Origin of the sequence: Dietzia sp. CH92, assembly GCF_032248695.1 — a bacterium.
In the GTDB taxonomy this organism is placed as follows: domain Bacteria; phylum Actinomycetota; class Actinomycetes; order Mycobacteriales; family Mycobacteriaceae; genus Dietzia.
In genome coordinates, this window is record NZ_JAVHXC010000011.1 from 1 (window position 1) to 57671 (window position 57671).

Below are 57671 nucleotides of genomic sequence, written 5' to 3' on the forward strand. Positions count from 1 at the left end.
CTGACCGTGGAGGCGAACCTGATGGCCGAATGCCGGCGCCATCACCGGTTCAAGACCTTCTCCGACTGGCGCTACCGATTGGAGCCCGACGGCACTCTGGTCATCACCACCCCTGACGGGGCGACCATGATCACCCGCCCTGAAGGACCCCTGGCCCAATACCGGCGCGAGCAGCAGCGCGCCGAGGCCGATGCCTGGGCCCGCCAGCAACGCCGCAACCCCCACCCGCACACCGACCCGGCCGCGGCCGCGGGGGCGATGGACCAGGCCACCTACTTCACCCGCCGCGCCCAACGCCTGGGCCGCGAACGCACCCAAGCAGCCGCCGCGCCCGGATCGCCCACCACCAGCCCGGCCCCGGCCCCGGCCCCGGCCGCGCCGCGNGGGCCGCGAACGCACCCAAGCAGCCGCCGCGCCCGGATCGCCCACCACCAGCCCGGCCCCGGCCCCGGCCCCGGCCGCGCCGCGGGGGTTCGGCCCGGCCGAGGACAGCCGCTGGTGGCAACGCAACAGACCCCACCACAGCACCCTCGAACACGCCATCCGCCAAGCCCTGCGCGAGCACCTCGAGAAGCAACTCGACCAACAACTCGAACCACCACCACCCTTCTGAGGGGCCTTGGCGTGCTGCGCAGCGGTGGTGCGGAAGAAAATTCTTGGCCCCGTGGGCAGGCGTGCGGGCGGCGAGATTCCGACCCGATTGTCGGCCGGGGTTCAGAAGCGGCGGGGAGGCGTCGGGGTGGCGCCGGTGCCGGTGTCCCAGGGCGTCGGGCCTCCTGCAATCACGTGATCCGGCGAGCGCGCAGGCCCCCGCGGTTCCGGTGCGGGTGGCGGAGCGGCAGCACCCTCGGGTCGGCGACAGTGACCGACCTCACTCCAGGCGGACCACCTGCACACTCATCGGGGATTCAGGTAACAACTTGGGGAAGGTAGATGCAACAACCGGGTTGCGTCATTACGGTGGGGATTGATTATGAACCCAGGAGAACGAGAAGTACCCCGTACCCCTGATTCGTCCGACGCGGTGTTCCGTGCGCCCACAGCGGCGGATGGTGCCCGCATGTGGGAGATCGCCCGAGACAGTGGCGTTCTCGACCTCAACTCCTCCTACGCCTACGTATTGTGGGGCGCCGAGTTCTCCGAGAGCTCGGTCGTGGTGGAGGTCGAAGGTCGGGTCGTCGGTTTCGTCACCGGATTCATCCGCCCCTCCGAGCCGGACACGATCTTCGTGTGGCAGGTCGGCGTCGACGCCGACCAGCGCGGCAAGGGCCTCGCGGCCCGACTGCTGCACAGCCTCATGGACCGGCTCGCCGAGCGCGGCGTGGTGCGCCTGCGCACCACCATCAGCCCGGACAACGAAGCGTCGCAGCGGACGTTCGGTGCCGTGGCCCGCGACCGGGGGATGACCCTGTCCAGCGAGGACTACCTGAGCGCGGAGCTGCTCGGAGAGGGTCACGAGCAAGAAGACCTCTACACGATTTCCTAGACGAGGGCGCGCGGGCCGCCCGGCCCACAACCGCCGCCCGCACCTTCCTAATTGGAGTGATCACCGCAATGACCGAGCCCACCCACGACTCCAGCACCAACACGGAGATCTTCGACGATCGCGAATCCGAGGTGCGCAGTTACTCGCGTAACTGGCCGGTGGTGTTCGACACCGCCAAGGGGACGACGCTCAAGACCGTCGACGGAGACGAATACCTCGACTTCTTCGGCGGCGCCGGCGCCCTCAACTACGGGCACAACGACGAGGACATGAAGAACGCCCTGCTGGAGTACATCTCCCGCGACGGCGTCACCCACTCGCTCGACAAGTACACCGTGGCCAAGCGCGCCTTCCTGGAGACGTTCACCTCCAAGATCCTCGAGCCGCGCGGCCTGGACTACAAGGTCATGTTCCCCGGGCCGACCGGCACCAACGCCGTCGAGTCCGCGCTCAAGCTGGCCCGTAAGGTCACCGGCCGCGAGGCCATCATCAACTTCACCAACTCGTTCCACGGCATGACCCTCGGGTCGCTGTCCGTGACGGGCAACTCGATGAAGCGCGCCGGCGCCGGCATCCCGCTGGTGCACGCCACGCCGATGCCGTACGACAACTACTTCGGCGGCGTCACCGAGGACTTCCAGTGGATGGAGCGCGTGCTCGTCGACTCCGGCTCGGGCATGAACCGCCCGGCGGCCGTGATCGTCGAGTGCGTCCAGGGCGAGGGCGGGATCAACGCCGCCCGCGCCGAGTGGCTGCAGGCGCTCAACGAACTGTGCGTCCGCCACGACATCCTGCTCATCGTCGACGACGTCCAGATGGGCTGCGGCCGGACCGGCGAGTTCTTCTCGTTCGAGTTCGCGGGCATCAAGCCCGACATCGTCACCCTGTCCAAGTCGATCGGCGGCTACGGCCTGCCGCTGGCCGTGACGCTGTTCCGTCGCGACCTCGACGAGTGGACCCCGGGCGAGCACAACGGCACGTTCCGCGGCAACAACATGGCGTTCGTGACCGCCGAGCTCGCGCTGCGCAAGTACTGGTCCGACGACACGCTGCAGAACAAGACCCTCGAGAACGGCCGGATCCTGCGGGAGCGCTTCTCGCCGCTCGTCTACAAGTACGAGGGCAAGCTCGAGCTCCGCGGCCGCGGCATGGCCTTCGGCATCGCGTTCCTCGAGAACCCGGAGCTCGCGGGCCAGGTCATGGCGCGGTGCTTCGACAACAAGATGCTCGTCGAGACCGCCGGCCCGAGCGACGAGGTCGTCAAGTTCCTCGCCCCGCTCACCCTGACGGACGAGGAGCGCGACCGCGGCATCGAGATCTGCTACGAGGCCGTCGACCACGTCCTCGCCCAGCAGTACGCCTGAGCGCGGAACGCGCCCGACCGCGCGTCCGACCGACACAGACCACACCCGGCCGAGGAGGCACCGCATGATCGTTCGTACGACCGCCGAGATCACCGACACCGACCGCCACATCAAGGGCAACAACGGAAACTGGGAGTCCAAGCGCATCGTCCTGGCCGACGACCGCGTGGGGTTCTCGTTCCACGAGACCACCATCGCCGCCGGCACGACCAACGACTTCCACTACGCCAACCACGTCGAGGCCGTCTGGCTGACCCGCGGCAAGGGCACGCTGCGTGACCTCACCAACGACAAGGAGTACCCGCTCGAGGCGGGCACGATGTACCTCCTCGACGGCAACGAGAAGCACCAGGTGATCGTGGAGGAGGAGATGCAGATGCTCTGCGTCTTCAACCCGCCGGTCGTGGGCGACGAGAACCACGACGAGAACGGCATCTACCCGCTGCTCCGGCTCCAGGACGACGGCACCGTGGTGCGGGAGAAGTAAGCCCCGCGCCGCACTCCCCGGCGGTTTCGTTCAGTCCGAGCGAAACCGACCGGGGAGTCGTGCGTTCTGGGGCAGTATCTGTACCCGTGACAGACATTGACACCCGTCCAGTAGCGATCATCGGGGCGGGCCCCTCCGGCCTCGCGGCCGCGCGCAACCTCGATCGCCAGGGCGTCGACTGGGTGGGCTTCGAGCTCGGCCCCGACGTCGGCGGCCTCTGGAACATCGACGCCCCGCGCAGCACCGTCTACGACTCCGCCCACCTCATCTCGTCGGCCCGGACCACGGAGTTCACCGAGTTCCCCATGCCGGCCGACACCCCGGACTACCCGGACCACCGGCGACTGCTCGCCTACTTCCGCGACTTCGCCGACCACTTCGGCCTGCGCGAACGGTTCCGCTTCCACACCGAGGTGGTCCGCGCCGAACCGCTGGGCCCGGGGCGCGACTCGGGGTGGCGGCTCACGGTGCGACAGACCGACGGCGACGACGACGAGGTGGGCCGCGGGCCCGAGGCTGACGCCGGTGAGTTCTCGGCGGTGGTGATCGCGAACGGCACCCTCTCCGAGCCCAACATCCCGGGGTTCGAGGGCGAGTTCAGCGGCGAGGTCCGCCACACCAGCCGCTACAAGTATCCGCAGGAGCTGGCGGGGAAGCGGGTCCTCGTGGTGGGCGGCGGCAACAGTGGGTGCGACATCGCGGTCGACGCGGTCCACCACGCCGCGTCGGTCGACATCAGCGTGCGCCGCGGCTACCACTTCGTGCCCAAGTACATCCTGGGTCGGCCCGCGGACACCCTGAACTCGGGCCGCCCGCTGCCGGCGCGGATCAAGCAGTTCGTCGACTCGCGGATGCTCAAGCTGTTCACCGGTGACCCGGTGCGGTTCGGGTTCCCGGAGCCCGACCACAAGCTCTACGAATCCCACCCCGTGGTGAACTCGCTGGTCCTGCACCACGTGGGCCACGGCGACATCACGGTGCGGCCGGACATCGAGCGCTTCGACGGCCACACCGTGCACTTCCGCGACGGGAAGACGGGGGAGAGGAGTTCCGGCGAGTACGACCTCATCATGCTCGCGACCGGCTACGTGCTGGACTACCCGTTCATCGACCGTCAGCACCTGGACTGGCGCGACGGGACGGCAGCCCCGGATCTGCACCTGAACATCTTCCCGTCGGCCCGCGACGACCTCGCGGTCCTCGGCATGCTCGAGGCGTCCGGCATCGGCTGGCAGGGCCGCTACGAACAGGCCGACCTCGTCGCCCGCTATCTCGCCGCACGCCGGGACGACTCACCGGCCGGGCGGGCCGCCCTCGTCGTCGTCGATGATTCCCGGCGCGGACCCCGCCCCGACCTCACGGGCGGCTACCAGTACCTCGGCGTGGACCGGATGGCCTACTACGTCAACAAGACCGCCTACCGCGACGCCGTGACCGGCCTCGTCGCGGAGATGACGCGGGCGGCGGGGGGCGAGGCGTGAACGTCGACGACATCCGGATCGCGTTCGACTCCGGCTCCCTCACCACGCTGAAGATCGTGCTGGGGCTGATCCTGTTCGGGATCGCCATGGACACCCGGCTGTCGGACTTCCGGCTCGCGCTGCGCCAGCCCAAGGCGTTCGCGGTGGCGATCCTCGCCCAGTTCGCGCTGCTGCCCGCCCTGACCTTCGGACTGACACTACTGCTCGGGGTGCGGGGCTCGGTCGCGCTCGGCATGATCCTCGTGGCGTGCTGCCCGCCGGGCAACGTCTCCAACATCCTCACCCACCGGGCGCGCGGCGACGTGGCGCTGTCGGTGTCCATGACGGCGGTCGGCAACGTCCTGTCGATCGTGCTGCTGCCCCTGAACTTCTCGCTGTGGGGCCACCTGCACCCGACGGGCCGCGACTACTTCGCCGAGATCTCCGTCGCACCGTGGGACATGCTCAGCGAGGTGCTGCTGGTCATCGCGCTGCCGTTCGCGCTGGGACTGACCGTGTCGCACCTGCTGCCGCAGGTCGCCGCGCGCACGCACCGCGTGGTGGGGATCGCGTCGTTCGTGGCGCTGGGCGGGATCATCGTGATCGCGGTGGCCAACAACTGGGCGCTGTTCGTCGCCTACATCGGCGTGGTGGCAGTGGCGGTGTTCCTCCACGACGCGCTCGCGCTGGGTCTCGGATACGCGATCGCCCGCGGCTTCCGGCTCGACGTGCCGGCCCGCAAGGCCATGACCTTCGAGGTGGGCATCCGCAACGCCGGGCTGGGCCTGCTGTTCGTGTTCAGCTTCTTCGACGGGCTCGGCGGCATGGCCCTGGTCGCGGCGTGGTGGGGCGTGTGGGACATCATCGCCGGCCTCGTGGTGGCGGTGCTGTGGGCGCGGCGCGGGAGCGTGCGCAAGGACGGGCCCGGGGCGGGCGTGACGAAGGAGACGGTCTCGTGAAGGTTCTGGTCACCGGCGGCAGCGGGTTCCTCGGCACCGGCGTGGTCGCCGGGCTCGCCGCGGCCGGATACGAGGTCACCAGCGGCGACCTGCGGGTGCCGGAGGGCGAGTCGCCCGCCCGCGTGCGGCACATCGCGCTCGACGTCACCGACGCCGGCGCCGTCTCGCGCGCCGTCGTCGGCCACGACGCGGTGGTGCACCTCGCCTCGGTCGTCGACCCCGACGGCATGGGCCGCGACGCCGCCCAGCGCGTGGACGTCGACGGCTCCCGCCACGTCATCGACGCGTGCGTGGAGCACGGCGTGCGCCGGCTCGTCGTCTCCTCGTCCGGGGCCGCCTACGGCTACCACGCCGACAACCCCGTGCCGATCACCGAGGCCCAGCCCGTCCGGGGCACCACGGCCTTCGCCTACAGCGACCACAAGGCCCGGGTCGAGCACCTGCTGGCCGACGCCCGGCGCGACCACCCGCAGCTCGAGCAGGTCGTACTGCGGATCGGCACCATCCTCGGCGACCGGGTCGACAACCAGATCACCGCGCTGTTCCACCGGCCGCGACTGCTCGCGGTGCGCGGTTCGGACTCGCCGTTCGTGTTCATCTGGGACACCGACCTCGTGGCGATCATCGTGCGCGCCGTGGCCGACGGGCCGCCCGGCATCTACAACGTCGCCGGCACCGGCACGCTCACCATCCACCAGATCGCCGCGCGTCTCGGCAAGCGGACCCTCGCGATCCCGGAACCGGTCCTCAAGGCCGCGCTCACGGTGGGCCGAGCGCTGCGGGCGACCCGCTACGGACCCGAACAGACCGGGTTCCTGCGCTACCGACCCGTGCTGGACAACACCCGGCTCCGGCTGGAGTTCGGCTACACGCCCGAGCTCACCACCGTCGAGGCGTTCGACCGCTGGCTGGCCGGGCACCCGGACGCGCACGCCTGAGGCGCGCCGGCCCCGGGCAGGGCAGACTGTCCGGGTGTCGACGATCGTGTTCCTCCACGCCCATCCCGATGACGAGACCTCGCAGACCGCCGGGATGATGGCCCTGGCCGCCCGCGCGGGCCACCGCGTGGTGACCGTGTTCGCCACCGACGGCGATCACGGCGAGCGTCCCGAACACCTCGGCCCCGAGGGCGACCTCGTCGACCACCGCCGCGGCGAGGCGCGGGCCGCGGCGGCCGTGCTCGGTGTGGACCGCATCGACTGGCTGGGGTACCGCGATTCCGGGATGACCGGCTGGGCGCAGAACGACGACCCGCTCTGCCTGCACCGCGCCGACGTCGACGAGGCGGCGGCCAGGGTCGCGCGGATCCTCGACCGCGAGGACGCCGACTACCTGGTGGGCTACGACGACCACGGCAACTACGGTCACCCCGACCACATCGCCGTGCACCGCACCGCCCGCCGCGCCGCGCAGCTGGCCGCCCGCCGACCGCGCCTGCTCGAGGCCACGACGAACCGCGACGCCCAGCTCGCGATGCTCGACAGCCCGGAGGCCGCCGAGTTCCTGCGCGCGCTCGCCTCCGGTGGCATGGAGCTGGACGTGGAGCGCGTGCGTGCCGCGATCCTCACCGGCGACGACGGGCAGCCGGTGGGAATGCCGGAGTCGGAGATCGCGTGGGCGATCGACCTGCCCGAGGACGTGGTCGCGCTCAAGCGCCGCGCGATGCGGTGCCATGCCAGCCAGACCAGCGACATCGGCATGATGCTCGCGCTGCCGCCGGAGGTCTACGCGGTGGCCTTCGGCACCGAGTACCTGGTCGAGCCGGGCGTGGAGCAGTCGATGCGCCGCGGGTGGCCGTTCGACTGAGCGCCGGGCCGGTCAGGGCGTGTCGAGGGCGCGGACCCAGTCGCCGTGACCGTGCGCCGTGGCCAGGGGGCGACCGTTGACGGCGACGACGAAGATGCCCTTGTGGCGCCGGATCGACTCCGGGACCTGCGCGGCCACGTCGGGCAGGAGGGTCACCCCCTCGACCGAGATCCACACGCAGTCCAGCTCGGTGACACGGCGGACGAACTCGGCGCGGGCCGGTGGCTCGAGGTATCCGAGCACCGCGGTGTGGAACACCACCGGGGTGGTGCCGGCCGGGCAGGCGGCCACGGACTCCTCCAGCCGCTCGAGGAGGTCACCGGCGAGGATCTTCGGCGGGTCGGCGGCCGCGATGTCCAGGGCGGCGTCCAGGCGCGGCCCCCGCTGGTCGTGCTGGCCCGGCCAGATGAGGCTGTGCAGCCAGGCGCGGGACCCGGGGTCGGCGGGGTCGACGGGCGACAGGTCGACACCGCCGCGGTGGACGACCTCGGGAAGCGAGCGAGGCAGGGACACGCCGTCCCGCAGCGCGCAGTCGAGCACCGGTGTGCGGGCCCCGGCCCCGGCCGCGGTTCTGGCGCCGTCGGGCCGGATCTCGTGGGTGCTCCCGCCGTCGAGTGTGTAGCGGTAGGCGTAGCGGTCCGGGTACAGGCACAGGCCCGCCGAGGCGCCCATCTCCACCAGTGCCAGTGGTCCGGACAGGAGCGAGAGGAACGGCAGCAGCACCGCGCAGCGTTTGGCCTCGTTGGTCTGGGTGGAGTGGGTGAGCACGACCTGCTCGATCCGAGCCCAGTGCTCGTGGACGAAGTCACGGAACGCCGGGTAGTCCTCGGTCTCGGGCGCACCGGCGTGCCGGGCGGCGGCGAAGAACAGGGCGGGCTGCCGCTTGATGCGCGGCAGCGTCGCGATGAGGTCGGCGGTCGGGGGGTCCCCTGCGACGCCGCGGGCCCAGGCGAGGTAGACCGGGGTGCGACCGCGGACCTCGAACTCGGCGAAGTCGGAGTAGCGGGTGGGGACGTCGTCGACGTGCGCGGAGTCCATGTCCCCAGCGTCGCCGCCCGTGCCCGCCCACCGCCACCGGACACGCCGACGCGAGGAAAGGGTGGCCGCACCCGGGCCCGCGCGGTATATTGGTGACGCATCAATAAACTGAGACGACCCTGGGAGCCCTCATGTCCTCCGCGACCGACTTCACCCCCGCGCAGAACGCCTCCACCGACGGCGAGTTCGTCCGCGACGCCACCTACATCAACGACCGGGTGGTCAGGGGACTCGAGCCCGGATCGGACCCGGTCGGCGAGAAGATAGGGGAGATGCGATGGCCGGTGGAGGCCGGGCGCTACCGACTCATGGCCGCCCGCGCCTGCCCGTGGGCCAGCCGGAGCATCATCGTCCGCCGCCTCATGGGCCTCGAGGACGCCATCTCCCTGGGCCTGGCCGGCCCCACGCACGACATCAACTCGTGGGTCTTCGACCTGGACCCCGACGAGAAGGACCCGGTCACCGGCCTGCACCGCCTGCAGGAGGCCTACTTCAACCGCATCCCGGACTACCCGCGCGGCATCACGGTGCCGGCGCTGGTCGACCTCCCCACCACGTCCGTCGTGACGAACGCCTATCAGAAGCTCAACTTCGACCTCGTCACCGAGTGGACGGACTTCCACCGCGAGGGCGCGCCGGACCTGTACCCGTCCGAGCACCGCGACGAGATCGACGAACTCGACTCCTGGATCTACCCGACGGTGAACAACGGCGTGTACCGCTGCGGGTTCGCCGCCGACCAGGGAGCCTACGAGCAGGCCTACGACGAACTGTGGGCCTCGCTCGACCGGCTCGAGGAGCGCCTGACCACGCGCCGGTACCTCGTGGGCGAGTCCATCACCGCCGCGGACATCCGCCTGTTCACCACGCTGGTGCGCTTCGATCCGGTCTACCACGGCCACTTCAAGGCCAACCGGTCCAAGATCAGCGAGATGCCGGCGCTGTGGGGCTACCTGCGGGACCTGTTCCAGACGCCCGGGTTCGGTGACACGTGCGACTTCCCGCAGATCAAGGAGCACTACTACAACGTCCACCGCGACGTGAACCCCACGGGCGTGGTCCCCAAGGGTCCCGACCTGTCGGGCCTGCTCACGCCGCACCACCGCGAGGAGCTGGGGGGCCGCCCGTTCGGTGACGGCACCGCGCCCGGGCCCATCGCGAACCCGGCCGAGCGGGTGCCGGAGGGACACGGCGCGATCTGACATCGGGACGACAGGCCCTAGACTGCCTCCTTGTGAACCCGGCCCCCCTCGAACTCGGTCGCTACCGCCGCAGCGCCCGGCAGTTCGTCATGTTCGGAATCGTGGGCGGCTCGGGCATGGTCGTCAACATGATCGTCACGGTCCTGATGAACAAGGCCAACGGCGGGACGGTGAACGCCCAGGACATCCTCTTCCCCCTCGGGGACACGGGGTACAACTTCCGGTTCACCACGCTCGTGTGGATCGTGGCGTTCCTCGTGGCGAACTTCTACAACTTCCTGCTCAACAGGCACTGGACGTTCGGCAAGGGCCACAAGGCGCCGGCGTGGCAGGAGTTCCTGCCGTTCCTCGTGGTGGGGTCGGTGGCGGCGGCCGCGGGCATCTTCATCAAGCTCGCGTTCACCAACCCCACCAGCCCGCTCTATCTGCCGGAGCCGTGGTGGCACGAGGACGCGGGGATCCACTCCCGTGAGTACTGGAGTCAGCTGCTGACGATCCTCATCACGATGCCGATCAACTTCGTCGTCAACAAGCTCTGGACGTTCCGCGCGGTGCGTAACCGTCACCACGCGCGGTCGACGGCGGACGCGGTGGCCTAGGCCCGGCCGTGGAGTCGTCGCCGCTGGTCCTGTGGTTCGACCTGCTGGGGGTGTTCTTCTTCGCCCTGTCCGGCAACCTCCTGGCGGCGCGCAAGGACATCGACATCACCGGCGGGTTCATCCTGGGCCTGCTCGCCGGCCTCGGCGGCGGCGTCATCCGCGACGTCCTCCTGGGCGTCACGCCGCTCGCGCTGGACAAGCCCGTCTACCTCGTCCCGCCGCTGGTCGCCGTCGTGGTGGTGTACCTGCTGGGCTCGTTCATCCACCGGGTGCAGACGCTGATCGTGGCGTGCGATGCCGCCGGCCTGGGGCTGTTCTGCACGTTCGGCACGGCGCGCGCGTTGGATCACGGCATGCCGGCGGCGTCGGCGCTGCTGCTCGGGGTGGTCACCGCCGTCGGCGGCGGGTTGATGCGGGACGTGGTGGCCAACGAGATCCCGGCCGTGTTCGGCGGGTCGAACCTGTACGTGGTCCCCGCAGCGACGGGCGCGGCGCTGACCGCCGTCGCCGTGTCCACCGACGTGTGGGGACCGGTGTCGGCGACGGTGCTGTCGGTGCTGGTGTTCGCCTTCCGGATGACCGCGTGGGTCCGGCAGTGGCACGTCCCGGCGCCCGTGCGCAGGTGGACGGTCCGGGACCTGGACGTGGTGCGGCGCCGGGAGCGGTCGGTGTTCGGCCGCCCGCGCGAGGGGGACGGTGACGCGCGGGGGGACGACGACGAGGTCGGCCCCGGCGACGACCGCGATCCGGGGGACAGCGGAGGTCGCGGGCGCGGCGGCCGCCGGTAGGGTGATCCGGTGCAGTACTACCTCAGCCTGCTGGGTTTCGCGGCGATCGATTCGCTCAATCTCCTGGCCTTCGCCGTCATCGCGGGGCTGTGGCTGACGTCGGCGGGCCGGGGCATCGCGTTCGCCCCGCGCGCCGCCCGGTTCACGGGTGGCGCGTTCTGCGGCATCATCCTGCTCTCACTGGTCTCGGTGTGGGTGATCGGCAACAACCAGGAGTTCGTCCGGAGCCTGTTCTACAACCTGTGGGCGATGGTCGCGTTGGGCGTGATCGGCCTGGTCATCACCGTGATGGGCCTGCGGCGACCCGCGGAGGCCAAGGAGGAGAACGTCGAGGCGCCGCTCACCCAGAACGTGCTGCAGAAGTTCGGCATCATGGCCACCGGCGTCGCGCTGGGCGTCATCCAGTCGGGGACGTCGGCGCCGTTCGCGGCGGGAATGGTGCTCATCTCCTTCGCCGAGACCCCGTGGTGGTCCAAGCTCCTGCAGATCCTGTTCTTCGCCGTGATCGCGATCCTGCCCAGCACGGGGTTGATCATCGCGCTGGCGCGGGTGCCCTCGGGCGGTATCGGGGCGGCGACCCGCCGCATCGACCGGTTCCTGTCGTACGGGCGGGTGGCCGGGCGGATCCTCACCCTGGTGGTGGGCGTGGCGTTGACCGCGCTGGCGGCCGTGCGGATCGTGCAGCTGACGGGCGTGTTGTCGTAGCGCGGTCCTAGGGTGACGGCGACCACCATCGACGGTGGTCCGACGAACCGGGAGGACCCATGCAGACCGACGATTTCACCACCACCGCGACCGCCCACTCCGCGACTGCCACCACCGCCGTCTCCGGCGCGGTGCTGTGCGAGGACGGCCTGAGGCGACCACCCTGGGCGGTGGGCGACCCGTTGTTGCGGGAGTACTACGACACCGAGTGGGGGATGCCCGTCCGCGATGAGGCGGGCCTGTACGAACGGCTCGTGCTCGAGGGGTTCCAGTCCGGACTGAGCTGGGTGACGATCCTGCGCAAGCGCCCCGCGTTCCGTGAGGCGTTCGCGGGGTTCGACCCGGACGCCGTGGCGGCCTTCGGGGAGGAGGACGTCGAGCGGCTCATGGCCGACGCACGGATCGTGCGCAACCGCCGGAAGATCGACGCGGCCGTCGCCAACGCGCGCGCCGTGGTCACCCTGCGATCCGACGGCGGACTGGTGGAGCTCGTCTGGTCCTACCGGCCGGAGGCCACGCCCGAGCCGCAGACCATGGACGAGGTGCCGACCCGGTCGCCGGAGTCGGAGGCGCTCGCCAAGGAGCTCAAGAGACGGGGGTTCAGCTTCGTGGGGCCCGTTACGGTCTTCGCTCTGATGGAGGCGATCGGCGTGGTCGACACCCACCTGATGGACTCGCATCGCCGCGGCGCGTCCGGGGTCTGGGCCCCGCTGCCGGGCGCGGGCTGACCCGGCAGCGGCGCCCCGGCCCGGGTCACGCCGGCAGGGGCGCCAGGCCCGCCCGCGGCGGGAGATCGCGCATCGGCGGGGCCAGCGAACCGGCCTGCTCCAGGAACCCGGTGGCGGGGCCGCCCACGCACACCGGGATGCCGCGGAGGGTGGCCATCCGTTCGAGCGAGCGATCGAGCGCGTGACGGCTGAGGGCACCGTCGGCCACGGCGCGTTCGACGGCGTCCAGGGCCTCGCCGAGTCCGGCGGTGGTGATCCACAGCGGCGAGTCCGCCCCCGCGACGAGGGACTCGGTCACGGCGCGGGGCAGTGGGAACGTGTCAGTCACGGCGCGCATGCCGGACAGGTCGTCGGTGAAGATGGGGCCGTCGAAGGGCGGGGCGCCGTACCCGTGCCCGTCCCGGAGCAGGCGGTACGCGGCGGCGGACAGCGACGCGGGCCGGTCGACCCCGGTCAGGCCGGGGACCTGCTGGTGGCCGAGCATCATGCCCGCGCCGGGGGTTCGGGCGAGTGCGGCGAACGGCCGCAGGTCGTGGGTCACGAGCTGGTCGAGCGGGGGCACGGTCACCGAGCGGTGGTGGCTGTCGCCGGAGGAGCGGCCGTGCCCCGGGAAGTGTTTGAACACCGGGGTGATGCCCGCGTCGCGCAGACCGGCGGCGAATTCGCTGGCGTAGGACACGACCCGGGCGGGGTCGGGGGAGAAGGAGCGATCTCCGATCACGTCGCCGTCCGGCTGTCCGGACACGTCGAGGGAGGGGGCGAAGTCGACGGTCACGCCCATGCCGCGCAGGAAACCGCCGCGGGTGCGGGCGGCCGCGCGGACCTGCTCGGGGCTCATGGTCGCGGCCATCACCCGCGCGGACGGCAACGGGCCGGCGTACGGCGCGATGCGGGAGACGCGCCCGCCCTCCTCGTCGATCGCCACCAGCAGCGGCAGCGGCGAGTCCCGGTGCAGGCGGGCCAGTCCGTCGGTCGTGACCACCTCGTGCACGACATCGCCGCCGAGGAAGATGCCCCCGACCCGGTGCTCCTCGACGGCGCGACGGGCGTCGGCCATCGAGTTCACGCCCACGGTGAACAGCTGCGCGATCCGCTGGCGCGGGGTGAGCTCGTCCAGCGGCGAGTCGCAGGTCGGCGCGGTCGGCGCCGGGGACGCGGTGGCGGCGGCGGGGGGCGTGGAGGAAGCAGGGGGCGCGGCCGGCCCGGGCGCGGTGGGGTTCCCGGCGCCGCATCCGGACAGGGTCAACCCGGCGACGAGGGCGGCGACCGCCCCACGGAGGCGGCGGGTGGGGGACACGCCTCCAATGTATCGGGGGTGCCCGGCCGGTCCGGACCGGGCGGGGGAGGGGACGAGTTCACCCGCCGGCCACCTGCCGGTGCGACCGTATCCGGATGACTCAGACTCTCGATCGACGGTTGGGACTGTCCGACGCCGTGGTGGTGGGCCTCGGGGCGATGATCGGCGCAGGCGTCTTCGTCGCGTTCGCGCCCGCGGCGGAGCGGGCGGGTTCCTGGGTGTGGGCCTCGCTCGTGGTGGCCGCCGTGGTGGCGGTGTGCAACGCCCTGTCCTCGGCGCGGCTGGCCGCGGTGTTCCCCGCGGCCGGCGGGACCTACGTCTACGGGCGCCGGGTGCTCGGCCCGCTGCCCGGGTTCCTCGCCGGCTGGGGCTTCATCGTGGGCAAGACCGCGTCGTGTGCGGCGATGGCGCTCACGGTGGGGTTGTACATCTGGCCCGGACACGCCGGAGTGGTGGCCGCCGCGGCGGTGATCTCGCTGACGGTGCTGTCGGTCCTCGGGGTCCAGCGCACGGCCACGGCGTCGAAGATCCTGGTCACGCTCGTTCTGGCGGCCCTGGCGGCGTTCGTCCTCGTCGCCTGGCTGGGCTCCGGCGACGCGCCGTCGGCCGTTGCGGCCACGGTGCCGGCCGTGGACGGCGAGAGCGGGCCCGCGCGGGTCCTCGGCGTGCTGGGCGGGGCGGGATTCTGCTTCTTCGCCTTCGCCGGGTACGCCCGCATCGCGACGCTCGGCGAGGAGGTCCGCGAACCGGCCCGCACGATCCCCCGCGCGGTGATCCTGGCCATCGGCGCGGTCATCGTCGTCTACGCGATCGTGCTGGCCACGACGATCCAGGTGCTCGGGGTGGGCGGCGTGGCCGCCAGCACGGCACCGGTGCTGGACGCGGCGCACCGGGTCGGCGGCGGGGCGGTGCTGGCCCCGGCGGTCCGGATCGCCGCCGGGATCGCGGCCCTCGGCGCCCTGCTCGCGGGAGTGCTCGGGGTCTCCCGCACAACCCTCGCCATGGCGCGGGACCGCCACCTGCCGGCGCCGCTGGCGGCCGTGCACCCCACCACCCGGACGCCGTACGTGGCGGAGATCTGCGTGGGCGTGGTGGTGGCGGTGATCGTCCTGGTGGCCGACGTCCGTGAGGCGATCGGGTTCTCGTCCTTCGCCGTGTTGATCTACTACCTCGTCGCCAACACGTCAGCGCTCCGCCTGGACCGGCGTCGTCGCCGACTGCCCGCCTGGGTGCCGGTGCTCGGTGCGATCGGGTGCGTGGTGATGGCCGGGAGCCTGCCCTGGTCGTCGATCGCCGGCGGCGTCGTCGTCTTCGTCGTCGGCGGCATCGTCTACGCGGTGACCCGTCGCGGGGCGGTCGCCCCGGGCGTAGCGTCGCAGCCATGAACGATCGCCAGACACCGCCAGCTCACCCCCGGCCGGGCACGGACCGGCCGCGACTCCTCCCGTCACACCTGCGACGTCCCGTGATCGGCGCGCCGATGGCCGGCGGTCCCACGACGCCGGAGCTCATCGCGGCGGTGGCCGAGGCGGGCGGACTGGGGATGATCGGGTCCGGCTACCTCGACGCCGCCGGCACCCGGACGGAGATCGCCCGCGTACGCGAGCTCACCGACGCGCCGTTCGGCGTCAACGTCTTCCTCCTCGACGAGCGGGACTCCGCGGTCGCGCTGGCCTCCGCGGGCGGCTCGGAGGCACTGCAGCGCTACATCGAGGCCGTCGGGCCGGTCGCCCAGCGGCTCGGCATCGAGCTGGCCGCCGCGCCCGCGTTCACCGACTTCGATCAGGACGCCACGATCGCCGCGCTCGTGGACGACCCCGTGGCCGTCGTCTCGTTCACCTTCGGCATCCCGGACCCCGACGTGGTGCGGTCACTGCAGGGCGTGGACACGGCGGTCGTCGTCACGGTGGCCGGGGTCGCCGACGCCCGGCGGGCGGTCGAGGCGGGCGCGGACTGGCTGTCCGTGCAGAGCGCCGAGGCCGGCGGACACCGCTCGACCACCACGGTGGGCGAGGAGCCCGACGGGATCAGCACGGTCGAGCTGGTGCGCGCGGTGCGGCGGGCGCTCCCGGAGGTGCCGTTCGTCGCCGCCGGCGGGATCAGCACCCCGGAGGACGTGGCGGCGGCGCTCGAGGCGGGCGCGGACGGGGTGCAGCTGGGGACCGTGCTGCTGCGCACGCCGGAGGCGGGGACCAGCGCCCTGCACCGGGCCGCGCTCGGCGATCCGCGTTTCACGGAGTCGCGACCGACCCGCTGCTACACCGGGCGGTACGCCCGCTCGCTGGTCAACCGGTTCGTCGCCGGCATCGACCCGATCGCACCGGCGGCGTACCCGCACCTGCACCTGCTCACCGGTCCCATGCGCAAGGCTGCGGCGCAGGCGGGCGATGTCGAGGTGCCGCCGCTCTGGGCGGGGTCGCGCTGGCGGGCCGCCGATGCGTACGCGGATCGGCCGGCGGCGGAGGTCGTCACCGAACTCTGGGACGGCGCGGCTGCGCTGCCGTAGCGCGCCGGGCCCCAGGCCGCGCGGGGTCGAAAAGCGCGGGGACGAGGAGCGCGGGGTCAGCCGGCGCGGCGCTCGGCCTCGGCGGCGATGTCGGCCAGGTCCTGCTCCATCGTCTTGCGCGTGGACTTCTCCGCCAGCTTGCCCATGAGGCCCATCACGACGCGGGAGACGGCGGGCGCGTGGGTCGTCTCGGCGCCGAAGCGCATCCGCAGCGTGCAGCCGCCCTCCGCGTCCGGAGTGATGGTGAAGACGGTCCGGTACTCGGTGCCGCCGTTCTCGGCGACGATCGTGGTGGAGCGCGGTGGCTCGGAGGCCATCACCATCATCTCCTCGGTCGCCTTCATGCCGAACATCTTGCGCGTCTCGCGCCAGCGCAGACCGGGCTCGTACGGGCCGGACGTGAGGATCTCGACCGACTGCACCCCGCAGAGCGTCCTGGGCGCCTCGGGGATGTCGGTGAGCACGGACCACACGGTGTCGGGGTCGGCGGCGACGTGGCGGGACAGGTCGAGTTCCATGCCACGAGCCTAGCGGCGGCGGCTGCGTCGGGGGAGGGGTGACACCGAGGAGCTGGGGCGCGGGCAAGGCAGGAGCGAGAAATGCGGACACCGGCCCCCGCCGAAGCGGGGGCCGGTGTCTCAAAGTGCTCGGGGTCAGCTCACGCCGGCCCCGGGCGGTGCGCCGTGAGGCGCGCCGGCTCAGTTAACGAGGGAGCCGGTGACCTGCGAGACGAGGCCGCCGATGGTCTGGAGCACCTGCGCGACGATGTCGGCGCCGGAGTCAACGACGTCCGAGCCGGTGGAGACGGCGGCGGAGCCGGAGGCCAGGCCGGGGATGAAAGTCTGAATGGAACCCATGTTGTGGTCCTTTCGTCAGGCGCGGTACCGAATGCACCGCGCGTTCTGGCGTCACGATCGCGACAGTCGCGAGGACTCGTCGTGATCCGGTTCCCAACGCTACGGAGCCTGGCCCGCGGTTTCACCCGGTGGGGCGGCTTTCCGAGGCGAAGCCGGCAGGATTTCTCTTAGGTTCGCAGGTGAAGAGTGCCGGAGTCTTTAATGTGATCTAGGTCTCATTTAGCGTGGTGTGGCTAGGGCTGAACGTCGCGCGACGGTCGCCTAAATGAACGACACCGGCGCCCGTTCGAAGACGAGCGCCGGTGTCGTTGCGTTGATCTGGGCCGGGGGCCCGGGATCACTCAGCTCAGAGCGAGCCGACCACGTTGCCGAGCGAGCCGGTCACGGTGTTGTAGACCTCGCCGGCGGCGGTGGAGCCGGTGCCGAGGAACTCGTTCGCGGCGGTGGAGCCGGTGCCGATGAGGCTGTTGAAGAAGCCGAGGATGCCGTTGAAGATGTTCTCGATCATGTGAATGATCCTTTCGTCTCTGGGCGGCGCCGGGGTGCGCCGCTGCCGTGGTGCAGTCCTGCGTTCGGACTCGTGGGGTACATCCGGCTCCGAGCTCGAGTCGTTACCCGGCATCAACGAAAAAACTGCGGGACGAGCGGTGTTGACGTCGTCGAAATCTTTATCGAAACAGGTCGTCGCGGCGCGCGCTTTTATAGTGTGATCTACAACATATTTAGCCGAACAATGTGCGGAGCGCCCAGCGGTGTGGGGCGCGCCACGGAAATGCGCGACGCCGGCGCCCGTGGGTGGGCGCCGGCGCTGCGGGTCGGGGCCGGATGAGGGTCCGGCGTCGGTTGCCCCGGGTCGTGAGGGGCCCGGGGTCGGGTCGGATCAGGAGCCGAAGGCGGTCGAGATGAAGCGGGCTGCCTGGTAGAGCAGCCCGCCGAAGAAGTCGGCGCCCTCGTCGACGGCGGTGGAGCCGACCTCGACGTTGCGCAGGGCCCGTGCGAAGTCGCGGAGAACCTCGGAGATCATGGGATGGTCCTTTCTTTGGGCGCGGCGCCGAGTGCGCCGCCCGGTGGGTTCCACTGTGATGTGGCTCACATGTTTATCCCTGAAACCTGCCCGCGTGTTACACGGGCGTCGCAGGGAAATCCCTGACTTCCCGCGGGGTGACGGCGGGCGCCGGGCGGCGGCAGTAAGAATGGACCCATGACCTCGCGCACGCAGCCCGCCCACGATCCCGTCCCGCTCCCGCCGGGCTTCCGCGCGCACGCGGGGGCCGCGGGACTGCGCGAGCAGGGGGATGACGTCTTCGTCGTCGTCGCCGACGGCCCCTCCCCGGCCTCCTCCGCGGTGTTCACCCGGTCCCTCTTCGCCGGCCCCTCGGTCGTGCTCAGCCGCGAGAACGCGGCCGGCGGCACGGCGCGCGGCGTGGTGGTGGTGGCCAAGAACGCCAACGTCGCCACCGGCGAGCAGGGCATGGCCGACGCGCGCGAGGTGCTCGAGCGGGCCGCCGGAGCGGTCGGCGCCGCGCCCGAGGAGATGCTCATCGCCTCGACCGGCGTCATCGGCCGGCGCTACCCCATGGACAAGCTCCGCGCCCACCTCGACGGCCTGGCGGACGCGGAGTTCGACGCCGACGCCCTCGCCCTGGCCACCGCGATGATGACGACCGACACGCATCCCAAGACCGCGCGGGTGGAGGTGACGACGACGACGGGCGGCACCGCGCAGGTCGTGGGCATCGCCAAGGGTGTCGGGATGATCGAGCCGGACATGGCCACGATGATCGCCGTGCTGTTCACCGATGCCGCAGTGGAGCCGGGTGTGCTGGACTCGGCGTTCAGGGCCGCGGTGGACGAGACCTTCAACTGCCTGTCGGTCGACACCGACACCTCCACCTCCGACACGGCCATCGCGCTGGCCAGTGGCGCGGGCGACCCCGTCGGCGAGGTCGAACTGCGCGAGGCGTTCGAGGCCGTCTGCCTGGACCTCACCCGCCAGCTGGCACGCGACGGCGAGGGCGCCACCAAGCTGCTCACCGTGGAGGTCACCGGTGCCCGCGACCGCGCGCAGGCCAAACGCGTGGCCAAGGCGATCCTCAACTCCCCGCTGGTCAAGACCGCCGTCCACGGCGCCGACCCCAACTGGGGCCGGGTCGCCATGGCGATCGGGAAATGCCACGACGACACCGACATCGACCCCGAGCGCGTCCGGATCGTCTTCGGCGACCTCGAGACCTACCCCGCGTTCCCCGGCGACGCCGAACTCGAGCGGCTCACCGAGATCATGCGGGCCGAGGAGGTCACCATCGCCGTGGACCTCGGCGTCGAGGGCGGCGCCCCGGACGGGACGTGCACGGTCTACGGCTGCGACCTCACGCGCGAGTACATCTCCATCAACGCCGACTACACGACGTGAGCGCCGCCCACACCCTCACCGGCGAGGACCTGGAGGCGATCCGGACGGTGTTCGCCCGCCGCCTGCACGTCATGGACACCAAGCAGTGGCAGCACTACGGCCCGTGCCACACCGAGGACGTGGTGAGCGAGTCGTGGGCGGCCAGCGGGGGAGCGGCCGAGGTGCGGGGTCGCGAGGCGCTCACCGAGGCGATCCGGGCGACCCTCGACGGCCCCAGCCCGGTGACCAGCGTCCACCACGGCCACACCCCGATCCTCGAGGCGACCGGACCCGACCCCGAGACCGGCGAACCCACGGCCAGCGGGATCTGGGCGATGGAGGACCGCCTGTGGTGGCGCGTCGGAGACCGCGAGCGTCTACTGCACGGCTGGGGGCACTACCACGAGCGCTACCGCCGCGTGGACGGGCGATGGCTGATCTCCTACCGCCGGCTCGAGCGGATCCGGGTCGACACCGGGTGGGTCTGACCGGTCCGTGCACCGGCGGCCGGGGGTGTCCGGCCGGGGCTCTCAGCCCGCCGGGTTAGGACTACGGCGGGCCATGGCCAGGATCGTGTCGCGGGTGTCGTGCCAGACGGTCCCGGTGATGTCGCCCCACGGGTCGTGCCCGCCGGGCACCAGCGAGACCCGGGCCGGATCGCCCGCCCGGCGCGCCGCCCGCACGTAGGACTCGGACTGCTCCGGTTTCACCACCGTGTCCTCCCGGCCGTGGACGCACACCACCGGGACGCCGGTCGGCAGATGGGTCACCGGCGAGGCGTCGACATAGCGCTGGCGGCGGTCATCGGGACGGCCGCCGAGCAGGTCGTGGACGTATCTGTCGCCGGCACGCTCCGCCATGAGCAGGTCCGCCACCCCCGCCAGCGAGACACACCCCGCCACCGGGACCACCGGACGCGAGCCGGGCAGCGAGGACGGCAGGCGCGCCCGCCCGGCCACCCACAACGCCAGGTGCCCACCCGCGGAATGGCCCACCACCACGACGCGCCGCAGGTCCAGACGGCCGTCGACCCGGGCCGAGACCTCGGCGAGATGATCGACCGCGTCGCACACGTCGGCCACCGTCGTGGGCCACCCGCCGCCCGAGTCCACCCGCCGGTACTCCACGTTCCACACCGCCACGTCGAACGACGCCAGATCGCGCGCCTGGTTCTCCATGTACGCCAGGCCGAGCGAGTCCATCCAGCCCCCACCGTGCACCAGCACCACCACCGGCAGCGCCGGGTTCGCCGAGTCGGGCAGGTACAGGTCGCCGAACGACTGACCGTCCGTGTCGCCCGGATCGGCGTAGTAGAACCGGCGGGGCTCGCGCACGGGGACCGCCCCCTCCGGCGGCACGTAGGGACGCGGGCCCGCGGAGTCGGCGTTCCTGTCGCCGCCGAGGTCCTCGTCGTCGTCGCCCCCTGCGACCACCGAGGTCAGGGCCCACCCCGCCGCCCCGCCGAGCGCGGCGGACAGGCCGACCAGCAGCGAACGGCGGGACAGGTCGGACCGGGCGCGCGGGGGACGTCGACCCGGCGAACGACGACCGGACACGGGGCGGCTGGGCATGCGGCGGCGGGACCTCCTGGTGGGGACGCCGGCACCGGCCCGGTGCGCACCGGGTCAGCCTGGTGCGCCTCAGACTGAGTACATCAGACGGTGTGCGTCAGACGGTGCCGGCGACGACGTCGTTCTCCGCGCCATCGTAGAACGGGATGTACCCCTTCTCCTTGGACAGCACGTAGAGCGGGTCGTCGAAGGTCGAGGTGTCGAAGGCCTGCTCGCGCAGTTCGGTCTTGCGGCTCTTGTACGTGGACGTGTGCTCGAGCTCGGCGGACAGGCGGATGAACAGCGGCACCGCGTACGACGGCAGCGAGTCGCGGAGGTGCTCGGCCAGGGCCGCGCCGTCGAAGTCCGACTTGTCGTGCAGGCGGATCGCCGCCATGCCGGCCTTGCCGTCGGCGTCCGGCACCGCCACGCCGTAGACGACCGCCTGGTCGACCTCCGGGCGGGAGCTGATCGCGGCCTCGACCTCCGTGGTCGCCACGTTCTCGCCCTTCCAGCGGAACGTGTCCCCCAGCCGGTCGACGAAGGAGGCGTGCTTGAGGCCCTGGTCGAGCATGAGGTCACCCGAGACGAACCACGCGTCGCCGTCACGGAAGGCGTCGCGGACGATCTTCTTCTCCGTGGCCTCCTTGTCGGTGTACCCGTCGAAGGGCTGGGAGTCGGAGATGCCACTGATGAGCAGGCCGGTCTCGCCCGTGGCGACCTTCCGCAGGCGGCCGTCGTCGCCGCGGAGGGGCTCGCCCGTCTCCGGGTCGTACTCGACGATCGCGAAGGTCATCGGGCAGTAGCCGGTGGTGCGGGGGACGTTGAACGCGTTGACGAACGCGATGTTGCACTCGCTGGCCGCGTAGAACTCGCAGATGCGGCCCACGCCGAACCGCTCCGTGAACTCGTCCCAGATCTCGGGCCGCAGGCCGTTGCCGGTCATCACCCGGATCGAGTGGTCGCGGTCGCCGGGGCCGGGCTCCTGGTTGAGCAGGTAGCGGCAGATCTCGCCGATGTAGATCGCGGCGGTCGCCCCGGTCTCGCGGGCCTGGTCCCAGAACTTCGACGCCGAGAAGTGCTCCTCGATCGCCAGGCACGCCCCGGAGGCGAGCACGCAGCCGAGGGCCACCGTGAGGGCGTTGTTGTGGTACATCGGCAGGGGGCTGAGCAGGACGTCGTCCTTCTTCAGCCGCACGCCGGACAGGCCGAACCCGGCCATCGCCTTGTTCCACCGGTAGTGGGACATGGTCGAGGCCTTGGGCAGGCCGGTCGTGCCCGAGGTGAAGATGTAGTACGCGGTCTCGGAGCCGACCGTCTCGTCGGCCTCGGGCGGGTTGACGTCCCCGACCTCGTCGCCGAGGGCCGCGAGCTCGTCCTCGAGCCACGTCAGGTCGGACAGTTCCTCCGGGCGGTGGCCGGCGGTGAAGTCGCGGAACGGCAGGTCCACCTCGGAGGAGACGGCGATCAGCTCCCCGATCCAGTTCTCCCGCGGCACGGACTGCACGGCCTCGGCGCACTCGGCGCCCACCAGGACGATCTTCGACTCGAGGATCTTCTGCGAGTGGTCGAGCACCTCGCCGCGCTGGTGGTGGTTGAGCAGGCCCACTGAGGCGCCGACCTTGACGGCGCCGAGGATCGCGAGCAGGACCTCGGTGCGGTTGCCCATGCAGATGCCGACGGTGTCGCCGCGCTTCACACCGCGGGCCCTGAGGACCTCGGCGACCCGGTTCGCGCGACGGTTGGCCTCGCCGTAGGAGAGCACGGTGTCGCAGAACTTGAGGAACGGCGCGTCGGGGCGGGCGGCGGCGAGCTTCTGGAACCGGCGACCGATGGACACCTTGTCGCTGCTGCGGGAGGTCCGCACGATCCGGAGGCCGTTGAGGACGGATGGCAGGTCGGCGGCCAGGGAGGGCAGGCCGCGGGCGAGGTCGACCGGGGTGAGCGTGCGGGCGCCCTCGGACCGGCGGCCGGTGGCGGTGGTCTTGTCGGTCACGACTTCTCCTCTGTGGGCGTGGTGAGTGACTTGGCCGGATCGCCCGCGAGGCCGCGCCAGGCGAGCTCGACGACGACGGCGGCGGCCACCGACGTGGGGATCGCGCGGTGGGCGACACGGTCCGCGACCGCCTCGCCGGCCCCGACGAGGGCGGTGGCGACCACCTCGAGCACCTCGCGGCTGCGCTGGTCCCCCGCGTTCTGCGCGAGCAGGTCGGTGGTGAGGTCCACCAGGACCGTGCGGGTCTTCTCGACCTCCTCCCTGAACTGGGGTTCGGCGAATGCCTGACGGTAGACCACATTCCACGAGTCCGCGTGGGTGTCGACGAACTCCAGGAACGCCTGGACCACGGCCTCGAGCCGGCGGCGCGGGCCGGCGCTGCCGGTGGCGGCGGCGGTGAGGTGTTCGATGAGGCGGCCGGACTCGCGGACCACGCACGCCGCGAACAGTTCCTCCTTGGATCCGTAGTACAGGTACAGCATCGGCTTGGAGATACTGGCGTGGCGGGCGATGGTGTCCATCGACGCGGACCGGTAGCCGAGGTCGGAGAACACGCTGATCGCGGAGTCGAGCATCTGCTGCTCGCGGATCGCACGTGGGATGCGTTTGGTCCCCGTCGTCACAGGTCTCCTCCCGGCGGGTCGCGGTGTCATGTGCCACACCCAACTTACCCGTCGGTAAGGACTTGTGGGAGCCGCTACCCGGATCCGGCACCCGTCGGGTGTTAGGCTTCCGGCGTCGGAGTGCTCTGCTGCACCGCCGGACACCCACTGTCACGTGAACCCCAGGGAGACCACGATGAGCTTCGGCACCGGAGCGCTCGCCAGCGCAGTCGGCGGAATCGTCCTCGGCGGAATCGTCGCGTTCGGGGTCAGCACCGCGATGGCCGAGAACTCCATCCCCGAGGTCGCCCAGCCGCCCGCCGACCAGGCCCTGCTCGGCCAGGTCGAGTACGGCGCGCGCTGACCTCGCGCCGTCCCTGTAGACGTCCTTCGGCGCCGGCGTAGGTGATCCGCGGGGTCCGTCTCGGCGCCGGTGCGCGTGACGCGGTCGTCGCGTTCCTCGCCTTCCTGCTGCTGGCCTGCCTGCAGTCCCCGGGTCTGATCGCCCCGGACACCAAATACGATCTCGTCGAGGCCCCGGGCCGCTTCCTCGCCCAGGCCACCCACCTGTGGACGGGCCTGTCCTTCGCAGGCCAGGTCCAGAACCAGGCCTACGGCTACCTCTTCCCCCAGGGCCCCTTCTTCGCGGTGTCCGACCTGATCGGCATGCCCGCGTGGCTCACCCAGCGCCTGTGGTGGGCGGTGGTGCTCACCGTGGCGTACGTGGGCGTGGTGCGGGTCGCGGCCGCCCTGCGGATCGGCAGCCGCCGCACCCGCGCGGTCGCCGGGGTCCTGTACGCCCTCGCGCCGCGCATGCTCGGCGATCTGGGGTCGATCTCGTCGGAGATCTGGCCGGTCGCGCTGGCGCCGTGGGTGCTGTTGCCGGTCATCCGGGTGCTGCAGGGCCGGATGTCCCCGCGCCGCGGCGGGGCGGGCGCCGCGCTCGCGTTGGCGCTGATGGGTGCGGTCAACGCCGTCGCGACGGCCGCGGCCTGCCTGCCGGCGGTGCTGTGGTGGGCGATGCACCGGCCGGGCCGGACGTGGGGGCGCCTGGCCGCGTGGTGGCTGCCGCTGTCCGCGGCGGTGTGCGTGTGGTGGGCGGTGCCGTTGGTGCTGCTCGGGCGGGTCTCGCCGCCGTTCCTCGACTTCATCGAGTCGGCGGAGGTGACGACCCGGTGGGCGTCGGTCACCGAGGTGCTGCGCGGGGCGTCGACGTGGGTGCCGTTCGTGTCCACCGACCGCACCGCCGGCGCGGATCTCACCAGCGAGCCCGCGTTCGTCCTGGCCACCGGGGTGCTCGCCGCGGCCGGCGTGGTGGGGTTAGTGCTGCGGGGGATGCCCGCGCGCGGGCGGCTGCTGGGGATCGCCGCCGTGGGGCTCGTGGCGATGTCGGCGGCGTGGGTCGGGCCGGCCGGCGGTGGGCTCGCCGAGTCGGTGCGCGTGGTGCTCGACGGGGCGGGTGCCCCGCTGCGCAACGTCCACAAGTTCGAACCCCTGCTGCGCCTGCCGCTGGTCCTGGGCGTGGCGCATCTGCTCTCGCGCCTGCTCGCCGGGGTCACCGTCGGCGCGGTCGGCGGTCGCCTCGACCGCGGGCGCGCGGCGCAGGCGTTGGCCCACCCCGAGCGGGACCGCACCGTGGCGGTGGCGCTGGTCGTGGCCCTCGCGGCGGGGGTGTCGGTGGCGCCGGCGTGGCTGGGCCGCCTCGCGCCGGTGGGCTCCCACGCGGCGATGCCGGACCACTGGCCGCAGGCCGCGGCGTGGCTGTCGGAGAACGCGCCGGTGGCCAGGCCGGGCACCGAGGAGCGGGACCCGGCGGCCACGACCCGCGCGCTCGTGGTCCCCGGCGCCTCGTTCGGTCGTCAGGTGTGGGGGGTCACGCGTGACGAGCCCCTCCAGCCGCTGGCCGAGACCCCGTGGGCGGTGCGGGATTCCGTGCCGCTCCAGCCCGCGCCCGCGATCCGCGCCCTCGACGCCGTGCAGCGCCGCCTCGCCGACGGCCGCGCCGCGCCGGGCATGGCGGCCACCCTGGCCTCGCTGGGCATCGGGTACCTGGTGGTGCGCAACGACCTGTCGGTGGACTCCGCCGCGCCGCGCCCGGCCCTGGTCCACCAGGCCGTCGACGGCTCGCCCGGGCTGGTGAAGGTCGCCGAGTTCGGCGACCCGGTCGCCGCCGGGGGAGGGGCCGCCGCGGGCGGGGACGCCGGGGCGAGGAACGACGACAGCAACACCGACGACGACAACGACGACGACGACGAGGTGGTCGTCGTCCCGGATTCCGGGCTGCGGCCGGCCTATCCGGCGATCGAGATCTACCGGGTCGACTCCCGGCTGGGATCGGACGCCGCGTCGCCCGGGCCTCCCCGGTCGGCCACCGCCCCGTACACGGTGGAGGTACGCGACCTGCCGGTGGTCGCCGGCGGGCCGGAGGCGCTGTCCCGGCTCGACGACCTGCTCGCCGAGCAGGACACCATCGGGTCGCCGCCGCGCGTGACGCGACTGCTCGAGGCCGACGCCCGCGCGGCGGGGGTGGACCCGGCGTCCGACCCGTTCCCCCGACCCCGACCCCTGGCCTCCACCGCGCCGGTGCTCACCGACTCCCCGACCGACCGCGAGACCGACTTCGGGCGCCTGGACCACCACTCGTCCGCCGTCCGCGCCGAGGGCGACCCCCGGCGCAGCCGCGGCACGGTCCCCGACTACCCGGCCACCGTCTCCGGCGACGAGCCGGAGCGCACCCGGGCGCGCTGGTGGGACGCCCGCGTGAGCGTGTCGTCCTCGGCGGCCGACTCCGCGCAGACCGGGCCCGTGCGGCCCTCGCACTCCGTGGCCGCGGTCGTGGACGGCGACCCGGACACCGCGTGGCGCTCGGGCGGGTACGGCTCGGCGTTCGGCGAGTGGATCCAGGTCGACCTGACCGAGCCCGTCGACCGCGCCGTCCTGCGGCTGACCGTCCCCGCCCCGGCCGTCGGGCCGCAGGTCACCGCGCTCGAGGTCCGTACCGACACCGGCACGACGACCGTGTACCCGCGGGCCGGCGAGGAGACGACCGTCGCGCTGCCGCCCGGCCCCACCGGACGCGTGCGGGTCACCGCCACCGGCGTCGCGGACGGCGGCCGCGGCACCTACTTCGAGGTCTCGGAGCTCGGCCTGACCAGTGCGGGGGAGGACGTCCCCCTGCTGCGCACCATCGCCCTGCCCGAGCGGTCCGAGGGCGGGCCCGCCCTGTCGGGGTGGCTGCTGCGACAGGAGCTCGCCGGCCGGGCCGACTGCGTCCACGGCGGCAGCCCCGTCGAGGGACTCGCCGGCGCCGAGGAGAGCACGGGCGCGGCCCGGTGCGCCCCCGAGCTGGCGATCGCCCCCGAGGAGCCCGGTCGGTTCGCCCGCCTGCTCGACGTGCCCGCCGACACCGCCGTCACCCCGCGGTTGCTCGTCCGCCCGCGCCCCGGCGGAGCCCTCGACGACGTCTTGCGCGGCGACCCCGCCTCCCGGTTCCGGCAGGTCCGCGCCGTGGGCGAGTCCCTCGTCACCGACCCCGCCGGCGCGCCGTCCGCGGCCGTCGACGGCGACCGCTCGACGAGCTGGCACGCCCCCGACGGGCCGTCACCGTCGCTCGAACTGCGCCTGCCCGGCCGGCACCTCGTCGGATCGCTGCGCCTGTGGGCGCCCCGCGCGGACGCCCCCGCCGCGCCGCGGGTCCTCACGATCGACACCGGCGTCCAGCGCACGCGCGTCGACCTCGCCACGCTCACGCCCGACGAGGACGGCTCCGTCGTCGTCGACCTCCCCCCCGACCACACCGACCGCGTCACCGTCCGGGTCGACAGCACCCGCGACGTCCGCACCCCGGCCGGGGCGCCGGTGCCCGCCGGGATCGCCGAGGCATGGGTGCAGGACGACTCCGGCGCCCGGATCGGCGCACTGCCCGCCGCCGACGACGACCCCGTCACCCTGACCTGCCAGGACGGGCCCCGGATCCACATCGGCGACCGGATCGTCCGCACGAGGATCACCGCCTCCCGCCGGGCCCTGCTCGAGGGCCGCGCCGTCCCGGCCGAGCTGTGTGACGACACCCCGCTCCCGCTCCCGGCGGGACCGCAGGAGGTCTCCGTCGAGCCGGGGGAGGCGTTCTCGGTCGACACGGTGGGCCTCGTCGTCGTCGACCCCGCCGGCGGGACCACCGACGGCGGCGCCGACGGCTCCCGCGGCGTCCCCGTGCTCGGCGGCGCACCCCAGCCCACCCGCGCCGTCACCACCGCGCGGTGGGACGACGCCCGCCGCGAATTGCACGTGCCCGCCGCCCCGCGCGAGCGCGTGCTGGTGGTCCCCGAATCGGTCTCGCCGGCGTGGCACGCACGCCTGGTCGCCGACGACGGCACCGCCCTCGCCGACCCCCGCCCCGTCACGGTCGACGGGTGGAAACAGGGCTGGGTGCTGCCCGCCGCCACGACCGGCGCCACCCTCGTGCTCACCGTCCCGCTCGACGCGCCGTACCGGTGGGCACTGCTCACCGGCCCCGCCGCGTTGCTGCTGGTCCTGCTGCTGTTCCTCGCGCCCGGTCACCGGGACCGCGCCGGGACCCGCGCCACCCCGTGGCGCGGCCGCGGGGCGGTCACCGCCGGCGCGACCGCCGCGGCCTCCTACCTGCTCGCCGGGCCCGTCGGACTCGCGGTGACCGCGGTCCTCACCGGCGGCGCGCTCGTCGCGAGTCGACACCTCGGCGCCGGACGCGCGCGGCGACTGCTCGTCGCCGGATCCGGGGTGGGGATCGTCGCCGGCGCCGCCCTCCTCGCCCGCGCCCCGTGGCCCGACCCGCTCGGCTACGCCGGGGACACCCTCGCCCCTCAGGTCGCGACGGTCGCCGGACTCGTCTGCGCCGGGCTCGCGGCGAGCTGGCCGTCCGCCGGACGCCCACGCGGCGCCCGCCGCGGCGCCAGCCACCGCTGGGACGGCACCTCCACCAGCGCGTAGCCGACCGCCGCCACCACCGTCGAGATCACCGCGGTGACCAGCCAGATCGTGAGCATCCGGCCCGAGAACATCGGCACCGCCGCGATCTGGAACGCGAAGTGCAGCACCAGCACGTGCCACAGGAACACCCCGTACGACCACCGGCCCACCGTGGTCATGACGGCCGACCCGAGCACCGCGAAGCGCTCCCGGTCCGGCGACAACGCCACCGGCGCGAGCAGGCAGAACGCCACCACGGCGCCCAGTCCGGTACGGGCGGCGAACTCGGGGCCCGACGGGTGGACGAAGCCCTCGGTGAACCACTCCGGGACCGTCGTGGCCACGAACGCCGCGGCCGCGACGGCCCACCACGCCCACCGCGCCCGCGCATGCCGGGCCAGGGCCGCGACCCGGCCCGGCGGCGCGGCGGCCAGCTCGGCGAGGATCATCCCCGCCGCGAACCACGACGCGAACGCCGGCGGCAGGATCTGGTCGTTGACCCGCTCGGGCAGTCCGAGCTCGTACCACGGCACGAGCGCCCACCCCAGGCTCGCCACCCCCACCGCCGCGATCGCCGGGATGCGCCACCGCGCCCGCCCCCCGCGGAGCCGCACGAGCGCCCACCACAGCAGCGGCAGCACCAGATAGAAGCTCATCTCCACCGACAACGACCACGCGTGCGTGAGCCCCTCGACCAGCGAATCGGGGACGAACACCTGCGTGAGCGTCAGGTTGGACGTCCATGTGGCCACCGAGGCGCGGGCGTTCTGCGGGATCAGCAGGAAGACCGCGCCGGCCACGACGAGGTACGCGGGCATGATCCGCACCAGCCGCGAGCGCAGATACTCCCGCGCCGGGCGCGCCGTGCCCGGTTCGCCGAGGCGCGCGTGCAGGGCGTGGGCCCGCCACAGCAGGAACCCGGACAGGGCGAAGAAGACCGCCACGGACAGGTCGAACCGGCCCCACACCCGGTGGACGAACGACCCGGTGGACGAGCCGGTCTGGAACGCCACGTGCGTCGTGAGGACCGCGAACGCGGCCACCGCGCGCAATCCCTCGAGCGCCGGGGCGAAACCGGTCGCGGAGGGCAGAGTCCCGACTCGGTGGTCGGGGGTACCGAATGCGTTCTTCATCACTGTTAATCTTCTCCTGATGATGGTCCGGCCGGGCAGGCACCCCGGTGGCTACCGGGGAGTAACCCGGCGGACCCAGGGCGCGACACCAGGAGGACCAGACGATGGCACGTCAGAGCAGTTCGGCCGGACGGAGGTCGTCGGTACCCGCACTGGTCCTCGTCGGGCTCGGCGCGTTCCTCATCACCCTGGCTTTGGCCCTCGTGTTCTTCGTGGTGCCGGCGCAGAAGAAGACGCCGCTGGACATCAACTCCACCACCGTCACCGAGACCGTGCCGGGAGCGGTCCTCGTCGGCGCCGCGCTGGCGTCCAACACCCCCACCGACCTCAACGCCGATCGTCCCGAGTGCCGGGCGCCCGAGGCCCCCGCCGCCGGTGAGGGTGAGGAGGGCGCGCCCGCCGAGGGTGGCCCCGCCGAGACCCAGGACGGTCCCGAGGCCGACGACTCCGACGTCCAGTTCCCCGTCACCTGCTTCATCGACAACGACATCCCGCTGTACTCCCAGCGCCGGGTCCAGGCCGTGGAGCCGTCCGATTCCGACGTCATCACCATGCAGGCCGCGCAGTCGCTGATGCGCGAGGACAAGACCGGCGGCGACGACGTCGAGGGCCTGGTCAACGCCACCGTCGACCGCGTCACCGTCGACCGCGTCACCGCGATGCCGACCGACGAGGCCACCAGCACCCTGCAGGTCGTCGCCGGTGCCGGCGACGACAGCGCCCCCACCGGTTTCGTCCGCGAAGGGCTGCAGTACAAGTTCCCGTTCGACACCGAGCAGCGGGCCTACGACTACTTCGACGCCAGCACCTTCACCACCAACCCGATCGAGTTCGTCGGCGAGACCACCGTCGGCGGCATCGACGCCTACGAGTTCCGCCAGGACCTCGGCCCGATCGACATGTGGTCCTCGATCCGCGACCACTTCGCCTCCATCTCCGACGGCTACGACCCCGCCGTGGAGTCGGTGCTGGCCAGCTACCGCCGCGAGGGCATGACCGCGGGCCAGTGGGGCCTCGCGGGCGACCCCGAGCGCGAGGTCGACATGCGCCGCTTCTACACCAACACCCGCACGGTGTGGGTGAACCCGGCCACCGGGCAGATCGTCAACGGCAAGGAGGACATCTTCCAGTTCTTCGCCGAGGACCAGGCCGAGGCCGAGGCGTTCTTCAACGACAAGGCCCGCCTCGAGGAGGAGCGCTCCGAGCCCACCCGCACGGCCGTCCGCTTCCAGTCCGGCTGGAACGAGGAGACGCAGCAGACGACTCTCGCCGGCGCGCAGGACAGCGCCGACACGCTCAACACCTTCGGCCGCGTCGTGCCGGCCGTGCTGGGCATCCTCGGCCTGATCTCGCTCATCGGCGGCATCGTGCTGGGGCTGCGCGGCCGCGGTGGCCGCGGGGGTCGAGTCGACACCGGGGGTCGCGCCGCCCGCGCCTGACCCCCGAGCCCGCCGGGGTGCCCGCCCCGCCGGGGTGCCTGCCCCGGATCATCGACAAGAGCGTTCCGCACACCTCACCCGAGAGGGCGTGTGCGGGACGCTCTTCTCGTCGGGTGGTGGACCCGCGACCGCCGCGCAGCCGACCGGTTCTTGCGATCTGCCCCTCGGATCGCGCGCCGCGAAGCCGAGGCCAGCCTCGACAGCCCCGCCCCGGCAGCCGCGCCGCCTAACGGATCGCGCGCCGCCTATCGGATCACGCTCCACCTATGGGGTCCCGCAGGTGAATCGGAACGGGATGGGTGGCGTGGGCCGGCTGGGGTGGCTCGGCGGGCGTGGCGCGGGTCCGCCCCACGCCCGCCCAGCGTCCGCGCCTCAGGCCAGCCGCGACCGGAGCGCGCGCCAGCCGGCCGTGACCGTGGTGACGGCGACGGCGATGAGCGTCGCCGCAAGAACGCCCTCGACCTCGCGGGGGGCGAACCACACCGCGACGGCGGTGAGCGCCAAGCCGCACCATGCGATCCCGGCCTCGACGGTCCGGTCGGAGGCGATGGTGGCCAGCAGGAACGCCTGCAGGACGCTCAGCGTCACGCCGAGCGCGGCGAACGCCCAGAGGAGCCCGGCGACCGGCCGGTAGTCCTCGCCGACGACCGCCGGCACCAGCGGCGCGGCCACGGCGGCCCCGATCACGACGACCGCGCCGATGCCCAGCAGCACGGCCAGCGCCGAGCGGACGGCACCCCGGTGTCCGGCCGGATCGGCCATGCGCGGGTAGAGCACCGTGCCGACGGCCTGCGGGAGCCAGAACGCGGCCTTCGCGGCGACCGCCCCCAGCGCGTAGCGGCCCGCGTCCTCCGGGGTCAGCAGCGCTCGGGCGAGGAGCAGGTCGACCGAGGTGAGCGCCATCATCACCAGCTGCACCTGCCCGGCGGCGAGCACGGCGGCCACGCCGGGGGAGGTCAGAACCGCCCCGGGAGTCCCCGCCCCGCTAGTCCCTGCCCCGGGCATTTCCATGCGGGACCGGGGCGCCGCGGGCCCGGACGTCACCCGCGCGGCCACGAGCCAGGCCACGCCCACGCCCACGGCCCCGGCGGCGAGTGCGGGTCCGACCCCGCCGCCCGCGGCGAGTACCGCGACGGCGGGCGCGACCTTGCCCGCGCCGGCCAGGGCGAGCACCACACCCAGCGCCCGGAACCGCTCGGCGCCCTGCAGCAGCCCCTGCTCGGTGGCGAGCAGACACAGCACCGGGCCGGGGGCCAACGCGGCGGCCGTGGCCCACCCCGGGGTGTCGAGCAGCAGGGACACGGGGACCACGGCCAGCGCCGCGACCACCGCGACCAGCAGCGCCACCCGCCTGCCGAGCGCGCGCAGGACGTCGTGGGGGACACCCCGGACGTGCTCGCGGGCCACCACCGCCTGCAGCGCCAGGGAGGGCACGGCCACCAGCAGCTGCGCGGAGAGCAGGGCGGCGAACGCGCCGTAGCCCTCGGGGCCGAGCCACCGGGAGGCCGGGAGATGCAGGAGGTAGGCGGCGATGTTGGCCAGCATCGACCCGGCCGTGACCGCGCCCGCACCGGTCAGGACGCGCCTGGCGGCGGAGCCGGGTGCCGCCTCGCGCGCCTGTGGGTCCACATCCGAGATCGTAGGGGGCCGTCCTGCGGCCTCTCCCGTGGGCCGGGCGGCGCGGTGGCGCGGGGTCGGGTGGGGCGGTGGCGCGGGGCCGGACGCCTCGGCCAGGACGACCGGGGCGAGCGGGGCGCGTGGTGGAATGTGCGCATGTCCTCCGCTGCCGGGTTCCGCCGCGTGCTCGCGCGGCCGCCCGTGACGGACGCCGCCGTGGGTGCGGTCGTCGCGGGCGTCCTGCTGGCCGGGGTGGCGCGGCCGGGCTTCCCGCTGTTGCGGGACTGGGTGGCCACGCCGACGCCCCCGCTGTCGGACGCGGCGCTCGGGTTGGGCGAGTCGGCGGCGCGCGCGGTTCCGCAGGACGTGGCGGTCGTGTGGGCGACCCGGGGGCTGGACGCGGTCGGGCTGCCGGTGTGGCCGCTGACGGGCCTGCTCACGGCGGTGTTCTGCGCGTGGCTGGCGGTCGCGGCGGGCGCGCTCGTGCGGCGGGTGCTCCCCGCCGGCCGGGCCGCGGGGGCGTGGCTGCGCCTGCCGGCGGTGGTGGGCGCGGTGTGGAACCCGTTCGTGGTGGAGCGGCTGCTCCAGGGGCACTGGTCGCTGCTCGCGGGGGTCGCGGCGGTGGTGACGATGCCGGTGCTGCTCGCGCGCGGCCGGCCCCGGGTGGCGGCGGCGTGCGTGGCGCTGGCCGCCGCCGGGCTCACGCCGACGGGGTGGGTGCTGGCGGTCGTCGCGGCGGCGGTGGCACTGGCCTGCGGCTGGCGTGCTCAGGGCACCCGCCGGACCCGGGCCGCGGTCGCGCTGGCCGCTACAGCTGTGGTGACCGCCATGCCGTGGGTGCTGGCGACCGCCCTCACCGCGGCGGGCGACCGGGCCGGCGCCGGGCCGGGTGGGTCGGTCGGGTCGGCCGTCGTGGCCGGTGGGGGAGTGGACGCGGCCGCGGGGGTGGCCGCGTTCGCCGCCCGCGCCGAGCCGGGGATCGGGACGCTGGGCTCGGTCGTCGCGCTTGGCGGGATCTGGAACTCGCAGGCCGTGCCGCCCTCCAGGGCCACGTGGTGGGCGGCCGCCGCGCTGGTCGCGCTGCTGCTCGTGTGGGCGCTCGCGGCGCGGGGCCTGTGGCGGGCGCGGCGTGACCCCGTGGTGCGCGCGACGGTCCCCGCGGCCCTCGCCGTGTGGCTGCTCGTCGCCGCGGCCGCGACGGGCCCGGGCCTCGCGGTGATGGAGGCGCTGGTCACCGCCGTGCCGGGCGCGGGGTTGCTGCGCGACACCCAGAAGTTCGTGGCGCTGGCGCTGCCGGCCACGGTGCTCGCGCTGGCCTTCGCCGCCCGCGCGCTCGCCACCCGCGCACTCGCCGCCGGCGCCGTCCCTGCCCGGGCCCTGCCCGCGCGCGTGCGGCCGATCGCCGCCGGGGTGCTCGTCACCGCCGTGGCCGTGGCCGCCGTCCCGGACGCCCCGCGCGCCCTGTGGCAGCAGCTGCGGCCGGTGACCTACGGGCCGGGGTGGGCGGAGGTCGCGCGCCTCGTCGACGACCGCCCCGGGGATCTGTTGGTGCTGCCCGCCGGCTCGTTCCGCTCGACGCCGCTGTGGGCCGGCGGCCGGCCGGTCCTCGACCCCGCGCCGCGCCTTCTCGACACCCGGGTGCTCGTCCCCGGCGACCTGCTGGTGGCGGGGGAGGCGGCCACCGCCGTGCCCGGGGAGGGCGATCGCGCGCGCCGCGCCACCGAGGCGCTGCTCCGCGGCGCGGACCCGCGTGAGCTGGCGGGCCTGGGTGTGCGGTGGGTGCTCGACGAGCGCACGTCCGCCGGGCCCCGGGGCGCGGCGGCCGAGACCCTGACGGCGACGACGACGAGGTTCTCCGACCCCGAGCTGACCCTGCACGAGCTGGCCCCGCCGAACGGGCCGGGTGACGCGGACGCCCGATGGGCGGCGGTGGCCGAACCGGCCGCTCCGGCGGGGGCCCGCGGGGCGGTACTGGCGGCGCACGCGCTGTGGCTGCTCACGCTGGCCGGCGCGGCGGTGGCTAGCGGCCGGCGCGCGCGTGGATCACGCCGCTGACCCGCCGTCCCTCGGTGACGGCCGAGAGGACCTCCGCCATCGCCGCGCCGGTGGCGGGCCACGACATCCCCGCCGCCTTCCGGCGGGCGGCCTCACCCATCCGCTCCCGCAGGTCGGGGTCGGAGAGGAGACGGTCCGCGGCGAGGGTCATGGCCGCGACGTCGTCCACGAGGAGGCCCGTCTCGCCGTCGTCGATCGAGTCGCGCAGCCCCGCGGCGTGGTGATAGCCGACGGTGGGGACCCCGTGCTGCGCGGCCTCGGACACCGCGAGGCCCCACCCCTCCTTGCGTGAGGGCATGAGGTGGACGGCGGCGCCGGCGAGGAGGCGGTGCTTGGTGGCCTCGTCGACGTGCCCGTGGAACACCACCCCGCCGGGGTCGAGCGGGCCGGCGTCGGCACCGGGGGCGACGACCGGCGCGGTGAGCCCGCGTTCGGCGGCGTACTCACGCAGCCGGTCGGCCCACCAGCCGCTGCCGATGACGTCCAGCACGAGCCCGGGCCTGCTCGCGCGGAGGGTGGCGAGCACGTCGAGCGCGTCTTCCACGTGCTTGTGCGGGACCAACCGGGAGAGCACGACCAGGTGGGGACCGTCGGCGCGGGTGTCGGGGCCGCCGGGGGCGATGCCGGCAGGCAGGGGGTCGAGGCCGTTGCGGACCACGGCGATGCGGTCGGGTGCGACGCCGAGCGTGGCGAGCTCCTCGGCAGAGGGGAGCGAGACGGTGACGTACTGGGACCGGGCGTGCACGCGCGGCGCCAGCCACGACTCGACCCACCACCCGATCCGCGCGACGAGCCACCCCGCGACCGGCCACTGCTCGCGGTGGATGTGGTGGACCAGCACCACGACGGGGGCGGTGGTGGCCAGGCGGGAGAAGAAGGGGACGCCGTTCTGGGTGTCGACGACGACGTCGGGCCGCCGCAGGGGCCCGAGCGGACCGAGGCCGAGCCGGCCGGACAGGATCGCCAGCAGAGCCCGGGGATAGACCGTGAACCGGCCGCCCGCGCGGCTGACACGCACGCCGCCGGAGGTGGTCGCGGAGCGGGCCGCGCCCCGGGAGCGTGAGGTCCGGTAGACGACGGTGTGGCCGGCGGCGGCGAGGCCGTCGGCGACGTGTTCGAGATAGCGCTCGCTGCCGCCGCCCTGCGGATGGGTGCTGTCGCGCCAGCACAACAGCAGGATTCGAGCCACGCGGACACTGTACGCGGGGGGTCGGACGGCCCCGGACCGCCGGTATCGTCACCGCCGTGATCACCGACCCCGTCCACCGTTCGCCGGCGCTGCGCCCGGTGGCCCGCCGCGCCACGCTCGGTCGTTCGCTCGGGCTGCTGCGCTCGTTCCCGCTCGAGCAGTCCGACCCGGACACCTTCTACTCCGGGCTCGCCCGCGACACCGTCGAGCTGGTCGCGGACCTGTGGGAGGGCGCCGGCGGCACCGGCGGCACCGGCGGCACCGGCGGCGCGGTCGGCGGGGACGCGGCGGCCGCGGGTGCGGACGCGCGGCCCGGTCGCGCGCGGCTGCCCGGGCTCACGGTGCTCGACGTGGGCGGCGGGCCCGGCTACTTCTCCGACGCCTACGCCGCCGAGGGTGCGCGGTACGTGTCCGTGGAGCCCGACGTCGGGGAGATGTCCGCCGCCGGCCTCGACCAGACCGGGTCGATCCGCGGCAGCGGGATGTCCCTGCCCGTCCGCACCGACGCGGTGGACGTGTGCATCTCGAGCAATGTCGCCGAGCACGTGCCCGAGCCCTGGCGCATGGCCGAGGAGATGTGCCGGGTGACGCGACCGGGCGGCCTCGTCGTCGTCTCCTACACCCTCTGGTACGGCCCCTTCGGGGGCCACGAGATGGGGCTGACCCACTACCTCGGCGGCGAGCGCGCGCGGCGGCTCTACGAACGGCGGCACGGCCACCCGCCCAAGAACGTCTACGGCGAGTCCCTGTTCGAGGTGGGCTGCGCCGACGGCCTGGCCTGGGCGCGCGGCACCGACTCCGCCGAGCTCCTCGCCGCGTTCCCCCGCTACCACCCGCGGTGGGCGTGGTGGCTGGTGCGCGTCCCCCTCGTGCGGGAGGTCCTCGTGTCGAATCTGGTGCTGGTGCTGCGCGCGAAGTAGCGCCCCACGGCGGGCCGGACCCTCGCTACAGTGAGGTGGAACACGTTCTTGTTAGCTTCACTCCCGGTTGACGGGACGGTTCCCACCGCTCTTGTACCCCACCGCACGGAGGTCCCCCGTGGTCGTCGTCCATGACAAGCTCTTCTCCGGCACCCGCTGGACCGATCCCATCACCACCGGCGTCCTCGAGGTGACCTCGCCGGCCACCAACCAGGTCGTGGGCCGGGTCGCCGAGACCACCACCGAGGACCTGGACGAGATGATCAGCCAGGCCCGCGACTCGTTCGAGTCCGGCGTGTGGCGGAACACGCCGCCCGCCGAGCGCGGCGCCCTGCTCGCCCGCGTCGCCGACATGCTCGAGGAGCGCCAGGCCGAGGTCTGCACGCTGCTGTCCCAGGAGATGGGCGCCCCCGCGAGCGCCGCGTCGATGATCCAGGTGACGCCCACGCTCGGTGTGCTGCGCTACTACTCGCGCCTGGCCGAGACCTTCCCGTGGTCCGAGGTGCGCCACGGCGACTTCGGCGCCTCGGTCGTCACCCGCCAGCCCGTCGGCGTGGTCGCCGCCATCACCGCCTGGAACGTCCCGCTCTACCTCAACACCGCCAAGCTCGCCCCGGCCCTGCTGTCCGGCAGCTCGGTCGTCCTCAAGCCGTCCTCGGCCACCCCGCTGTCCGCGCTGTGGCTCGCCGAGCTGTTCCGCGAGGCCGGCCTGCCCGAGGGTGTGCTGTCCGTGGTCACCGGCCCCAGCTCCGTGGGCGATCACCTGGTCTCCCACGCGGACGTCGACAAGATCTCGTTCACGGGGTCCACCGGGGTCGGCAAGCACATCGCCGGCATCGCCGCGCAGAGCCTCAAGCGGTGCTCGCTGGAGCTGGGCGGCAAGAGCGCGGCCATCGTGCTCGAGGACGCCGACCTGGCCTCCGCCGCCGGCACCATGGTCTTCTCCGCGCTGATGAACTCCGGCCAGGCGTGCGTGTCCCAGAACCGGATCCTCGCCCCGCGCTCGCGCTACGACGAGGTCGTCAACGCGCTGGTGGAGAACGTCTCGCTCATGCCCGTCGGCGACCCCGCCGACGAGGGCACCGTGTTCGGCCCCCTGGCCAACCACAAGCAGAAGGCGACCGTCGAGGGCTACATCCGCAAGGGCCTCGAGGAGGGCGCCACCATAGCCTACGGCGGCGGCGAGGTCGAGGGCCTGCCCGAGCACGTGGCGGAGGGGGCCTTCGTCCAGCCGACCGTCTTCCGCGACGTGGACAACTCCATGACCATCGCCCAGGAGGAGATCTTCGGTCCCGTCCTGCAGGTCATCCCCTACGACACGGTCGACGACGCCGTGCGGATCGCCAACGACTCCGAGTTCGGCCTGGCCGGCGCGGTGTACTCGTCCGACCCGGACGCCGCGCTGGCCGTGGCCCAGCGCGTGCGTACCGGCACGATGGGTATCAACTGGTACGCCTTCGACCCGAGCGCCCCGTTCGGCGGCTTCAAGAACTCGGGCCTCGGCCGGGAGAACGGTCCCGAGGGCCTGGAGGCGTTCTGCGAGCTGCAGAGCGTGCTCATGCCGTTCGGCTGGGAGCCGTCCGGCGACTGACGCGAGCGGGCCGGCGGCGCCACACACGCGCGCCGCCGGCCCCCGGGTTCCGCGCGGTGATCGGCGGCGGATAGACCTCCGCCCTGATATCCTCCGCACCATGGGTTCATTGGGTCTCTAGTACGGGACGCCACGTCGAGTCTTCTCCGTGGTGGGTCCTACGCACGTTCGGCAGGCGATTGCCGCTGACGTGAGGTCCCGTACCGCAGTACGCGCCCCCCGAGGAGCGCGCACATCACCGCAGTCCGCTGGTGCCCCCACCGCGAGACGCGGAGAGGACACCGCCGATGACCCGCCCACCCGAATCCCCGCGCCCCCGGACCATCTCCCCGGGGCGCCCCCACCGAGAATGCTTCATCCGCGACGCCGTCGTGCGCTTCGCGGACCGGACCGTGCTCGACAGCGTGAACCTGACGGTGGGACCCGCCGACAGGCTCGCCGTGATCGGCGACAACGGCTCCGGGAAGTCCACCCTCCTGCGAGTGCTCGCGGGAGCGCTCCCGATCTCCGCGGGGCGACGTCAGGTCCACCTCCCGGGAGGTCTCGCGACAGCCGAGCAGCGGCCCGAGTTCCCGCCGGGGACGCCCGTCGCCGGGGCGCTCGACATGATGTCGGCTGGTATCCGCCGGCTCGAGGCCGAGATGCGGGCGGTCGCCGAGGAGCTGGCGGACGCCGACGCCGGGGATCAGCCCCGGCTCCTCGACCGGTTGAGCGATCTGACCGACCGGTTCGAGGCCCGCGACGGTTACCACTTCGACCAGCGGGTGGACGCCGCTCTCGACCAGCTGTCTCTCGGGCGACTCGAACGGAGCCGCCCGGTGCACTCGCTCTCAGGTGGGGAGACATCCCGCCTGGCACTCGCGGCGGCGCTGTCCTCGCGGGCCGAGCTCCTGTTGCTCGACGAACCGACCAACGACCTCGACGACGCGGGCATCACCTGGCTGGAGGGTCGGCTCGCGCACCATCGTGGGGCACTGGTCGTGGTGACCCACGATCGCGCATTCCTCGACCGGTTCGCGACCGACATCGTGTGCCTCGAGGACGGCGGACTGCGCCGTTACGGCAGCGGCTACAGCGGGTACCTCGCGGCCCGTGCCGCGGAGAGAAGGCGCCTGCTCGAGGAACGCGAGGCATGGAGCCGCGACCTAGCCCGGAACGAGGCGCTCGTCGCGGCGAACTCGTTCCGCCTCGCCGCGATCCCCCGCAAGCAGGAGCGGGCCGCCTTCGGGCACGGCGCCTTCCGCGCCCGAAGCCGTGACCACGGGGCGTCGAGCCGCATCGCGCAGGCGAAGGAGCGGGTCACGCGCCTCACGGCGAGACCGGCGCCGGCGCCGCCGGAACCGCTGGCGTTCACGCCCTCGTTCACGGAGGGCGCGGGGTCGGGGGACCGCGAGGGCGTCCACGGACCGCGGCGGATCCTCGCCGCAGCTACCGTCGCGTGCGGGATCGACGGACGGGGGCCGCGCCTCAGCCTCGACTCCCTCACCGTCCACTCGGGCGACCGGTGGCTCATCTCCGGCCCCAACGGCGCAGGGAAGACGACACTGCTGCGGGTCCTCGCCGGCGAACACGACACGGACGAGGGAGCAGTCTGGCGACGCCCCGGGCTCCGTGTCGCGTGGCTCCGTCAGGGTCTCGACGCGGGTGTCGACGGCGACCTGCTCGGCCGCTTCGCCCGCGCGACGGGCGCCCACCCCGAAGACGCCGCCCGGCTGCTGCTCGACCTGGGGCTCTTCTCCCCGCGCGACCTGGAGCTGAAGCCCCCGCAGCTCTCCGTGGGGCAGCGACGCCGACTCGAGCTCGCCGTCGCGGTCACCGTGCCGAGTGACGTCCTCCTGCTGGACGAGCCGACGAACCACCTGGCTCCTGAGCTCGTCGAGCAACTGGAGACCGCGCTGGAGGGGTACAGCGGCGCGGTCCTCACCGTCACGCACGACCGGCGGTGGGAGCAGAACGCGATGCGCTCCCGCCGCCTACACCGGATGGAGGTGATGCCGGGCGGGCGGGTCCAGGTGCGGCCCGGGGCCGCGGCCTGACCTCGTCCGGCCGCGGCCGGGCCGCCCGGTCACTCCACGCGGTAGCCGACGCCCCGCACGGTCTGCACCTTGTTCTCGCCGATCTTGCGCCGCAGGGAACGGATGTAGACGTTGACGATGTTGGAGCCCGGGTCGAAGTCCATGCCCCACACGCTCTCGAGGAGCTGCTCGCGGCTGATGGTCTCACCCTTGTTGCGCAGCAGCATCTCGAGCAGCGAGTACTCGCGGTTGGTGAGCTCCTGGATCCGGCCGTCCACCTCGACGCGGCGGGTGCGGATGTCCAGGCGCATACCGGCGTGCTCGAGGATGCCGGGATCCTCCGTCGCCTCGTGCTCGCGCAGGCGAAGGCGGATACGGGCGAGCAGTTCCGGCACGCGGAAGGGCTTGACCATGTAGTCGTTGGCGCCGGACTCCAGGCCCTCGACGGTGTTCGACACGCTGTCGCGGGCCGTGAGGATGATGACGGGTGCACTGAACCCGCGGTCGCGGGCCTCACGCAGCAGCGTGAGGCCGTCGGTGTCCGGCAGTCCGATGTCGAGCAACATCAGGTCGATGTCGGAGATGGTCGACAGGATCGCACGCGCGCTCTCACCGTCCACCGCCTCGAGTGCGGTGTACTCGGCACCACCGAGTGCCTTGACCAAGACCGAGCGGATGAGGTCATCATCCTCCACGACGAGAACGTTCGTCATGCATCCCTCCTTCTCCGACTTCGGAGTATGTCACGAGGGCACCCCTGCTGGACGCTGCCGACCTCTCGTGTCCGCGGTTCGGCCCGGTACCGGTCCGGTTCACCGGTTTTCGGGGTCCCCCGCGGCGGCCGGAGCGATCCGCGGCGCGGGGTCGGCGCCCTTCTCGGGCGGCGGCGCGATGAAGGGGATGACGATGCAGAACGTCGCCCCGCCGCCGGCGGCGTTGTACGCGAAGGCGCGACCCCCGTGCGCCTTGGCGATGGTCGAGACGATCGCGAGCCCGAGGCCGGTGCCGCCGCGCCCGTCGCGGAGCTGACCGCGGGCGGTGTGGAAGCGCTCGAAGATGCTCTCCTCCTCGCCGGCCGGGATGCCGGGGCCGCGGTCGCGGACCCACCACAGGAGGCGACGACGGTAGGACTCGCGCTTGGGGGTGGGCGGCACGGGGCCGTCGGCGAGCCCGTCGGCGATGGTGGGGACACCGGGCTCGATGACCCGGCACCCGATGTCGATGGTGTCGCCGGGCTCGGTGAAACGGACCGCGTTGGAGCAGAACTGCAAGAGGGCCTGGGTGATCCGGTGCTGGTCCAGCCTGGCCACGCCCTCGGCGTACGGCAGCACCCGCCAGTTCCGGTCGGCGACCACCTCGATCTTGGCCTCGACGTCCAGCACGAGTTCGGCGACGTCGGTCGCGGCGGTGCGGAGGAAGTCGGGGCGGTCGGCGCGGGCGAGCGTGAGCAGGTCCTCGACGATGCGGGTCATCCGGGACAGTTCGTCCTGCATGAGCCGGACGGTCTCCGCCCGGCCCTCCGGGTCCTCCGGCATGAGGTCGAGGTTGCCCTGGACCACGGTCAGCGGCGTCCGTAGCTCGTGCCCGGCGTCGTCGAGGAACTCCCGTTGTGTCCGGTAGGCGTCCTCGACCCGCTCGAGCATGTCGTTGACGGTGTCGGCGAGGGAGACGATCTCGTCCGGCCCGTCGGACGGCACGCGCCGGGACAGGTCGGCCGCCGAGATCGTCTCCGCGGCCTCGCGGATCCGCCGCACGGGCACCAGCATCCGGCCGGCGATCCACCACGCGAGCAACGCGCTCACCACCATGCCGCCGGCGGCGGCCCAGCGCAGGTAGCCCGCCACCCGGCGGGTCTCCTGGTGGGTGGCGCCGTCGTTGATCGCCACCACGATGTTGGCCAGCCCGGCGGGGCTCTCGACGGTGGCCTTGCGCCACCGCACCGAGCCGTCGATCACGCCGGAGTCCTCCGTCGGGGACAGCCCGATCCGCTGGACCCGGGAGCGCATGCCCGGGGGGAACAGTCGGTCGTCCTCGGGGCCGTACCGGGACAGGGTGAACTGCGTGCCGGACTCGTTGGCGGTGCCGACGAGCAGGATCTCCGACGAGGGGTACTGCTGGGCGAGATACGCCCGGATGAGTTGTTCGACGGTGGGGTCCTCCGACTCGAACGACGGCAGGATCCCCGCGGACATGAACGTCGAGAAGTCGGCCGCCTCACGGTTGAGGCGCGAATCGGTGACGCGTTCCGTGCTCAGGTCGATCAACTGGATCATGAAGACCAACATCGCGGCGAACACCGCCGCGGTGATGAGCGTGATCCCGAGGGTGATGCGCAGGCGCGCCGAATGCCACCAGCGGACCGCGTGCGACTTGCGGAAGGCGGAGCTCACCGCGCCGGCAGGCCGTCGACGCCGGGATCGCCGAGGTCGGTGTCGCCGGCGGGAGCGTCGCCGCCGGCCGCCGGGGCGTCCTCCGCGGGCGCGCCGGCGATCGGATCGTCGACCGCGGGCGGCTCGGTCACCGGCGGCTCGCCGAGCGTGGGGCCGTCGGCCGGCGGCTCGCCGAGCGTGGGGCCGTCGACCGGCGGCTCGCCGAGCGTGGGGCCGTCGACCGGAGGAGCGTCCGGGGCCGGCATGGCGACCGGCGGCCCCGCCTGTGGGCCGTCGCCGCCGATGGGGTGGGTCGGGCGGACGGGGTCGACCGGGTCCGTGGGGGGCACGCCCACGGGCGGGCCGTGCGGTGCCGGCGGCGGGCCCGTCAGCGGTGGCGTGCCGGTGAGCGGGGGTCGACCCCCGCCGCCCGGCGCGGTGCCGCCCTCGATCGGTTCGTCCACGACCTCGCCGCCGCCCGGCTGTTCCCTGCCCGGCGGGTCGACGACCGGCGGCGGGCCGGCGGGCGGCTCCCGGTCGGGGGCGACGTCGCGCGGGTCGGTGTCCGTGGCGCGGCCGGAGTCGTCCTCCGAACCGGTGGAGCCCAGCGGCCGCTCCTCGTCCAGCAGGTCGCGGATCGTGCCGCGGTCGTCATCGCCCGTGCGGGCCTCGCTCCGGGACCCGGTGGCGGCACCCGGGAGCGCTGCGGTCTCACCGGTCCGCGGCGGAAGGGGGGCGAGCTCCACCTGCGGCGCCGGGAGGGTGGACAGGACCGCGGGGATGGGGGCCGGGACCGGCAGGGTGGACAGGCCGTCGATCACGGTGAGGTACGGCCGGATGCCCTCGATGGGCGTCCCGGCGCTGGTCGGGGTGGCCGTCCGGGTGTCCTCGGAGGGACCGGAGGTCGCCTCGGTCGAGGCGGTGGCGGTGCGTTCCGGCTGGGGCGCAGGAGGCTGCTCGTCGTCCGGACCCATGATGGCGGCGACGAGCGCCAGCCCTGCCGCCGCGACCGGGAGGGCGGCGAGTCCGACGACGGTGGCTCTCATGCCCCTCCTCCCGGGGGAGCGCCGTGCTCCCCGTTCAGCCGTTCACTCTGGACACTTCCCGGCGTCACTGTGAAGGCCGTCGCTCACATAGTAATAGCGGACGGGTCACACCGGGAAAATTTGTGTGACCCGTCCGCTAAAAACCGTGTGTCGGGCTGGGTGTCAGCCCAGGCGTTCCTTGAGGGCGGCGAACTGCTCGTGCACCTCGGCCGGGACCTTGGGGCCGCAGAACTCGAGCCACTCGCTGATGAGCGGCAGCTCGCGACGCCACTCCTCCGGATCCACGGCCAGGGCCGCCTCGACGTCCTCGATCGCGGTGTCGAGCCCGGTCAGGTCGATGTCGGCGGCGCGGGCGGTCAGGCCGGCAGCCGTCTCGTCGCCCTCGACGCGTCCCTCGATGCGGTCGATGACCCACTTGAGCACGCGGCTGTTCTCGCCGAAGCCGGGCCACAGGAAGCGGCCGTCGGCACCCTTGCGGAACCAGTTGACCAGGAAGATCTTGGGCATCTTGTCGCCACCGCGGGCGCCCATGTCGATCCAGTGCTGGAAGTACTCGCCGACGTTGTAGCCGAGGAACGGCAGCATGGCCATCGGGTCGCGGCGGACCGCACCGACCTGCCCCTCGGCGGCCGCGGTCTGCCCGGAGGACAGGGTCGCGCCGATGTAGACGCCGTGGTTCCAGGAGTAGGCCTCGCTGACCAGCGGCACGGTGTCGGCGCGGCGACCGCCGAACAGGATGGCGGAGATCGGCACACCCTCGGGCGAGTTGAACTCCGGCGCCGTGACGGGGCACTGGTCGATCGGCACGCAGTAGCGCGAGTTGGGGTGCGCGGCGTTGCCGGGCTCGCCGTCGCCGGTCGGGGTCCAGTCGTTGCCCAGCCAGTCGATGAGGTGGTCGGGGGTGCCCTCGAGGCCCTCCCACCACACGTCGCCGTCGTCGGTGAGCGCGACGTTGGTGTAGATCGCGTTGCCCGGCTCCAGCGTCTTCATGGCGTTGGGGTTGGACGAGTAGTTGGTGCCCGGGGCGACGCCGAAGAAGCCGTACTCGGGGTTGACGGCGTAGAGGCGACCGTCGGCGCCGAAGCGCATCCAGGCGATGTCGTCACCGACGACCTCGGCGCGCCAGCCGGGGATGGTGGGCTGGATCATCGCGAGGTTGGTCTTGCCGCACGCGGACGGGAAGGCGGCCGCGATGTAGTGGACCTCGTCGGTGGGGGAGATGAGCTTGAGGATGAGCATGTGCTCGGCCATCCAGCCCTCGTCGCGGGCCATCGCGGAGGCGATGCGCAGCGCGAAGCACTTCTTGCCCAGCAGGGCGTTGCCGCCGTAGCCGGAACCGAAGGACCAGATCTCGCGGGTCTCCGGGAAGTGGGTGATGTACTTGTCCTCGTTGCACGGCCAGGGCACGTCCTGCTCGCCCTCGGCGAGCGGGGCGCCCACGGAGTGCAGGCCCTTGACGTACGAGCCCTCGGCGCCGATCTTCTCGAGAGCGGCCGCGCCCATACGGGTCATGATCTTCATGGAGACGACCACGTACGCGGAGTCGGTGAGCTCGATGCCGAGCTTGGGGTCCTCGGCGTCCAGCGGGCCCATGCAGTAGGGCACCACGTACATGGTGCGCCCGCGCATGCAGCCGCGGTAGAGCTCGGTCATCTGGGCGCGCATCTCGGCCGGGTCGCGCCAGTTGTTCGTGGGGCCGGCGCCCTCTTCGGTCTCGGAGCAGATGAACGTGCGCGACTCGACGCGGGCGACGTCCTTGGGGTCGGACTGCGCCAGGAAGGAGTTGGGGTTCTTCTCCTCGTTCAGCTTGACGAAGGTGCCGCCCTCCACCAGTTCGGAGGTGAGTCGATCCCACTCCGCGTCGGAGCCGTCGGCAAAGACGACCCGGTCCGGCTGGGTGAGCTCGGCGACCTCCGCGATCCACGCGAGCATCTCGGTGTGATCGGTTGGTGCCTGACCCTCGAGGCCGGGAATGGTGGTGGTGGTCATCACTGCTCCTCGCGCGTGGTGCATGGTCTTGGTCACAGGGTATCGCCAACCGGTGTGAACCGCCGCGTCAGAGCCCCCGTTGACGCCGATATGTGAGGGATCCCTCAGGTCGGCGGCGCGGTGGGGGTCGGTCGCGGGGGTGTCGGACCGGTGTCGCCGGGTCAGATGTGCCCGTGGTCGATGCGCTCCCACCGGGCGGGCGGGGGCGGCGGGGCACCGGGGTCGTCGTCGGCGGCGTTGGTGAAGCCCCCGAAGGGTACGCCCTCGGTCGGGTTGGCCAGTCGCCACGAGTCGTAACTGCCGTCGAAGCGGACGGTGGAGACGTGGTCGACGGTGCCGTCGCCGTCGACGTCCGTGTAGACGGTCAGCCCGCGGTCGTCGCCGAGGGTGACGGCCTCCATGAACCCGTCACCGTCGAGGTCGGCCTCGGGCGAACCGAGGTCGAGCACCTCGTCCCCCACGGGGACGTGCAGGCCGAGCGAGGACGGTTCGGCCAGCGGCGCGTCCTGGAGCCCGCAGACGTCCGGCGCGGTGTGGTGATCGAACGGGTCCGGCCCGGGAAGTGGATCGGTCATGGCGACGTGCTCCCTGCGGTGGTGGGGGTCGGGGTGGACCCGGCCCCGCGGAGCCGGCGGATGCGCCGTTCGAGGTCCGCGACCCGGGGGCCGGGATCGTGGGCGAACCCGTCGGTGATGGTGGCCTCGGAGGCGAGGATCCGCGATCCGAGGGACTGCTCGGCCTCGGCGCGCAGGGCCGCGAGCCGGTCGCCCACCGCGGCGACGGAGTGGGTGCGCAGGGCCTGCGTCCGGCGGACGGTGACGGTGATCCACCCCAGCGCGAGGCCGCACAGCAGCGCCAGCGGGATGACGACCGCCGCGGCGCCGGGGACCTCGGCGAGCGGCGCGAGCAGCATCCGCCCCACTCCGGTGCCACCGGCGGCGCCGGTGATCATGACGAGGAGCTCCTCCCCGGCGTTGCGGGGTGGGCGTCCCGGCGCGATGCCACTGGTGGGCGCGGGGATCCGCGGGCCGGCCGGGGCGGTCGCCCCGAGGTGGCGGGCCACGAGCGCGTCGGCGCGGTGGTCCGCGCGGGCGATGGTGGCGGCCACGGCGGCATCGGCGTCGGCGGCGAGGGCGTGCACCAGGGCGTCGATGCGTCGGCGCGGGGCGGCGGCCAGCTCCTCGCGGGCCCGGGCGCCGAGATCGCGCACCGAGCGGTGCAGGTCCTGGACCGCCTCCATGCGCAGCGCCTGGGCGTCCTGGCGCAGGGCCTGGGAGCGGGTGGTGATGGTCTCGGTGCGGCGCGCGAGGAGCCAGTCGACGGTGGCGGTGGTCGCGCCGGGCCCCGTCGGTGTCGTCGGTGCGGCCGGGGGCGCGGCGGTGGGCGCGGGACGGGCCCCGGTGGGGCGGGGCGCGGCGGGGCGCGGGGCGGCGCCGCGCAGCGCGCCGAGAAGTGCGGCGAGCAGGGCGGCGGGGCCGCCGGGGTGGCGGTCGTCGACCGCGTGGACCGGGCAGGACACGCCCGCGTCGGCCAGGCGCCGCGTGGTGACGTCCACCGTCGCCGCGAGGTGTTCGGCCGTGCACGTGTGCGCGCGCCCGGCCAGGGCCACCGCCATCGGCAGGCGGGCGGCCACGCCGCGCGCGACCTCGACGTCGTCGGGGCGGACCGGGCACACGGCGTCGACGACGAGGACCGCCGCGTCGGGACGGTCCTCGGGTGTGGCGTCCACGAGCACGCGGATCCGGGCGTCGACCCCGGCGCCGGCGGCCGGACCCGCCGCGGCGGACAGCGCTGTGCCCGCGGCGGCGGACAGCGCCGAGGCGACCGCGGGGGCGGCGGAGTCCCGGGCCCCCAGGACCGCGATCGTCAGCTCCCGGGGCGGGGCCGGGGCGGCGGTCACGACGACACCGATCCGGCGGGCCCGTCCGCCACCGGCGCCCCCGCGGCCAGGGCGCAGAGGGCGGCCTCGGCGAGGTCGCCCACCCCGTCACGGGCTGCGAGAATCTCCAACTCGGCCTCGAGACGGGCCACCCGGACGGCCGCCAGATCGTGCAGGGCGCGCTCGACGAACGACACGACGCCGTCGACCGACCGGTGCTCCGGCTCGCGCGCGTCCACCGCCATCAGCCCCCGGGCCCAGCGCGGCGGGTCCTCGTCGTCGTCGACCCCGGTCGCCACCACGAGCAGCGCGTGCCGGCGCGCGCGACGCACCCACAGCTCCTCGTGGCGGCACGGCGCGGTCCGCAGGCACACGATCTCCACGTCCGGCGGGGACACGGCGCCCGCCCCGGGCGCGGCGACCACGTCGAGGTCCTCCACCCGGGCCCGCCACCCGCGGCGGGCCCGCAGCGCGGCGGCCAGCGTCCGCCGACCCGAGCCCAGACCCCCGCGGATGCGGACATCGGCCGGGGCGTCGACGCGCGCCAGGGCGGCCTCGACGGGTCCGACGTCCTCCCCGGCACCCGCCCCGCCGGAACGCTCCCGCGCCGACGCCACCAGGCGCCGGACCCGCGCGGCGGGATCCGGATCAGGGGCGCACACCGGGGCCCGGGGCACGGTGTCGGGGGTCTGGGTCGGCACGCGCTCATCGTGGCCCGACCGCCTGCGCGCGGCAAGACCTTCCCCCGCCGCCCGACGCCCGGATTCGGAACCCGACCATTGATTACGGGATGATGGCCGGGTGAACCAGAGCGAGAACCCCGCCCACGAGGACGGCAGCACCCCGGACGGCGGCACCCCGGACGACAGTGCCCGTCTCTTCCCGCGGGTCACCGCCTACCGGTTCCGCCGCGGCACCCTGCGCCCCGGTCAGCAGCGCAACTGGGAGGAGTTCTGGCCGACCTACGGCCGTAACGTCTCCGACGACGTCGTGGACCCCGAGGCCCTGTTCGGCCGCACCGCGCCCCTGATCGTGGAGATTGGCTCCGGCACCGGCACCTCCACCGCCGCGATGGCCGCCGCCGAACCGGACGTCGACGTGATCGCCGTGGAGGTCTACCAGCCCGGGCTCGCGCAGTTGCTGGGGATGATCCTGCGCGAGGGCCTCGAGAACGTGCGGATGATCCGCGGCGACGGCGTGGACGTGCTCACCAACATGATCGCCCCGGACAGCCTGACCGGCGTGCGCGTGTTCTTCCCCGACCCCTGGCCGAAGGCCCGCCACCACAAGCGGCGGCTCCTGCAGTCCGGGACGTTCCAGCTGATCGCCTCGAGGCTGAAGCCGGGGGGCGTGCTCCACGTGGCCACCGACCACGCCGACTACGCCGAGTGGATCGCCGAGACCGGCGACGCCGAACCCGCCCTCCAGCGGCTGGACCCCGCGACGGACCTGCGCCACGTACCGTTCAGTCTGGACAGACCCGTGACGAAGTTCGAGGGCAAGGGGCTGCAGGAGGAGCGCGTGATCAACGAGTTCCTCTGGCGTCGGGCGCACTGACGCCCCACCACCGGACCCCCGAACGACGAGAACCGAGGCGGACGAGGCGATGACCCCAGCAGACGACACGCGTAACCACGACACGGCGGACGTGGCCACGCCCGACGCACCCGGGGTGGTGCTCCTGGTGTGGGACGCGCCCAACGTCGACATGGGGCTCGGCTCGATCCTCGGCGGGCGCCCGACCGCCGTGTACCGCCCGCGCTTCGACGCCCTGGGCCGCTGGCTGCTCGGCTACACCGCGGACCTGTCACAGCAGACCCAGGACGCGCTCGAGGCCGAGGCGACCGTCTTCACCAACATCGTCCCCGGCACCTCCGACAACGTCCGGCCGTGGGTCGAGGCGCTGCGCAACGTCGGCTTCGCCGTCTTCGCCAAGCCCAAGACCAGCGACGACTCCGATGTCGACGACGACATGCTGGAGCACATCGACCGGCGCGCCGAATCCGGCCGACTCGCCGGCGTCGTGGTGGCCTCCGCCGACGGCCAGGCCTTCCGTGAGCCACTCGAGGAGCTCGCCGAGGACATCCCGGTCGCCGTGATCGGGTTCCGCGAGCACGCCACCTGGGCCGTCCAACACGACACCATCACGTTCCTCGACCTCGAGGACATCCCCGGGGTGTTCCGCGAGCCGCTGCCGCGCGTCAGCCTCGACAACCTGCCCGACGAGGGTGCCTGGCTGCAGCCCCTGCGGCCGCTCACGGCACTGCTCACCTCGCGCTAGGAGTCCCGCGTGTTCAACTCCCTCGGGGCGTTCGTCGCCCGCCGCCGCATCCTGGTCGTGGTGTGCTCCGTTCTCGTCATGGCCTTCCTCAGCGTCGCCGGCAGCGCGTTCGGCAACCCGTTCGGCCAGGGCGGGTTCGAGGACCCGGACAGCGGGTGGGCGACCGCCGAGCGGCTCGAGCAGGAGGCGTACGGGCGCGACGCGCTCGGCGACGTCGTGGTCTCGTACCACGCCCCCGAGGGCACCTCGGTCGACGACCCGGCGTTCCAGGAGCCCATCCGGGCCTCGCTGGAGGCGATCCGCACCGAGCACCCCGACCAGGTCACCGGGGTCACGAGCTTCGTGTTCAACCAGTCGCCGGCCCTGGTCAATCGCGACGAGGGCATCGCGGTGGCCTCCATCCAGATCGCCGGCGAGGCCGAGGAGATCCTCCAGAACTTCCGGGTGATCGAGGACCGGATCCCCGTCGAGGGGATCCAGACCGACATCGCCGGGCTCCAGCCCGTGGCCGGCGCCCTGCAGGACGGCATGGACGCCGACCTCGTGCGCGCCGAGCTCATCGCGCTGCCGCTCGTGTTCCTGCTGCTCATCGTGGTATTCGGCGGCCTCGTCGCCGCCTTCCTGCCCGTCGCGGTGGGCGTGCTGACGATCCTCGGCTCGCTCGGTGCCCTGCACCTGCTCTCGCTGATCACGCCCGTCAACTCGTTCGCCCAGAACGTCGTCACCCTCATCGGACTGGGGCTGGCGATCGACTACGGCCTGTTCGTGGTGAGCCGCTTCCGGGAGGAGATGGCCGAGGGCTATCCGCCGGACGCCGCCGTGCGCCGGTCCGTCGCCACCGCCGGCCGGACGGTCGTGTTCTCCGCGGTCATGGTGGGCGTGACCCTGTCCGGTCTGCTCGTGTTCCCCCAGGACTTCCTCAAGTCCGTCGCGTACGGCGCGATCGCCGCCGTGATCCTCGCCGCCGCGCTGTCGGTCACGCTCCTGCCGGCCGTCCTGATGCTGCTCGGCCACCGCGTCGACGCGCTCGGGATCAAGCGGATGCAGCGTCACCGCACGCGCGAGGAGGTGGAGAACGGCCTGTTCGGCCGCGTCGCCGACTTCTCGATGAAGCGCCCGGTGGCCGTGGCGATCCCGGTCGTCGTGGTGCTGGTCGCGCTCATCATCCCCTTCTCCGGCGTGAAGTTCGGCGGCATCAACGAGACCTACCTGCCGCCCGACAACCCCACGCGCGTGGCCCAGGAGGAGTACGACCGGAACTTCCCCGGCACCCGCACCGACCCCGTCAAGCTCGTGATCCTGGGCTCCGACGGCGCGACCCTGTCGCAGATCCGCTCGGCGGCGAACGAGGCCCCCGGGCTCACCGGGCCGTTCCAGTTCGCCCGCTCGGGCGAGCAGGACGCGCAGGGCCGCGAGGTCGTGGTGCTGCAGGCCGGCGTCGTGGACCGCAACGCCGCCACCGACACGGTCGAGTACCTCCAGTCCTTCCCGATCCCGGCCGGCACCGAGGTGTTCGTCGGCGGCAACCCCGCCATGGAGAAGGACTCGGTCGACGCGCTGGTCGACGGGCTGCCGTGGTTCATCCTCTACGTGCTGCTGGCCACGACACTGCTCATGTTCCTCGCGTTCGGCTCACTGGTGCTGCCGATCAAGGCCGCCATCATGAACATGCTCGGCCTGGGCGCCACGCTGGGCATCCTCACGTGGATCTTCGTCGACGGGCACCTGTCGGGCCTGCTCGGCTTCACGCCCGGCCCGCTCACGTCGCCGGTCGTGGTGCTGCTCATGGCGATCATCTACGGCCTGTCCACGGACTACGAGGTCTTCCTGGTCTCCCGGATGGTGGAGGCCCGCTCCCGCGGCGCACGCACGGCGGAGGCGATCCGCAGCGGCGTCGCGCAGACGGGCCGGATCATCACCTCCGCGGCGCTCATCCTCATCGTGGTCACCGGCGCGTTCGCGTTCTCCGAGATCGTGATGATGAAGTACATCGCGTTCGGCATGATCGCGGCGCTCATCATCGACGCCACCGTGATCCGCATGCTGCTGGTCCCGGCGGTGATGCAGATGCTCGGCACCGACAACTGGTGGGCGCCCAGGTGGATGAAGCGCGTCCAGGAGCGGATCGGCCTGGGGGAGGCGGAGATCGACGACGAGCCCGAGCTCCTCACCGGCCGGCCCGCCGCCGCCGGCCACGACACAGGTCAGGCGGAACCGTCGGGGGCCGCCGGCGCTGTCGCGGTGCTCGACCGCGAGCCGGAGTCCGAGTACGAACCGGTGTACGACACCGAATATGACGACGAGCCGGAACCGTCGCCCGAGGGCAAGATCCCCGCGTCCGAGTTGATCGCCCGGCTCATGCAGGAGCGTCAACAGGGACCGGAGGCGTGACCGCGGTCCCGGGTCCCCGGAGTGGGAGCCTGGGCAGGGGCGCAGGCTCTGGTTATGGTGAGGTGATGACGGGGACGCGGGGCGCCGGTGCGCGGCGCCGTATCCGGGCGGTCCTGGGCAACCCGTGGTTCAAGGCCGGCGCGACGCTCGCCGTCCTCGGCTTCATCCTGTACTGGCTGCGCGGACAGATGCCGTTCTTCGCGGAGGGCTTCGAGGCCGTCGCGAGGCCGCACTGGGGCTGGGTCGCGGCCGCGCTCGTCTTCTCCTACCTGTCCATGTCGAGCTACGGCTCGGTGCAGAAGGTGCTGCTGCAGTCGGCCGGGGTCCGCGTCGGCTACTGGGCCAGCGTCGGCCTCGTCTTCTCGGCGAACGCCTTCTCGACCTGCATCCCCGGCGGTCAGGTCTTCGGCACCACCCTGACCTACCGCAAGACCCGGCAGTGGGGTGCCACCCGCGTCGTCGCGTCGTGGCAGCTCGTCATCTCCGGCGTCCTGTCGACCGTCGGCATCGTGCTGCTGGCGCTGCTCGGCTTCTTCCTCGTGGGGTCCGTGTCCAACCCGTTCCTGCTGGTGCTGTCCGCGTTCGGGTTGGTCGCGATCGTCGTGGTGGTCCAGTGGGCGGCCCGCCACCCGGACAAGATCGAGGGGGCGCTCCTGTCGATCCTGGGCTGGGTCAACGCCCGCCGCCGCAAGCCCGCCGACCACGGCGCCGCCGGGGTCCGCAAGGTCGTCGAGCAGGCCGAGGCCGTCGACCTGAGCAAGCGGCAATTGTCGCAGGCCTTCGCGTTCTCCCTGCTCAACTGGGTCGCCGACATCGGCTGCCTCTGGGCGGCCGCCAATGCGGTCGGGGCGCAGCACAGCATCGGGGGACTGTGCATCGCGTATGTGACCGGCAAGATCGTCGCCACCGCCCCCATCACGCCGGGCGGCCTGGGCACCGTCGAGGTCGCGCTGATCACCGCCCTCACGGCGGGCGGGCTCGGCGCGCACCAGGCCTTCGCGGCGGTGTTCGTCTACCGCATCGTCAGCTTCGTGCTGGTCGCCCTGGCCGGCTGGGTGATCTTCTTCCTCTTCTACCGGGGTGCCGTGGACGTGGACCCGGATGCCGAGCCGGAGGCCGAGGACGGACAGGACGGGCGGACCTCGTCGTCGTCGACCTCCTCGCCGCCGACCCCCGCCGACGGTGACGCGACGCCGCGGGTGACGGTCACGGCGGCCCCTCCGGCCGGGTTGACGGCGATGTGGCCCCTGCGCGGCACGCCGTGGCGCCCGACGGTGGCCCATGAGTCGGGGCCGCTGCCGCTGCTGCGGGTGCGCGATGACGACGCAGCGGACGAATCCGGTGGCGGGGCGTCCTGCACGATCGGCGGCGAGGAGTCCCGCCACGAGAAGGGTCGGTGATCAGGGTGGGCGTTCCGGTGATGATCGTGCTCGACGCGGTCCTGGTGGTGGTGTTCTCCACGTTCGGGCGCGGCGCGCACTCGGAGGGGCTGGGCGTGGCGCAGGTGTGGGGCACGGCGTGGCCGTTCCTCGTGGGCCTGGCGCTCGGGTGGCTGATCCTGCTGGCCGGCCGCCGGGCGCCCGCGTCGGTCGGTTCGGGCATGCTCGTGTGGCTGACGACGCTCGTGGTGGGCATAGTGATCCGCGGTGTCGGGGACGGGCGGGTGCCGCACTGGAGCTTCATCATCGTGGCCGGCGTGGTCACCGGGGTCTTCCTGGTGGGCTGGCGGGCCGTCCGCGCGCTGCTCGTCCGGCGGCGGGCCGCGCGGGCGGTCGCGGGCTGATCCGCCCCGGCCAGTAGGCGGAGACCCGGTCGGCCCGGCCGGGCCAGGGCGGGTCGGGTCAGCGCAGGCCGTCGGCCAGCCGCGCCACGACCTCCGGCGGGACCTCGATCGACTCGGGCAGCCGCACGCCGTCGGGCGTCGGCAGATCGCGCGGCACCGGGATCGTCACGGCCTCGACCGGCACGGGGACCTCCGGCGGGACCGGGGCCGGGGCGGCGTCGTTCACCGGCGCGGGTGCGGGCGCCGGGGCGGGCGCAGGCTCGGGGGCCGGGGCGGGCGCGGGCGCGGGCTCCGGCGTCGGCTCGACGGGGCCGAGCCAGGCGTCGAGGTCGGCGCGGGTGCGGGCGAAGACGTTGAGGTCGACGTCGCCCGCGAACCCGGGGACCTCTCCGGTCTCCGAGCGCTGCCAGAACAGCCACTGGTCCCAGCCGCCGATCACGGGCAGCGTCGGCTCGGACACGCCGTACTCGGCCAGCCACAGCGGGTACTCGGCGAAGCGCGGTGTGTTGGCCATGCGGTCGATCCAGAAGTAGCGGTACGTGTACAGGATCGGGGTGCGGCCGGTGCGGTGCGCGAGGGTGTCGAGGAAGACCTGCGTCCAGTCGGCGAGCTGCTGCGGGTCGAGCCCCTCGTCGGTCTCGAGGTCCAGCACGGGCGGCAGCTGCGGGCCGCCCACGGACTGCAGGCGGTCGGCGAACGCGTGGGCCTGCTGCGCGGGGTCCATCGCGGGCCGGGCCTTGTGGTAGCTGCCGACGAGCATCCCGGCCGCGCGCGCCCGGGCGACGTCGTCCTCGTAGTAGCGGTTGGCCGGGCCGGTGCCCTCGGTCGCCTTGACGAACACGAAGGAGTGGCCGGCCGCCGCGGCGGAGTGCCAGTCGACCCCGGCGCCGTGCGGGTGCTGCCAACTGGAGGCGTCGAGTCCCTGCGCGAGGCCGTGGTAGGCGGGCGCGAGCGGGACCTCGGCGTCGGCGCGGGGGGAGATGACGACGACGAGGAGGCCGATCGAGAGAGCTGCTGCGGAGGCCAGGGCGACGAGGAGTCGGGGGAGGAGGGCGCGTCGGGCTGACGGTCCGGCAGAAGTCATGGGGTGAGTATGTGGCAACCACAACAGTCACACAAGCAACTCGCGCAACTTTCTCCACAACTGTCCAGTTCGGGTGCGCCGCCGCCGCTGCGAGGCGGGGTCGTCCGGACCGGGGGTGGCGCGGGTCACGGAATCACAACAACCCGTAACACGCTGTCCCACGCGTACGGTGACCTGCTTTTCTGACCTACGCTCGAGGCAGCCCACCGACCAGTCGGGAGTGCCCCTCATGACCGATGCCATCGACCTCTCCGCCCCTCGTTACCGCCAGGACCTCGTCACGGAGGTCGACGGCCCGGACGACGACCCGTTCCTCGAGGTGACCGTCGCCGAGACCGTGGTGCTCGACGAGCACGGCGCCGATCGCGGGGTGCCCGAACTGCGGCTGCAGACCGGGGTCGAGGGCATCACGCTCACCGACCGGGACCAGATCCTCCAGCTCCAGGCCATCATCAACCGGGCCGTCAACCAGTGGCGGGAATCGGCCTCCCACCTGGCCTGAAGGCCGGGCCCCGGACGGCTGCCGGGCCCCGGACGGCCGCAGGTGACGTTCCGCCGCCGCCCTACTCGACCCGGATCCCCGCCTCGCCGATGAGGGCGAGCCCCACGCCCAGGACCTGCTCCGGCGAGATCAGCGCGCCCCGCAACGCCGAGGCTCCGCGCAGATCCTCCAGATCCGCGCCCCGCAGGTCGGCGGCCGCGAGGGTCGCCCGCTCGACGGTCGCGCCACGCAGGTCGGCGCCCTCGGTGATGAGGTCGGCGACCTGCGCCTCGAGCAGGTCCGCCTGGCGGCAGCGTGTCGCCGCGAGGCGCACCCGCTGCAGGCGCGCCATCCGCAGATTGATCATGTCGGCGTGGCAGTCCTCGAACGTCACGTCGGTCAGGCGCGCGTCGGACAGGACGAGACCGGTCAGGCGGCAGCCGACGAACCGGACCCGGGTCAGTGACGCACCGTCGGCGACGAGTCCGGACAGGTCGCAGCCGCTGAACACCGCGTCGGTGAGGCGGAGGCCGTCCGCGCGGGCCCCGCTGAGCCGCAGCCCCTCCAGTGCGGACTCGCGGATCTCCATGCCGCCCATCGACACGGCGCCCTCCTCCGGGGCGGGGGCGTGCTCGGCGGTCGCGAGGACGCCGTCCCAGAGGCCGTCGGGTTCGAGGTCGGACCGCGGCGGTGCGAGCTGGTCACGTCGGGGGAGGGTCGGCCCGGCGGGGGGTCGGGGCGTACTGGAGCGACGGCGAAGCGGCGGGGGCACGGGCGTCAGCCTAGGCTCCGGCGGGCGCGGCCCCGGGTCTGGCCTCCCGCGTGCGGGGTGGGGAGGAGTACGCTCGACCGCGTGGTAGACAGACCGGTCTATTCCGGGTGTCACGGATGAGAGGTGGGACCATGGGTCTTCGTGAGGCGTTCGCCTTCCCCGAGGTCGTCAACGACTACGCCGCCCGATGCACCGCCGCGCTCGTGGTGGCACTCGCGGTGGCGACGATCCTCGTGCCGTCGCCCGCGCGGGTCTGGCTGGCCGCCGCGCTGGCGGTCGGGTTCGCCCTGCGTGTCGCCGGTGGTCCCCGGTACTCCCCGTTCGGCCGTCTCTCGGTGCACGTGTTGGCCCCGCGCGTGAGCGCCGCGCCGAAGCTGGTTTCCGGCGCGCCCAAGCGGTTCGCCCAGACCATCGGCCTGGTGATGTCGTCTCTCGCGTTGGGGCTGTTCCTCGGTGGGCTGACCACGGCGGGTGTCGTGGTGCTCGCGGTGCTGGTGGCGGCGGCGCTCGCGGAGGCGGCGCTCGGATTCTGCCTGGGCTGCTGGATGTACGGGCAACTGCAGCGGGTCGGCCTCGTCTCGGACGACGCGTGTGTCGACTGCGCGGACATCTGGGCCCGGCCCGGGATGACCAACGCGAACTGACATCCTCCCAGCGCGACTCCCGCTGGATGCGCTGCCTCTTCGGCCCGCGCTGGCGCGATGGTCCATCTCGCCAGCGCGAGTGCGGTGAGAACGCGCATCGTCCCAGCGCAGGACAATGGGGCAGCGCGACCGGGGCCGGGTGTGCTGCCGCGGGGCACGCGCGCGCGGCTCTCGCCCCGCGTTAGTCCGCGTTCGGCCGCGTTAGGCTGGATGCATGAGTACTC

At 73.2% G+C, this 57671-nt stretch carries 51 protein-coding genes and 1 pseudogene (1 of these 52 running past the window's edge); 31 read left to right on the top strand and 21 right to left on the bottom strand.

The genetic code is table 11. The annotated features are described in order from the left end of the window. Positions 1-973 precede the first annotated feature (973 nt). The 7 genes from ectA (at position 974) to RWK90_RS16600 (ending at position 7562) form a co-directional block, all read left to right on the top strand. A complete protein-coding gene (ectA, locus tag RWK90_RS16570) occupies positions 974-1486 on the top strand; it encodes a diaminobutyrate acetyltransferase (RefSeq protein ID WP_396230353.1) in 513 nt (170 codons plus the stop codon). A gap of 68 nt (positions 1487-1554) precedes the next feature. Then, entirely contained in the window at positions 1555-2850 is a 1296-nt protein-coding gene (ectB, locus tag RWK90_RS16575; protein ID WP_314038728.1) for a diaminobutyrate--2-oxoglutarate transaminase, read from the top strand. A gap of 64 nt (positions 2851-2914) precedes the next feature. Further along, complete coding sequence (locus tag RWK90_RS16580) at positions 2915-3337, top strand: ectoine synthase (RefSeq protein WP_314038729.1); 423 nt, start codon at positions 2915-2917, stop codon at positions 3335-3337. An 86-nt stretch (positions 3338-3423) separates the two neighbouring features. Then, complete coding sequence (locus RWK90_RS16585) at positions 3424-4818, top strand: NAD(P)-binding domain-containing protein (protein ID WP_314038730.1); 1395 nt, start codon at positions 3424-3426, stop codon at positions 4816-4818. Beyond that, positions 4815-5756 carry a bile acid:sodium symporter family protein gene (locus tag RWK90_RS16590; protein ID WP_314038731.1) on the top strand — a complete coding sequence of 314 codons (942 nt, stop codon included), beginning with the start codon at positions 4815-4817 and terminating at the stop codon, positions 5754-5756. The genes RWK90_RS16585 and RWK90_RS16590 overlap by 4 nt, the downstream gene beginning before the upstream one ends. Next, entirely contained in the window at positions 5753-6694 is a 942-nt protein-coding gene (locus RWK90_RS16595) for an SDR family oxidoreductase (protein ID WP_314038732.1), read from the top strand. The genes RWK90_RS16590 and RWK90_RS16595 overlap by 4 nt, the downstream gene beginning before the upstream one ends. 34 nt (positions 6695-6728) lie before the next feature. Then, entirely contained in the window at positions 6729-7562 is an 834-nt protein-coding gene (locus tag RWK90_RS16600) for a PIG-L family deacetylase (protein ID WP_314038733.1), read from the top strand. Between the two features lie 12 nt (positions 7563-7574). Here RWK90_RS16600 and RWK90_RS16605 read toward each other — a convergent pair whose 3' ends face one another. Beyond that, positions 7575-8600, bottom strand: coding sequence for a DUF2332 domain-containing protein (locus RWK90_RS16605; protein WP_314038734.1), 1026 nt, complete (start codon positions 8598-8600; stop codon positions 7575-7577). A 131-nt stretch (positions 8601-8731) separates the two neighbouring features. On the opposite strand from RWK90_RS16605, the gene RWK90_RS16610 reads away from it, so the two are divergent. From RWK90_RS16610 to RWK90_RS16630, 5 genes are read left to right on the top strand one after another with little or no spacing between them, the layout of a single operon-like run. Next, positions 8732-9802, top strand: a complete 1071-nt coding sequence (locus tag RWK90_RS16610; protein ID WP_314038735.1) for a glutathione S-transferase C-terminal domain-containing protein — start codon at positions 8732-8734, stop codon at positions 9800-9802. A 32-nt stretch (positions 9803-9834) separates the two neighbouring features. After that, a complete protein-coding gene (locus RWK90_RS16615; protein WP_314038736.1) occupies positions 9835-10401 on the top strand; it encodes a GtrA family protein in 567 nt (188 codons plus the stop codon). 8 nt (positions 10402-10409) lie between these two features. Then, complete coding sequence (locus RWK90_RS16620) at positions 10410-11189, top strand: TRIC cation channel family protein (RefSeq protein WP_314038737.1); 780 nt, start codon at positions 10410-10412, stop codon at positions 11187-11189. A 9-nt stretch (positions 11190-11198) separates the two neighbouring features. Continuing rightward, entirely contained in the window at positions 11199-11894 is a 696-nt protein-coding gene (locus RWK90_RS16625; protein WP_314038738.1) for a hypothetical protein, read from the top strand. 59 nt (positions 11895-11953) lie between these two features. Then, complete coding sequence (locus tag RWK90_RS16630) at positions 11954-12622, top strand: DNA-3-methyladenine glycosylase I (RefSeq protein WP_314038739.1); 669 nt, start codon at positions 11954-11956, stop codon at positions 12620-12622. Between the two features lie 25 nt (positions 12623-12647). On the opposite strand, the gene RWK90_RS16635 is transcribed toward RWK90_RS16630, so the two are convergent. Continuing rightward, the gene (locus RWK90_RS16635; RefSeq protein WP_314038740.1) at positions 12648-13919 is read right to left on the bottom strand and encodes a glycoside hydrolase family 3 N-terminal domain-containing protein; all 1272 of its coding nucleotides are present in this window, start codon (positions 13917-13919) and stop codon (positions 12648-12650) included. 95 nt (positions 13920-14014) lie between these two features. Here RWK90_RS16635 and RWK90_RS16640 point away from each other — a divergent pair, with 95 nt between their 5' ends. Continuing rightward, positions 14015-15304 (top strand): APC family permease, encoded by a 1290-nt coding sequence (locus RWK90_RS16640; RefSeq protein WP_314038741.1) that lies wholly within the window; start codon positions 14015-14017, stop codon positions 15302-15304. Beyond that, positions 15301-16425 carry a nitronate monooxygenase gene (locus RWK90_RS16645; protein ID WP_314038742.1) on the top strand — a complete coding sequence of 375 codons (1125 nt, stop codon included), beginning with the start codon at positions 15301-15303 and terminating at the stop codon, positions 16423-16425. Before RWK90_RS16640 ends, RWK90_RS16645 begins: the two co-directional genes overlap by 4 nt. 56 nt (positions 16426-16481) lie before the next feature. Here the strand turns inward: RWK90_RS16645 and RWK90_RS16650 are convergent, their stop codons facing one another. The 4 genes from RWK90_RS16650 to RWK90_RS16665 all read right to left on the bottom strand — a co-directional run bounded on the left by RWK90_RS16650 (position 16482) and on the right by RWK90_RS16665 (position 18306). After that, a complete protein-coding gene (locus RWK90_RS16650) occupies positions 16482-16943 on the bottom strand; it encodes an SRPBCC family protein (protein WP_314038743.1) in 462 nt (153 codons plus the stop codon). A 180-nt stretch (positions 16944-17123) separates the two neighbouring features. Continuing rightward, the gene (locus RWK90_RS16655; protein WP_314038744.1) at positions 17124-17282 is read right to left on the bottom strand and encodes a hypothetical protein; all 159 of its coding nucleotides are present in this window, start codon (positions 17280-17282) and stop codon (positions 17124-17126) included. Between the two features lie 346 nt (positions 17283-17628). Beyond that, positions 17629-17790, bottom strand: a complete 162-nt coding sequence (locus RWK90_RS16660) for a hypothetical protein (protein WP_314038745.1) — start codon at positions 17788-17790, stop codon at positions 17629-17631. Between the two features lie 372 nt (positions 17791-18162). Beyond that, the gene (locus tag RWK90_RS16665) at positions 18163-18306 is read right to left on the bottom strand and encodes a hypothetical protein (RefSeq protein WP_314038746.1); all 144 of its coding nucleotides are present in this window, start codon (positions 18304-18306) and stop codon (positions 18163-18165) included. A 177-nt stretch (positions 18307-18483) separates the two neighbouring features. Here RWK90_RS16665 and argJ point away from each other — a divergent pair, with 177 nt between their 5' ends. Continuing rightward, entirely contained in the window at positions 18484-19695 is a 1212-nt protein-coding gene (gene argJ, locus RWK90_RS16670; RefSeq protein ID WP_314038747.1) for a bifunctional glutamate N-acetyltransferase/amino-acid acetyltransferase ArgJ, read from the top strand. Further along, positions 19692-20162, top strand: coding sequence for a nuclear transport factor 2 family protein (locus RWK90_RS16675; protein WP_314038748.1), 471 nt, complete (start codon positions 19692-19694; stop codon positions 20160-20162). Before argJ ends, RWK90_RS16675 begins: the two co-directional genes overlap by 4 nt. A 42-nt stretch (positions 20163-20204) precedes the next feature. Here RWK90_RS16675 and RWK90_RS16680 read toward each other — a convergent pair whose 3' ends face one another. The 3 genes from RWK90_RS16680 to RWK90_RS16690 form a co-directional block, all read right to left on the bottom strand. Continuing rightward, the gene (locus RWK90_RS16680; protein WP_314038749.1) at positions 20205-21245 is read right to left on the bottom strand and encodes an alpha/beta hydrolase; all 1041 of its coding nucleotides are present in this window, start codon (positions 21243-21245) and stop codon (positions 20205-20207) included. A gap of 97 nt (positions 21246-21342) precedes the next feature. Beyond that, positions 21343-23220 carry a long-chain-acyl-CoA synthetase gene (locus tag RWK90_RS16685; RefSeq protein WP_314038750.1) on the bottom strand — a complete coding sequence of 626 codons (1878 nt, stop codon included), beginning with the start codon at positions 23218-23220 and terminating at the stop codon, positions 21343-21345. After that, on the bottom strand, positions 23217-23843 hold the full coding sequence (locus tag RWK90_RS16690) for a TetR/AcrR family transcriptional regulator (protein ID WP_314038751.1): 627 nt from the start codon (positions 23841-23843) through the stop codon (positions 23217-23219). The genes RWK90_RS16685 and RWK90_RS16690 overlap by 4 nt, the downstream gene beginning before the upstream one ends. A 154-nt stretch (positions 23844-23997) precedes the next feature. On the opposite strand from RWK90_RS16690, the gene RWK90_RS16695 reads away from it, so the two are divergent. Together RWK90_RS16695 and RWK90_RS16700 are read left to right on the top strand one after the other, a co-directional pair. Then, positions 23998-24186 (top strand): DUF2613 domain-containing protein, encoded by a 189-nt coding sequence (locus tag RWK90_RS16695; RefSeq protein ID WP_396230354.1) that lies wholly within the window; start codon positions 23998-24000, stop codon positions 24184-24186. A 41-nt stretch (positions 24187-24227) separates the two neighbouring features. After that, positions 24228-26444, top strand: a pseudogene (locus RWK90_RS16700) (alpha-(1->3)-arabinofuranosyltransferase family protein); the annotation flags it as partial. 2219 nt (positions 26445-28663) lie between these two features. Here the strand turns inward: RWK90_RS16700 and RWK90_RS16705 are convergent. Continuing rightward, positions 28664-29902, bottom strand: a complete 1239-nt coding sequence (locus tag RWK90_RS16705) for an acyltransferase (RefSeq protein WP_314038752.1) — start codon at positions 29900-29902, stop codon at positions 28664-28666. Positions 29903-30006: 104 nt separating this feature from the next. Here RWK90_RS16705 and RWK90_RS16710 point away from each other — a divergent pair, with 104 nt between their 5' ends. Next, complete coding sequence (locus RWK90_RS16710) at positions 30007-31341, top strand: DUF3068 domain-containing protein (RefSeq protein ID WP_314038753.1); 1335 nt, start codon at positions 30007-30009, stop codon at positions 31339-31341. Positions 31342-31713: 372 nt separating this feature from the next. On the opposite strand, the gene RWK90_RS16715 is transcribed toward RWK90_RS16710, so the two are convergent. Beyond that, a complete protein-coding gene (locus RWK90_RS16715; protein WP_314038754.1) occupies positions 31714-32970 on the bottom strand; it encodes a polysaccharide biosynthesis protein in 1257 nt (418 codons plus the stop codon). A gap of 144 nt (positions 32971-33114) precedes the next feature. Here RWK90_RS16715 and RWK90_RS16720 point away from each other — a divergent pair, with 144 nt between their 5' ends. After that, positions 33115-35013 (top strand): hypothetical protein, encoded by a 1899-nt coding sequence (locus RWK90_RS16720; protein ID WP_314038755.1) that lies wholly within the window; start codon positions 33115-33117, stop codon positions 35011-35013. Here RWK90_RS16720 and RWK90_RS16725 read toward each other — a convergent pair. Further along, entirely contained in the window at positions 34979-36202 is a 1224-nt protein-coding gene (locus RWK90_RS16725; RefSeq protein WP_314038756.1) for a glycosyltransferase family 4 protein, read from the bottom strand. The genes RWK90_RS16720 and RWK90_RS16725 overlap by 35 nt on opposite strands. A gap of 56 nt (positions 36203-36258) precedes the next feature. Between RWK90_RS16725 and RWK90_RS16730 the strand changes: the two genes are divergently transcribed. From RWK90_RS16730 to RWK90_RS16740, 3 genes are all read left to right on the top strand, one after another. Then, a complete protein-coding gene (locus tag RWK90_RS16730) occupies positions 36259-37122 on the top strand; it encodes a class I SAM-dependent methyltransferase (protein ID WP_314038757.1) in 864 nt (287 codons plus the stop codon). A gap of 118 nt (positions 37123-37240) precedes the next feature. Beyond that, a complete protein-coding gene (locus RWK90_RS16735; RefSeq protein ID WP_314038758.1) occupies positions 37241-38713 on the top strand; it encodes an aldehyde dehydrogenase in 1473 nt (490 codons plus the stop codon). Positions 38714-39000: 287 nt separating this feature from the next. Next, on the top strand, positions 39001-40749 hold the full coding sequence (locus RWK90_RS16740; RefSeq protein WP_314038759.1) for an ATP-binding cassette domain-containing protein: 1749 nt from the start codon (positions 39001-39003) through the stop codon (positions 40747-40749). Between the two features lie 29 nt (positions 40750-40778). On the opposite strand, the gene RWK90_RS16745 is transcribed toward RWK90_RS16740, so the two are convergent. From RWK90_RS16745 to RWK90_RS16775, 7 genes are all read right to left on the bottom strand, one after another. Continuing rightward, entirely contained in the window at positions 40779-41441 is a 663-nt protein-coding gene (locus RWK90_RS16745; RefSeq protein WP_314038760.1) for a response regulator transcription factor, read from the bottom strand. Positions 41442-41540: 99 nt separating this feature from the next. Next, on the bottom strand, positions 41541-43118 hold the full coding sequence (locus RWK90_RS16750; protein WP_314038761.1) for an ATP-binding protein: 1578 nt from the start codon (positions 43116-43118) through the stop codon (positions 41541-41543). After that, positions 43115-44143 carry a hypothetical protein gene (locus RWK90_RS16755; protein ID WP_314038762.1) on the bottom strand — a complete coding sequence of 343 codons (1029 nt, stop codon included), beginning with the start codon at positions 44141-44143 and terminating at the stop codon, positions 43115-43117. The genes RWK90_RS16750 and RWK90_RS16755 overlap by 4 nt, the downstream gene beginning before the upstream one ends. Before the next feature lie 162 nt (positions 44144-44305). Beyond that, positions 44306-46132, bottom strand: coding sequence for a phosphoenolpyruvate carboxykinase (GTP) (locus tag RWK90_RS16760; RefSeq protein WP_314038763.1), 1827 nt, complete (start codon positions 46130-46132; stop codon positions 44306-44308). Positions 46133-46293: 161 nt separating this feature from the next. Then, positions 46294-46707, bottom strand: a complete 414-nt coding sequence (locus RWK90_RS16765) for a DUF6802 family protein (protein ID WP_314038764.1) — start codon at positions 46705-46707, stop codon at positions 46294-46296. Next, positions 46704-48032 (bottom strand): hypothetical protein, encoded by a 1329-nt coding sequence (locus RWK90_RS16770; RefSeq protein WP_314038765.1) that lies wholly within the window; start codon positions 48030-48032, stop codon positions 46704-46706. The genes RWK90_RS16765 and RWK90_RS16770 overlap by 4 nt, the downstream gene beginning before the upstream one ends. After that, complete coding sequence (locus tag RWK90_RS16775; protein WP_314038766.1) at positions 48029-48712, bottom strand: hypothetical protein; 684 nt, start codon at positions 48710-48712, stop codon at positions 48029-48031. Before RWK90_RS16775 ends, RWK90_RS16770 begins: the two co-directional genes overlap by 4 nt. A 100-nt stretch (positions 48713-48812) precedes the next feature. Between RWK90_RS16775 and trmB the strand changes: the two genes are divergently transcribed. The 5 genes from trmB (at position 48813) to RWK90_RS16800 (ending at position 54466) form a co-directional block, all read left to right on the top strand. Next, positions 48813-49568 (top strand): tRNA (guanosine(46)-N7)-methyltransferase TrmB, encoded by a 756-nt coding sequence (gene trmB, locus RWK90_RS16780; protein ID WP_314038767.1) that lies wholly within the window; start codon positions 48813-48815, stop codon positions 49566-49568. Positions 49569-49617: 49 nt separating this feature from the next. Further along, on the top strand, positions 49618-50292 hold the full coding sequence (locus tag RWK90_RS16785; RefSeq protein ID WP_314038768.1) for an NYN domain-containing protein: 675 nt from the start codon (positions 49618-49620) through the stop codon (positions 50290-50292). A 9-nt stretch (positions 50293-50301) separates the two neighbouring features. Continuing rightward, positions 50302-52683 (top strand): MMPL family transporter, encoded by a 2382-nt coding sequence (locus RWK90_RS16790; RefSeq protein ID WP_314038769.1) that lies wholly within the window; start codon positions 50302-50304, stop codon positions 52681-52683. A gap of 65 nt (positions 52684-52748) precedes the next feature. Next, positions 52749-54083 (top strand): YbhN family protein, encoded by a 1335-nt coding sequence (locus RWK90_RS16795; RefSeq protein ID WP_314038770.1) that lies wholly within the window; start codon positions 52749-52751, stop codon positions 54081-54083. Continuing rightward, positions 54080-54466, top strand: coding sequence for a DUF3054 domain-containing protein (locus tag RWK90_RS16800; protein ID WP_314038771.1), 387 nt, complete (start codon positions 54080-54082; stop codon positions 54464-54466). The genes RWK90_RS16795 and RWK90_RS16800 overlap by 4 nt, the downstream gene beginning before the upstream one ends. A gap of 58 nt (positions 54467-54524) precedes the next feature. Here RWK90_RS16800 and RWK90_RS16805 read toward each other — a convergent pair whose 3' ends face one another. Beyond that, complete coding sequence (locus tag RWK90_RS16805; protein WP_314038772.1) at positions 54525-55550, bottom strand: glycoside hydrolase family 25 protein; 1026 nt, start codon at positions 55548-55550, stop codon at positions 54525-54527. A 229-nt stretch (positions 55551-55779) separates the two neighbouring features. On the opposite strand from RWK90_RS16805, the gene RWK90_RS16810 reads away from it, so the two are divergent. After that, complete coding sequence (locus RWK90_RS16810) at positions 55780-56052, top strand: hypothetical protein (protein WP_314038773.1); 273 nt, start codon at positions 55780-55782, stop codon at positions 56050-56052. Positions 56053-56113: 61 nt separating this feature from the next. Here RWK90_RS16810 and RWK90_RS16815 read toward each other — a convergent pair whose 3' ends face one another. Next, positions 56114-56803, bottom strand: coding sequence for a pentapeptide repeat-containing protein (locus RWK90_RS16815; RefSeq protein ID WP_314038774.1), 690 nt, complete (start codon positions 56801-56803; stop codon positions 56114-56116). A 131-nt stretch (positions 56804-56934) separates the two neighbouring features. Here RWK90_RS16815 and RWK90_RS16820 point away from each other — a divergent pair, with 131 nt between their 5' ends. Continuing rightward, a complete protein-coding gene (locus RWK90_RS16820; protein ID WP_314038775.1) occupies positions 56935-57447 on the top strand; it encodes a DUF4395 domain-containing protein in 513 nt (170 codons plus the stop codon). A 214-nt stretch (positions 57448-57661) separates the two neighbouring features. After that, on the top strand, positions 57662-57671 hold the 5' end (the start) of the coding sequence (locus RWK90_RS16825; protein WP_314038776.1) for a hypothetical protein. 740 nt of this gene lie beyond the right edge of the window; 10 of the gene's 750 nt are visible here — the first part of the coding sequence; the start codon lies at positions 57662-57664; its stop codon lies off the right edge, out of view.

Coding starts and splice junctions, on each gene's coding strand:
- ectA (WP_396230353.1), top strand. CDS start 974: ATGAACCCAGGAGAACGAGAAGTACCCCGTACCCCTGATTCGTCCGAC.
- ectB (WP_314038728.1), top strand. CDS start 1,555: ATGACCGAGCCCACCCACGACTCCAGCACCAACACGGAGATCTTCGAC.
- RWK90_RS16580 (WP_314038729.1), top strand. CDS start 2,915: ATGATCGTTCGTACGACCGCCGAGATCACCGACACCGACCGCCACATC.
- RWK90_RS16605 (WP_314038734.1), bottom strand. CDS start 8,600: ATGGACTCCGCGCACGTCGACGACGTCCCCACCCGCTACTCCGACTTC.
- RWK90_RS16610 (WP_314038735.1), top strand. CDS start 8,732: ATGTCCTCCGCGACCGACTTCACCCCCGCGCAGAACGCCTCCACCGAC.
- RWK90_RS16630 (WP_314038739.1), top strand. CDS start 11,954: ATGCAGACCGACGATTTCACCACCACCGCGACCGCCCACTCCGCGACT.
- RWK90_RS16640 (WP_314038741.1), top strand. CDS start 14,015: ATGACTCAGACTCTCGATCGACGGTTGGGACTGTCCGACGCCGTGGTG.
- RWK90_RS16645 (WP_314038742.1), top strand. CDS start 15,301: ATGAACGATCGCCAGACACCGCCAGCTCACCCCCGGCCGGGCACGGAC.
- RWK90_RS16650 (WP_314038743.1), bottom strand. CDS start 16,943: ATGGAACTCGACCTGTCCCGCCACGTCGCCGCCGACCCCGACACCGTG.
- RWK90_RS16655 (WP_314038744.1), bottom strand. CDS start 17,282: ATGGGTTCCATTCAGACTTTCATCCCCGGCCTGGCCTCCGGCTCCGCC.
- RWK90_RS16660 (WP_314038745.1), bottom strand. CDS start 17,790: ATGATCGAGAACATCTTCAACGGCATCCTCGGCTTCTTCAACAGCCTC.
- RWK90_RS16665 (WP_314038746.1), bottom strand. CDS start 18,306: ATGATCTCCGAGGTTCTCCGCGACTTCGCACGGGCCCTGCGCAACGTC.
- argJ (WP_314038747.1), top strand. CDS start 18,484: ATGACCTCGCGCACGCAGCCCGCCCACGATCCCGTCCCGCTCCCGCCG.
- RWK90_RS16680 (WP_314038749.1), bottom strand. CDS start 21,245: ATGCCCAGCCGCCCCGTGTCCGGTCGTCGTTCGCCGGGTCGACGTCCC.
- RWK90_RS16705 (WP_314038752.1), bottom strand. CDS start 29,902: ATGAAGAACGCATTCGGTACCCCCGACCACCGAGTCGGGACTCTGCCC.
- RWK90_RS16710 (WP_314038753.1), top strand. CDS start 30,007: ATGGCACGTCAGAGCAGTTCGGCCGGACGGAGGTCGTCGGTACCCGCA.
- RWK90_RS16720 (WP_314038755.1), top strand. CDS start 33,115: ATGTCCTCCGCTGCCGGGTTCCGCCGCGTGCTCGCGCGGCCGCCCGTG.
- RWK90_RS16740 (WP_314038759.1), top strand. CDS start 39,001: ATGACCCGCCCACCCGAATCCCCGCGCCCCCGGACCATCTCCCCGGGG.
- RWK90_RS16745 (WP_314038760.1), bottom strand. CDS start 41,441: ATGACGAACGTTCTCGTCGTGGAGGATGATGACCTCATCCGCTCGGTC.
- RWK90_RS16755 (WP_314038762.1), bottom strand. CDS start 44,143: ATGAGAGCCACCGTCGTCGGACTCGCCGCCCTCCCGGTCGCGGCGGCA.
- RWK90_RS16760 (WP_314038763.1), bottom strand. CDS start 46,132: ATGACCACCACCACCATTCCCGGCCTCGAGGGTCAGGCACCAACCGAT.
- RWK90_RS16765 (WP_314038764.1), bottom strand. CDS start 46,707: ATGACCGATCCACTTCCCGGGCCGGACCCGTTCGATCACCACACCGCG.
- RWK90_RS16785 (WP_314038768.1), top strand. CDS start 49,618: ATGACCCCAGCAGACGACACGCGTAACCACGACACGGCGGACGTGGCC.
- RWK90_RS16795 (WP_314038770.1), top strand. CDS start 52,749: ATGACGGGGACGCGGGGCGCCGGTGCGCGGCGCCGTATCCGGGCGGTC.
- RWK90_RS16805 (WP_314038772.1), bottom strand. CDS start 55,550: ATGACTTCTGCCGGACCGTCAGCCCGACGCGCCCTCCTCCCCCGACTC.
- RWK90_RS16810 (WP_314038773.1), top strand. CDS start 55,780: ATGACCGATGCCATCGACCTCTCCGCCCCTCGTTACCGCCAGGACCTC.
- RWK90_RS16820 (WP_314038775.1), top strand. CDS start 56,935: ATGGGTCTTCGTGAGGCGTTCGCCTTCCCCGAGGTCGTCAACGACTAC.